General features: G+C 74.1%; 52 protein-coding genes and 1 pseudogene (2 of these 53 running past the window's edge). 19 read left to right on the top strand and 34 right to left on the bottom strand.

Translation table 11 applies throughout. From position 1 onward, the window contains the following. A protein-coding gene (locus tag AC5L34_RS11515) for an SAM-dependent methyltransferase (protein ID WP_441175327.1) crosses the window boundary here: on the bottom strand, positions 1 to 16 show its 5' portion. 803 nt of this gene lie to the left of the window's left edge; 16 of the gene's 819 nt are visible here — the first part of the coding sequence; the start codon lies at positions 14 to 16; the stop codon falls past the left edge of the window. Positions 17 to 292: 276 nt separating this feature from the next. After that, entirely contained in the window at positions 293 to 1,495 is a 1,203-nt protein-coding gene (gene pcaF, locus AC5L34_RS11510; protein WP_441175328.1) for a 3-oxoadipyl-CoA thiolase, read from the bottom strand. 108 nt (positions 1,496 to 1,603) lie between these two features. Between pcaF and AC5L34_RS11505 the strand changes: the two genes are divergently transcribed. The 4 genes from AC5L34_RS11505 (at position 1,604) to AC5L34_RS11490 (ending at position 5,916) form a co-directional block, all read left to right on the top strand. Next, on the top strand, positions 1,604 to 2,569 hold the full coding sequence (locus AC5L34_RS11505; RefSeq protein WP_441175329.1) for a glutathione S-transferase family protein: 966 nt from the start codon (positions 1,604 to 1,606) through the stop codon (positions 2,567 to 2,569). Further along, positions 2,562 to 3,197, top strand: coding sequence for a DUF998 domain-containing protein (locus AC5L34_RS11500; RefSeq protein ID WP_441175330.1), 636 nt, complete (start codon positions 2,562 to 2,564; stop codon positions 3,195 to 3,197). Before AC5L34_RS11505 ends, AC5L34_RS11500 begins: the two co-directional genes overlap by 8 nt. Positions 3,198 to 3,462: 265 nt before the next feature. Next, on the top strand, positions 3,463 to 4,770 hold the full coding sequence (locus AC5L34_RS11495; protein ID WP_441175490.1) for a dicarboxylate/amino acid:cation symporter: 1,308 nt from the start codon (positions 3,463 to 3,465) through the stop codon (positions 4,768 to 4,770). Positions 4,771 to 4,851: 81 nt separating this feature from the next. Beyond that, positions 4,852 to 5,916, top strand: a complete 1,065-nt coding sequence (locus tag AC5L34_RS11490) for an NADH:flavin oxidoreductase/NADH oxidase (RefSeq protein ID WP_441175331.1) — start codon at positions 4,852 to 4,854, stop codon at positions 5,914 to 5,916. A gap of 98 nt (positions 5,917 to 6,014) precedes the next feature. On the opposite strand, the gene AC5L34_RS11485 is transcribed toward AC5L34_RS11490, so the two are convergent. The 6 genes from AC5L34_RS11485 to AC5L34_RS11460 form a co-directional block, all read right to left on the bottom strand. After that, positions 6,015 to 9,653, bottom strand: coding sequence for an ATP-binding cassette domain-containing protein (locus AC5L34_RS11485; RefSeq protein WP_494824804.1), 3,639 nt, complete (start codon positions 9,651 to 9,653; stop codon positions 6,015 to 6,017). Positions 9,654 to 9,879: 226 nt separating this feature from the next. Beyond that, the gene (locus AC5L34_RS11480; protein WP_363905557.1) at positions 9,880 to 10,719 is read right to left on the bottom strand and encodes a GNAT family N-acetyltransferase; all 840 of its coding nucleotides are present in this window, start codon (positions 10,717 to 10,719) and stop codon (positions 9,880 to 9,882) included. Positions 10,720 to 10,813: 94 nt separating this feature from the next. Then, positions 10,814 to 11,986, bottom strand: a complete 1,173-nt coding sequence (gene ispG, locus AC5L34_RS11475) for a flavodoxin-dependent (E)-4-hydroxy-3-methylbut-2-enyl-diphosphate synthase (RefSeq protein WP_441175334.1) — start codon at positions 11,984 to 11,986, stop codon at positions 10,814 to 10,816. Between the two features lie 9 nt (positions 11,987 to 11,995). Beyond that, entirely contained in the window at positions 11,996 to 13,246 is a 1,251-nt protein-coding gene (locus tag AC5L34_RS11470) for a M50 family metallopeptidase (protein WP_441175335.1), read from the bottom strand. Then, positions 13,246 to 14,460, bottom strand: coding sequence for a 1-deoxy-D-xylulose-5-phosphate reductoisomerase (dxr, locus tag AC5L34_RS11465; RefSeq protein ID WP_441175336.1), 1,215 nt, complete (start codon positions 14,458 to 14,460; stop codon positions 13,246 to 13,248). Before dxr ends, AC5L34_RS11470 begins: the two co-directional genes overlap by 1 nt. A gap of 43 nt (positions 14,461 to 14,503) precedes the next feature. Then, positions 14,504 to 15,211: a Uma2 family endonuclease gene (locus tag AC5L34_RS11460; protein ID WP_494824803.1), complete on the bottom strand. Its 708-nt coding sequence runs from the start codon at positions 15,209 to 15,211 to the stop codon at positions 14,504 to 14,506. A gap of 245 nt (positions 15,212 to 15,456) precedes the next feature. On the opposite strand from AC5L34_RS11460, the gene AC5L34_RS11455 reads away from it, so the two are divergent. Further along, a complete protein-coding gene (locus tag AC5L34_RS11455; protein ID WP_494824802.1) occupies positions 15,457 to 16,773 on the top strand; it encodes a family 43 glycosylhydrolase in 1,317 nt (438 codons plus the stop codon). 150 nt (positions 16,774 to 16,923) lie between these two features. Here AC5L34_RS11455 and AC5L34_RS11450 read toward each other — a convergent pair whose 3' ends face one another. Further along, entirely contained in the window at positions 16,924 to 17,472 is a 549-nt protein-coding gene (locus AC5L34_RS11450) for a GNAT family N-acetyltransferase (protein ID WP_494824800.1), read from the bottom strand. Between the two features lie 170 nt (positions 17,473 to 17,642). On the opposite strand from AC5L34_RS11450, the gene AC5L34_RS11445 reads away from it, so the two are divergent. Continuing rightward, positions 17,643 to 18,524, top strand: coding sequence for a YhjD/YihY/BrkB family envelope integrity protein (locus tag AC5L34_RS11445; protein WP_441175340.1), 882 nt, complete (start codon positions 17,643 to 17,645; stop codon positions 18,522 to 18,524). On the opposite strand, the gene AC5L34_RS11440 is transcribed toward AC5L34_RS11445, so the two are convergent. Together AC5L34_RS11440 and AC5L34_RS11435 are read right to left on the bottom strand one after the other, a co-directional pair. Beyond that, positions 18,494 to 19,657, bottom strand: coding sequence for an alkaline phosphatase PhoX (locus AC5L34_RS11440; RefSeq protein ID WP_441175341.1), 1,164 nt, complete (start codon positions 19,655 to 19,657; stop codon positions 18,494 to 18,496). The two genes, AC5L34_RS11445 and AC5L34_RS11440, sit on opposite strands and share 31 nt — an antisense overlap. Before the next feature lie 71 nt (positions 19,658 to 19,728). After that, on the bottom strand, positions 19,729 to 21,915 hold the full coding sequence (locus AC5L34_RS11435; RefSeq protein ID WP_441175342.1) for an MMPL family transporter: 2,187 nt from the start codon (positions 21,913 to 21,915) through the stop codon (positions 19,729 to 19,731). Positions 21,916 to 22,018: 103 nt separating this feature from the next. Between AC5L34_RS11435 and AC5L34_RS11430 the strand changes: the two genes are divergently transcribed. Both AC5L34_RS11430 and AC5L34_RS11425 read left to right on the top strand, forming a co-directional pair. Beyond that, positions 22,019 to 22,765, top strand: coding sequence for a TetR/AcrR family transcriptional regulator (locus AC5L34_RS11430; protein ID WP_441175343.1), 747 nt, complete (start codon positions 22,019 to 22,021; stop codon positions 22,763 to 22,765). 88 nt (positions 22,766 to 22,853) lie between these two features. Beyond that, complete coding sequence (locus AC5L34_RS11425) at positions 22,854 to 24,449, top strand: phytoene desaturase family protein (RefSeq protein WP_494824797.1); 1,596 nt, start codon at positions 22,854 to 22,856, stop codon at positions 24,447 to 24,449. Positions 24,450 to 24,464: 15 nt separating this feature from the next. Here AC5L34_RS11425 and AC5L34_RS11420 read toward each other — a convergent pair whose 3' ends face one another. Next, entirely contained in the window at positions 24,465 to 26,054 is a 1,590-nt protein-coding gene (locus AC5L34_RS11420; protein WP_494824795.1) for a Rieske 2Fe-2S domain-containing protein, read from the bottom strand. Between the two features lie 271 nt (positions 26,055 to 26,325). On the opposite strand from AC5L34_RS11420, the gene AC5L34_RS11415 reads away from it, so the two are divergent. Continuing rightward, positions 26,326 to 26,547 (top strand): DUF2631 domain-containing protein, encoded by a 222-nt coding sequence (locus tag AC5L34_RS11415; protein ID WP_101414599.1) that lies wholly within the window; start codon positions 26,326 to 26,328, stop codon positions 26,545 to 26,547. Positions 26,548 to 26,646: 99 nt separating this feature from the next. Here AC5L34_RS11415 and AC5L34_RS11410 read toward each other — a convergent pair whose 3' ends face one another. From AC5L34_RS11410 to AC5L34_RS11375, 8 genes are all read right to left on the bottom strand, one after another. Continuing rightward, positions 26,647 to 28,020, bottom strand: coding sequence for a DivIVA domain-containing protein (locus tag AC5L34_RS11410; RefSeq protein WP_494824793.1), 1,374 nt, complete (start codon positions 28,018 to 28,020; stop codon positions 26,647 to 26,649). A gap of 31 nt (positions 28,021 to 28,051) precedes the next feature. Then, positions 28,052 to 29,197 (bottom strand): dual-specificity RNA methyltransferase RlmN, encoded by a 1,146-nt coding sequence (rlmN, locus tag AC5L34_RS11405; protein WP_441175347.1) that lies wholly within the window; start codon positions 29,195 to 29,197, stop codon positions 28,052 to 28,054. 104 nt (positions 29,198 to 29,301) lie between these two features. Then, positions 29,302 to 30,501 carry a phosphatidate cytidylyltransferase gene (locus AC5L34_RS11400; RefSeq protein ID WP_441175348.1) on the bottom strand — a complete coding sequence of 400 codons (1,200 nt, stop codon included), beginning with the start codon at positions 30,499 to 30,501 and terminating at the stop codon, positions 29,302 to 29,304. Positions 30,502 to 30,794: 293 nt separating this feature from the next. Further along, the gene (gene frr / locus AC5L34_RS11395) at positions 30,795 to 31,352 is read right to left on the bottom strand and encodes a ribosome recycling factor (protein WP_101414596.1); all 558 of its coding nucleotides are present in this window, start codon (positions 31,350 to 31,352) and stop codon (positions 30,795 to 30,797) included. Between the two features lie 79 nt (positions 31,353 to 31,431). Continuing rightward, the gene (pyrH, locus tag AC5L34_RS11390) at positions 31,432 to 32,199 is read right to left on the bottom strand and encodes a UMP kinase (protein WP_089001535.1); all 768 of its coding nucleotides are present in this window, start codon (positions 32,197 to 32,199) and stop codon (positions 31,432 to 31,434) included. A 160-nt stretch (positions 32,200 to 32,359) separates the two neighbouring features. Beyond that, positions 32,360 to 33,190, bottom strand: a complete 831-nt coding sequence (tsf, locus tag AC5L34_RS11385; protein ID WP_089001536.1) for a translation elongation factor Ts — start codon at positions 33,188 to 33,190, stop codon at positions 32,360 to 32,362. A 135-nt stretch (positions 33,191 to 33,325) separates the two neighbouring features. Beyond that, the gene (gene rpsB / locus AC5L34_RS11380; RefSeq protein WP_441175350.1) at positions 33,326 to 34,207 is read right to left on the bottom strand and encodes a 30S ribosomal protein S2; all 882 of its coding nucleotides are present in this window, start codon (positions 34,205 to 34,207) and stop codon (positions 33,326 to 33,328) included. 444 nt (positions 34,208 to 34,651) lie between these two features. Further along, a complete protein-coding gene (locus AC5L34_RS11375; RefSeq protein ID WP_441175351.1) occupies positions 34,652 to 35,923 on the bottom strand; it encodes a hypothetical protein in 1,272 nt (423 codons plus the stop codon). A 211-nt stretch (positions 35,924 to 36,134) separates the two neighbouring features. Here AC5L34_RS11375 and AC5L34_RS11370 point away from each other — a divergent pair, with 211 nt between their 5' ends. The 3 genes from AC5L34_RS11370 to AC5L34_RS11360 are packed head-to-tail and all read left to right on the top strand — an operon-like array spanning position 36,135 to position 39,269. After that, positions 36,135 to 36,494 (top strand): YraN family protein, encoded by a 360-nt coding sequence (locus tag AC5L34_RS11370; protein WP_441175352.1) that lies wholly within the window; start codon positions 36,135 to 36,137, stop codon positions 36,492 to 36,494. A 52-nt stretch (positions 36,495 to 36,546) separates the two neighbouring features. Beyond that, positions 36,547 to 38,067 carry a YifB family Mg chelatase-like AAA ATPase gene (locus AC5L34_RS11365; protein ID WP_441175353.1) on the top strand — a complete coding sequence of 507 codons (1,521 nt, stop codon included), beginning with the start codon at positions 36,547 to 36,549 and terminating at the stop codon, positions 38,065 to 38,067. After that, entirely contained in the window at positions 38,064 to 39,269 is a 1,206-nt protein-coding gene (locus AC5L34_RS11360; protein WP_494824789.1) for a DNA-processing protein DprA, read from the top strand. Before AC5L34_RS11365 ends, AC5L34_RS11360 begins: the two co-directional genes overlap by 4 nt. 26 nt (positions 39,270 to 39,295) lie before the next feature. Here the strand turns inward: AC5L34_RS11360 and AC5L34_RS11355 are convergent, their stop codons facing one another. Then, complete coding sequence (locus AC5L34_RS11355; RefSeq protein ID WP_363621283.1) at positions 39,296 to 39,631, bottom strand: hypothetical protein; 336 nt, start codon at positions 39,629 to 39,631, stop codon at positions 39,296 to 39,298. A gap of 422 nt (positions 39,632 to 40,053) precedes the next feature. On the opposite strand from AC5L34_RS11355, the gene AC5L34_RS11350 reads away from it, so the two are divergent. Both AC5L34_RS11350 and AC5L34_RS11345 read left to right on the top strand, forming a co-directional pair. After that, positions 40,054 to 41,052, top strand: coding sequence for a tyrosine recombinase XerC (locus AC5L34_RS11350; protein WP_494825002.1), 999 nt, complete (start codon positions 40,054 to 40,056; stop codon positions 41,050 to 41,052). A 156-nt stretch (positions 41,053 to 41,208) separates the two neighbouring features. Further along, positions 41,209 to 42,390: an aminotransferase class V-fold PLP-dependent enzyme gene (locus AC5L34_RS11345; RefSeq protein ID WP_441175356.1), complete on the top strand. Its 1,182-nt coding sequence runs from the start codon at positions 41,209 to 41,211 to the stop codon at positions 42,388 to 42,390. On the opposite strand, the gene AC5L34_RS11340 is transcribed toward AC5L34_RS11345, so the two are convergent. Continuing rightward, on the bottom strand, positions 42,278 to 43,060 hold the full coding sequence (locus AC5L34_RS11340; RefSeq protein ID WP_494824787.1) for a murein hydrolase activator EnvC family protein: 783 nt from the start codon (positions 43,058 to 43,060) through the stop codon (positions 42,278 to 42,280). The two genes, AC5L34_RS11345 and AC5L34_RS11340, sit on opposite strands and share 113 nt — an antisense overlap. Before the next feature lie 160 nt (positions 43,061 to 43,220). Between AC5L34_RS11340 and AC5L34_RS11335 the strand changes: the two genes are divergently transcribed. From AC5L34_RS11335 to AC5L34_RS11320, 4 genes are all read left to right on the top strand, one after another. Next, positions 43,221 to 43,850: a class I SAM-dependent methyltransferase gene (locus AC5L34_RS11335; protein WP_494824785.1), complete on the top strand. Its 630-nt coding sequence runs from the start codon at positions 43,221 to 43,223 to the stop codon at positions 43,848 to 43,850. 137 nt (positions 43,851 to 43,987) lie between these two features. Continuing rightward, complete coding sequence (locus tag AC5L34_RS11330; protein WP_441175359.1) at positions 43,988 to 44,353, top strand: SCP2 sterol-binding domain-containing protein; 366 nt, start codon at positions 43,988 to 43,990, stop codon at positions 44,351 to 44,353. After that, positions 44,350 to 46,440, top strand: a complete 2,091-nt coding sequence (locus tag AC5L34_RS11325) for an amylo-alpha-1,6-glucosidase (protein WP_441175360.1) — start codon at positions 44,350 to 44,352, stop codon at positions 46,438 to 46,440. Before AC5L34_RS11330 ends, AC5L34_RS11325 begins: the two co-directional genes overlap by 4 nt. Before the next feature lie 290 nt (positions 46,441 to 46,730). After that, positions 46,731 to 47,837, top strand: a complete 1,107-nt coding sequence (locus AC5L34_RS11320) for a sulfite oxidase (RefSeq protein ID WP_494824783.1) — start codon at positions 46,731 to 46,733, stop codon at positions 47,835 to 47,837. Between the two features lie 103 nt (positions 47,838 to 47,940). Here AC5L34_RS11320 and AC5L34_RS11315 read toward each other — a convergent pair whose 3' ends face one another. The 12 genes and pseudogenes from AC5L34_RS11315 to proS all read right to left on the bottom strand — a co-directional run bounded on the left by AC5L34_RS11315 (position 47,941) and on the right by proS (position 56,313). Beyond that, positions 47,941 to 48,264 (bottom strand): DUF2469 domain-containing protein, encoded by a 324-nt coding sequence (locus tag AC5L34_RS11315; RefSeq protein ID WP_007075222.1) that lies wholly within the window; start codon positions 48,262 to 48,264, stop codon positions 47,941 to 47,943. Beyond that, the gene (locus tag AC5L34_RS11310) at positions 48,261 to 49,073 is read right to left on the bottom strand and encodes a ribonuclease HII (protein WP_441175362.1); all 813 of its coding nucleotides are present in this window, start codon (positions 49,071 to 49,073) and stop codon (positions 48,261 to 48,263) included. Before AC5L34_RS11310 ends, AC5L34_RS11315 begins: the two co-directional genes overlap by 4 nt. Further along, entirely contained in the window at positions 49,067 to 49,594 is a 528-nt protein-coding gene (locus AC5L34_RS11305; protein WP_494824779.1) for an NUDIX hydrolase, read from the bottom strand. Before AC5L34_RS11305 ends, AC5L34_RS11310 begins: the two co-directional genes overlap by 7 nt. A 48-nt stretch (positions 49,595 to 49,642) precedes the next feature. Then, positions 49,643 to 50,263, bottom strand: a complete 621-nt coding sequence (gene lepB, locus AC5L34_RS11300) for a signal peptidase I (RefSeq protein WP_363903405.1) — start codon at positions 50,261 to 50,263, stop codon at positions 49,643 to 49,645. Between the two features lie 9 nt (positions 50,264 to 50,272). Then, positions 50,273 to 51,147: pseudogene (gene lepB / locus AC5L34_RS11295) on the bottom strand (signal peptidase I). A gap of 185 nt (positions 51,148 to 51,332) precedes the next feature. Further along, positions 51,333 to 51,689, bottom strand: a complete 357-nt coding sequence (gene rplS, locus AC5L34_RS11290; protein WP_089001547.1) for a 50S ribosomal protein L19 — start codon at positions 51,687 to 51,689, stop codon at positions 51,333 to 51,335. A gap of 142 nt (positions 51,690 to 51,831) precedes the next feature. Then, on the bottom strand, positions 51,832 to 52,605 hold the full coding sequence (gene trmD, locus AC5L34_RS11285; RefSeq protein WP_441175364.1) for a tRNA (guanosine(37)-N1)-methyltransferase TrmD: 774 nt from the start codon (positions 52,603 to 52,605) through the stop codon (positions 51,832 to 51,834). A gap of 20 nt (positions 52,606 to 52,625) precedes the next feature. Continuing rightward, the gene (gene rimM, locus AC5L34_RS11280; protein ID WP_441175492.1) at positions 52,626 to 53,177 is read right to left on the bottom strand and encodes a ribosome maturation factor RimM; all 552 of its coding nucleotides are present in this window, start codon (positions 53,175 to 53,177) and stop codon (positions 52,626 to 52,628) included. 2 nt (positions 53,178 to 53,179) lie between these two features. Next, positions 53,180 to 53,440, bottom strand: coding sequence for an RNA-binding protein (locus tag AC5L34_RS11275; RefSeq protein WP_172862164.1), 261 nt, complete (start codon positions 53,438 to 53,440; stop codon positions 53,180 to 53,182). After that, on the bottom strand, positions 53,415 to 53,882 hold the full coding sequence (rpsP, locus tag AC5L34_RS11270) for a 30S ribosomal protein S16 (protein ID WP_357719697.1): 468 nt from the start codon (positions 53,880 to 53,882) through the stop codon (positions 53,415 to 53,417). The genes AC5L34_RS11275 and rpsP overlap by 26 nt, the downstream gene beginning before the upstream one ends. Positions 53,883 to 54,148: 266 nt before the next feature. Continuing rightward, entirely contained in the window at positions 54,149 to 54,796 is a 648-nt protein-coding gene (locus tag AC5L34_RS11265) for a ribonuclease FAU-1 family protein (protein WP_494824776.1), read from the bottom strand. A gap of 110 nt (positions 54,797 to 54,906) precedes the next feature. Further along, a complete protein-coding gene (gene proS / locus AC5L34_RS11260) occupies positions 54,907 to 56,313 on the bottom strand; it encodes a proline--tRNA ligase (RefSeq protein WP_494824774.1) in 1,407 nt (468 codons plus the stop codon). A gap of 104 nt (positions 56,314 to 56,417) precedes the next feature. On the opposite strand from proS, the gene AC5L34_RS11255 reads away from it, so the two are divergent. After that, positions 56,418 to 56,805 carry the 5' portion of a TetR/AcrR family transcriptional regulator gene (locus AC5L34_RS11255; protein WP_363903394.1) on the top strand. The gene runs 218 nt beyond the window's last position, so only the first 388 of its 606 coding nucleotides appear in the window; it begins with the start codon at positions 56,418 to 56,420; its stop codon lies beyond the right edge, outside the window.

Here is a 56,805-nt window from a genome sequence, read left to right as displayed (position 1 = left end):
CGTCCGGCTTCTGCACTGCTGCACCTCATGGTCGTCGCCGCGGTGCGGGAGGGGACCGGTGCCGGGGTGCCTGGGGCACGCGGGGCACCGGCCGACCCGCGGGTCGTGTGGTGCTCACCACTCTAGGCCGCGAACTCCCGGCTCCGGGAGGTCCCATGACCCACTTCGTCGGCCCTTCCGGCCCTCGTCACGGTCCGTACGACGGACGGAACCGACCCGTTACGGTCGGGGCACCCGACGCGCACGCGCGGGCCGGAACCCCGCAGGTGCCCGGGAGCCCGGCCCACGTGGGTCAGGCGGCCTCGAGCAGCAGCGAGATGCCCTGGCCGACGCCGACGCACATGGTGGCCAGCGCCCGCCGGCCGCCCCGGCGGCGCAGCTCCAGTGCGGCCGTCAGCGCCAGCCGGGCTCCGCTCGCGCCGAGCGGGTGCCCGAGCGCGATCGCCCCGCCGTTCGGGTTGACGTGCTCGGCGTCGGTCGGCAGGCCCAGCTCGCGCAGCACCGCGACGGACTGCGCGGCGAACGCCTCGTTCAGCTCGATCACGTCGACCGCGTCGAGGCCGAGGCCGTGGCGGTCGAGCAGCTTCCGGGTGGCCGGCACCGGCCCGACGCCCATCACGCGCGGCGGTACGCCGGCCGCGGCGGCCCCGGCGACCCGGGCCAGCGGGGTCAGGTGGTAGCGGGCCACGGCCGCCTCCGAGGCGACCAACAGCGCCACCGCGCCGTCGTTGACGCCCGAGGAGTTGCCGGCGGTCACCGTGCCGCCCTCGCGGAACGGGGTGGGCAGCGCGGCGAGCTTCTCCAGCGAGGTCTCCCGGGGGTGCTCGTCGACCTCGACGAGCTTCGTCTCGCGCCGGCCCGCCGGCACGGTCACGCCGACGATCTCCTCGGCGAACCGACCGTCGGCCTGTGCCTTCGCGGCCCGCTGCTGCGAGCGGTACGCGAACTCGTCCTGCTCGGCGCGGCTGACGCCGTATTCGGCGGCGACGTTCTCCGCCGTCTCCGGCATGGAGTCGATGCCCCATTGCTTCTTCATCAGCGGGTTGACCAGCCGCCAGCCGATGGTGGTGTCGTAGACCTCGGCGGTGCGGGAGAACGGGGTGGTTGCCTTCGGCATCACGAACGGGGCGCGGCTCATGCTCTCCACCCCGCCGGCCACCACGAGGTCGGCCTCGCCGGCGACGACGGAGCGGGCCGCCGTGGCGAGGGCGTCCAGGCCGGAGCCGCAGAGCCGGTTGACGGTGCTGCCGGGCACCTCCTCGGGCAGCCCGCCGAGCAGCGCCGCCATCCGGGCCACGTTGCGGTTGTCCTCGCCGGCCTGGTTGGCGCAGCCCAGGACCACGTCGTCCACCCGCGCCCAGTCCACCGACGGGTGCCGGCCGACCAGCTCGCGGATCACGTGCGCGGCCAGGTCGTCGGGGCGGACGCCGGCGAGGGCGCCGGCGTACCGGCCGATCGGGGTGCGGACACCGGCCACCAGGTATGCCACGGTCATCAGCGCGATCCTTCGGGGGGGGTGGGAAGGGCGGGGGCGGGGCGGTTCCGGGTCGCGGGGACGCCCGGCAGCCAGGATATCCGCGCGGGCAGCGGATAGGTTGGCGGCATGGCCCGGGCCCAGTTCAGCGCAGAGACCAGTGTCGGCGGCGAGTTCGTCCGCCAGCCCAACCGGTTCACCGGTCGGGTCACCCCGGACTCCGACTCCCCGCCCGGAGGCGGGCCCGACGCGCAGGGCCGCTGGCCGCTGGAGCCGGGACGCTACCGGCTGATCTGGTGCCGGGCCTGCCCGTGGGCGCACCGGGCCCGGATCGTACGCGACCTGCTCGGCCTTCAGGACGCGATCTCCCTCGGCACCGTGGACCCGATCCGCGACGAGCGGGGCTGGCGGTTCGCCCTCGACCCGGACGGGTTCGACCCGGTGCTCGGCGTCGGCTTCCTCTCCGAGGCCTACCTCGCCACCGACCCCGACTACACCGGGCGGGTCACCGTACCGGCGCTGGTCGACACGCGCACCGGCCGGGTGGTCACCAACGACTATCCGCAGCTCACCCTGGACCTGTCCACGCAGTGGCGCGGCCTGCACGGGCCGGGGGCGCCGGACCTCTACCCGCAGGCGCTGCGCCCGGAGCTGGACGCCCTGATGGCGGAGATCCACCGCGACGTCAACAACGGCGTCTACCGGTGCGGCTTCGCCACCTCCCAGGCGGCGTACGAGGAGGCGTTCACGGCCCTCTTCGCGCGGCTCGACGCGCTGTCGCAGCGGCTCGCGGGCCGGCGCTACCTGATGGGCGACGCCATCACCGAGGCCGACGTGCGGCTCTTCACCACCCTGGTCCGCTTCGACGTGGCGTACCACGGTCACTTCAAGTGCAACCGGCACAAGCTGACCGAGATGCCGGTGCTCTGGGCGTACGCGCGGGACCTGTTCCAGACGCCGGGCTTCGGCGAGACGGTCGACTTCGACCACATCAAGCGGCACTACTACGGCACCCACGCGGCGATCAACCCGACGGGGATCGTCCCGCTCGGCCCCGACACCTCCGGCTGGACCACGCCGCACGGGCGTGGCTGAGCCGCGCCGGGCCGGTCCGCGCGCCACACCGCCCCGGGCCGCCGCCGCGTCGGCCTCCGCCGCCTGCGTGGTCGGGGGCGCGGTCGCGGTGACCGTCGCCGTGGTCGCCGGTCCGGGGCCGGGCCTGACCGGGTACGTCAGCGAGGCGGGCGTCACCGACAGCGCGTACGCCCCGGCGTACCGGATCGGGGTCTTCGCCCTGGCGGCCGGGTTGTTGCTGCTCGCGACGGCGCTGCCCCCGGTGCTGCGGGCGGCGGCCGGGCTGCTCGCGGCCGGGAGCGTCTTCGCGCTGGTCTCCGGGGCGGTGACGTGCAGCGCCGGCTGCCCGCTGCCGCCGTTCGAACGGGCGACCACGGCGGACCTGGTGCACGGCGCGGCGAGCATCCTCGCGGTGGCCGCGGTGGTCCTCGCGATGCTGGCGGTCACGCTCACCCGGGCCGCGCCGTCGGCGCTGCGCCGGCTGGGCGCGGTGGCCCTGGCGGCGGCCCTGCCGCTGGCGGGCGCGACCGCCGTGGCCCTGGTCTTCGTGGGGCGCGGCGGCCTGATCGCCGTCCTGGAGCGGCTGCTGCTGCTGGTGGCCGTCCTGTGGGGCGCGGCCACCGCGACCGCCGTCGCGCTCCGCCGGTAGGCGGGGGCCACCCCGGTCGACGCCCCGCGCCGGGGAGGAGATCCGTCCCGGGCCACGCTGTAAGGAGCGTCACCGCACGGGCTCCTTCCGCTGCATCGACGGCCGGCGTTAGCCTCGGCGACGATGACCAACGTCTGGCACCTGACCGTGCGCCTGTATGTCGACCTCCGGCTGCAGGCCAGCGGCGTCTGTCCGGCGCAGCCGCTCTCCTGACGCTGCCCGTACCGACCCTCCAGACCTGGGACACACCCTCATGGCTTCCGCCCTGCGCAAGATCCCCTTCTCCGTGCAGATCCTGCTCGGTCTCGTCCTCGGCGTGGCGCTCGGCTTCCTCGCCCGCGCCAACGACCTGAGCTGGCTCACCAGCACCCTCGACACCGTCGGCGGCCTCTTCGTCCAACTGCTCAAGCTGGCCGTGCCGCCGCTGGTCTTCACCGCCATCGTGGTCAGCGTGGTCAGCCTGCGCGGCGTGACCAACGCCGCCCGGCTGGCGCTCAAGACCCTGCTCTGGTTCGGCGTCACCGCGCTGATCGCGGTGGGCGTCGGCATCGGGCTCGGCGTGCTCACCGACCCGGGCCGGGGCGTCACCCTCGACACCGCCGGCGCCACCGCGCCGGCGAAGACCGGCTCGTGGACCGACTTCCTCACCGGCATCGTGCCGACCAACCCGGTCGGCGCGTTCGTGGACGGCAACGTGCTCCAGATCGTCTTCCTGGCCCTCGTCGTCGGCGCGGCGGCGCTGCTGGTGGGCGAGCCCGCGGAGCCGTTCGTGGCGATCAACCGCGCGCTGCTGGAGATCGTCCAGAAGGCGCTGTGGTGGGTCATCCGGCTCGCCCCGATCGGCACGCTCGGCCTCATCGGCAACGCCGTCGCCTCGTACGGCTGGGACCTGGTGGCCCCGCTCGCCAGGTTCACCACCGCCGTCTACGTCGGCTGCGCGATCGTGCTCTTCGTGGTCTACCCGCTGCTGCTGGTGGGCGCCGGCCGGCTCAACCCGCTGCGCTTCTTCGCGGGCGCCTGGCCCGCGATCGAGCTGGCCTTCGTCTCCCGCTCCTCGGTGGGCACGATGCCGGTGACCCAGCGCTCGGTCGAGCGCCTCGGCGTCCCCCGCGAGTACGCCTCGTTCGCGGTGCCGTTCGGCGCCACCACGAAGATGGACGGCTGCGCGGCGGTCTACCCGGCGCTGGCGGCGATCTTCGTCGCCCAGGTCTTCGGGGTGCAGCTCGGGATCACCGACTACCTGCTGATCGCCTTCGTGTCGGTGGTCGGCTCGGCCGCCACCGCCGGCCTGACCGGCGCGATCGTGATGCTGACCCTGACCCTGAGCACGCTGGGCCTGCCGCTGGCCGGCGCCGGCCTGCTGCTGGCGATCGACCCGATCCTGGACATGATCCGCACCGCCACCAACGTCGCCGGTCAGGCGCTGGTGCCGACGATCGTCGCCGCCCGCGAGGGCACCCTGGACCGGGCCGCGTACGACTCGGCCGGCCGGCGCCCGCTGCTCGCCCCGACCGACGCCGACACCGACACCGGTCCGCGCCGGGCCGAGCAACCGGCCCCCGTACCGGCCTGAGCCACCCGCCGCACCGAGCGACCCGACGACCCGGGGAGGGCCCCACCGCGGGCCCTCCCCGCCTCCGGAGAGGATGACCACATGAGTGTCCTGTTCACCCCGTTGACCCTGCGCACGGTGACCCTGCCCAACCGGATCGCCCTGGCGCCGATGTGCCAGTACACGGCCGGCCCGGACGGCCTGCCCACCGACTGGCACCTGGTGCACCTGGGCGCCCGCGCGGTCGGCGGCGCCGGCCTGGTGATGACCGAGGCCACCGCCGTGCTGCCCGAGGGGCGGATCAGCCCGCAGGACACCGGGCTCTGGTCCGGGGTGCACGTCGACGCCTGGCGGCCGGTGACCGCGTTCGTCGCCGCGCACGGCGCGGTGCCGGTCGTGCAGCTCGCGCACGCCGGGTTCAAGGCGTCGACGTACCGGCCGTGGGCGCCCCGGCGGGGCGGGGTGCCCGACGCCGAGGGCGGCTGGACGCCGGTCGGCCCGGGGGCCGCGCCCTTCGTCCCGGACTACCGGGTGCCGACGGCGCTGGACGAGGCGGGGATCGCCGGCGTGGTCGAGGCGTTCGCGGCGGCGGCCGGTCGGGCGGTCGACGCGGGGTTCGCGGCCGTGGAGATCCACGCCGCGCACGGCTACCTGCTGCACGAGTTCCTCTCCCCGCTGACGAACCACCGCGACGACGGCTGGGGCGGGGACCGGGCCGGCCGGATGCGGCTCACCCTGGACGTGGCGCGGGCGGTCCGCGCGGCCGTCGGCGAGGACGTGCCCGTGCTGACCCGCATCTCGGCCACCGACTGGGAGCCGGCGGGCTGGACGCCCGAGGACAGCGTGGTGCTCGCCGGCGAGCTGGCCGCCGCCGGGGTGGACCTGGTCGACTGCTCCTCGGGCGGCGCCTCGGCCACCGCGAGGATCCCGGTCGGCCCGGGCTACCAGGTGCCGCTGGCCGCCCGGGTACGCCGGGAGGCGGGGATCGCCACCGGCGCGGTCGGCCTCATCGTCGAGCCGGAGCAGGCCGAGGAGATCGTCGCGTCCGGCGACGCCGACCTGGTCCTGCTCGGGCGGGAGCTGCTGCGCGACCCGTACTGGCCGCACCGGGCGGCCGCCAAGCTCGGCGCCACCCCCGCCTGGCCCGCCCAGTACGCCCGCGCCTGACCCCCCGCTGGTCCTCCCCGGTCACGGGGTTGGCGGCGCTGTCGATCTCCGCATCGGTGCCGGCAGCCCCGTGACCGGGGCCGCGAGGGTGGGTGGGGTCAGCCGGCCAGGTGGGACCACTGGGGTTCCAGGTCGTGCCACGGCCCCTGGGCGGCGACCGTGCCGGAGCGCAGGACCACGACGTGGTCGGCCCGCACCAGGGCGGCCCGCTTCGACGTCGAACCCACCACGGTCACCCCGTGCTCGCGCAGCGCCTGCCACAGCGCCAGCTCCGTGGTGACGTCCAGCGCCGAGGAGACGTCGTCGGCCACCAGCAGCTCCGTACGCGGGGCGAGCGCCCGGGCCAGCGCGAGGCGCTGCAACTGACCGCCCGAGAGCCGGGTGCCCTTGTGCCCGATCAGCAGCCCGAGCCCGCCGCCGGCCGCCGCCAGGTCGTGGTCGAGCTGGGCGGTCGACACCGCCGCCGCGGCGTCCACCTGATGGCCGAGGGTGATGTTGTCGGCCACCGTGCCGGAGAGCACCCGGGGCAGCTGGCCGACGTAGCCCACCTGCTGGGGGCGCAGGAACAGCTCCGGCTCGGTGACGGGGTCGCCGTTCCAGGTCAGCCGCCCGGTGTGCGGGGCGATGCCGGCCAGCGCCCGCAGCAGCGACGACTTGCCCGAGCCGACCGGGCCCACGACCAGCACCAGCTGCCCGCGTTCCACCGTCAGGTCGACGTCGCGTACGGCCACCGTCCCGTCGGTGTGCCGGACGCCGAAGCCGGTCAGCTCCAGCCGGCGCAGCGGGTGCCGGGGCGGCACGACGGGCGCCGGGGCCGTCCCCGTGCCGAGGTCCACCCCCGGCACCGACGCCGAGTACGCCTCCACCCCGGCCATCGCCACCGTCCGCCGGGTCCACACCCGCGCCGACGGGATCTGCGAGATCAGCGAGGCCGTCGTCCAGGCGAACCAGCGGGCGGCGGCCAGGGTGGCGACCGCGACCAGGGTGGCGCCGGCCGAGAGGTGCCCGGCCAGGAAGAGCGCCCACGCGCCGATCGGCAGCAGGCCGCTGACCAGCGACGGGGTCGACCGGGACCAGACCTGCACGGAGATCTCCCGGCGTTGCCGGTCGCTGCGCACCACGTCGAGGTCGGCCAGGTGGGTCAGCACCGGGCGGGTGGCGCCGGCGAGCTTGACCGTACGGGCGGCCGACAACGAGGAGACCAGCGCGGTGGCGAACGCGGCCCGCGCCGCGACGGTGGCCCGCGCGGAACGTTCCAGGTGGGGGCCGAACAGCGTCGCGGCCAGCCCGGAGACCAGCATCGTGCCCGCGAAGAAGAGCCCCGGCACCACGCTGCCGGTGACGGCGGTCATCGTGACCAGGAGCAGCAGCGAGAGCCCTTGGTCCATCAGGTTGTCGGCGAGCTGCACCACCCGTTCGGTGTCGCCGCCCTGGGCCACCACCTCCGCCGGCGTGTGCCGGCTGACCCGGCGGGGTCCGGTCTGGCCGTGCACCAGGCGCAGGCTGATCCGCAGCATCTGCCGGACCCACCACTGCGGGAAGCGCAGGCCGTTGAAGTACGGCACCGGCAGGGTCACCAGCAGGCCGACGACGATCCCTAGCGCGGGCTTCCACGGGTCACCGGTGCCGTCGACGACGTCCGCCCAGAGCCACGGCAGCACCGGCCCCTCCAGCCCGAGGAGCACGAGCAGCAGGAACAACGCCAGCGAGGCCAGCCCGTACCGCGCGTCGTTGAGGCACAGCCGCAGGATCTCCCGCAGCTCGCGCAGCCCGCGCGGGGACGTCGGCGCCGGGTCCCCGGAGGCTGCGGACCCGCCCCCACCCGTCCGGCCGTCGACCGACCCGACCGACTCCGTCGGGGTCGCGGGGACCGACCCGACCGGCGGGACGGCCGACGCCTCGATCGGCGGCACGGCCGAGGACGTGGCCGACGAGACGGCCGGCGGGCCGGGAAGGGGGGCCTCCGGTGGGAGGGACTCGTCCCGGCCGGTGGTCGGCCACGGGTCCGACGGGCCGGTCAGCAGGTCGACCCCGCCGGAGCGGCCGCCCGGCGCCGCGTGGGCGTACGCGGTGGCGTGGCTGGTGGCGAGCAGCTCGGCGAAGCGTTCCGAGGAGTCCAGCGGCCCGGCCTCGACGACCGCTCCGTCGGCCATCACCACCACCTCGTCGCAGCGGCGTACGGAGGAGAGGCGGTGGGCGATGACGATGCCGATCCGGTCACGCAGCAACCGCTCGGTGGCCTGCTGCACCCGCGCCTCGGTGACCGGGTCGAGGCGGGCGGTGGCCTCGTCGAGGATCACCACGTGCGGGTCGCGCACCAGGATCCGGGCGAAGGCGACCAGCTGCTCCTGCCCGGCCGAGAGCACGTGCCCGCCGTCGCCCAGCCGGGTCTGCAACCCGGCGGGCAGCTCGGCGATCCAGCCGTCGAGCCCCAGCTCGCGCAGCGCCCGGGCGGCGGCGTCGAGCAGCTCCGGATCGAACAGCGCGACGTTCTCGGCGAGGGTCCCGGCGAGGATCTCGGTGCGCTGGGGCACCACGGCGATCCACCGGCGCAGCGCCTCGACGTCGAGGCCGCACACGTCGTCGCCGGCCAGGAAGACCGTGCCCGGCGGCACGTCGACGGCCCGGGTGAGCACCTTCGCCAGGGTGGACTTGCCGGAGCCGGTCCGGCCGACCAGCGCGTACGAGCGGCCCCGGGTGAAGGTCAGGTCGACGTCGCGCAGCGCGGGGCCACGCCCGTCGTCGGCGCCCCCGTAGTGGAAGGTGAGGCCCCGCACCACCAGGTCGCCCTCGGCCGGGACGCCCCCGCCCACGGGCTCCTGCCGGGAGCCCGCCAGCAGCTGCACCCGCCCCCAGGCACCGAGGGCGTACTGGAGTTCGGGGACCATCCGGCTGACGTGCTCGACGGTCATGCCGAAGCCGATGGCCAGCAGCCAGATCGCGGTGAGCCGGGCGCCGTCGACCCGGCCGGTGACCAGCGCCCACGCGCCGCCGAGCACCACGGCCGCGATCCCGGCCCGGATCACGCCGGCGGCCACGGTGGTGACCTGGGCGGACATCCGCCACACGCGCACCCCGCGACTGAGCACCTCGGCGGCCCGCCGGGCGTAGAGGCGCAGCACGTACGGCCGGGCCAGGCTGGTGCGTACGTCGTCCTGGCCGTGGATGGCCTCCTCCATCACCGCGGCGAGGTCGGACCAGGCCTCCTCCTCGGCCATCCGGGCCGGACCGATCCGTGCCGTGGGCTTGCGCAGGCCGAGGGCCAGCAGCACGGTCAGCACCAGCATCCCGACGCCGGCCGGCCACCACACCGCGAGGGCGACGACGGTCGACAGCACGCCCGCGCCGAGGCCCTGCGCGATCCGTACGCCCTGGTTGCGCACCGCGGCGGCGACCTGGTAGACGTCGCCGTCGATGCGGTCGAGCAGCTCGCCGACCGGGGTGGTCTCCAGGGTCGGCAGGTCCTGCCCGAGCGCGACCCGGCACAGCCGGCGGCGCACGTCGGCGGACCAGTCGGCGGTCAGCCCGGCCATCAGCAGGCTCACCGCGAGGTCGGTGAGGACGGCGGCGACCAGCGCGACGGCGAGCAGCGCGAAGAACCCGGCGGCGCGGTGCACCAGGACGGGGCCCGCCAGCGCGGCGGCGGCGGCCTGACCGCCGGCGCCGAGCACGATCAGGCAGGTCACGATCGCCATTCGGCGGGGCGAGGTGGCCCACATGTCCCGGAGCAGACGCATGACGGAGTCCCTTCGGGCAAAGCGGGGCGGAGCATCCAGCCTGGTCGGTGGAGCCGGCCGGCTCAACGCATTTACCGGCCGTTCACCTGCCCGGACGCCGGTGCCGAGGGCGTGCGCCGGCCGGGCTCGGGGCTGCGCCGGCCGCGACATCGGGGCCCGACCTGCGGGCGGACGCCGTGCGCGCCCGCGTCCGCAGCGCGTCCAGGTCGCCGCCGTGGCCCGTGGCTCAGAAGAGCACGGTGGCGAGCGTGCCGACCGGGCGGAACCCGCAGCGCTCGTAGACCCGGCGCGCAGGGAGGTTGAAGTCGTTGACGTAGAGGCTGACGGTCGGGGCGACCCGCAGCAGCGCGTCGCGCACCACCGCCGCCATGGCCGCCGACGCGATGCCCCGGCCCCGCCACTCGGGGGCCACCCAGACGCCCTGCACCTGGGCGGTCCGGCGGGTCACCACCGCCAGCTCGGCCTTGAACACCACCTGACCGTCGACGAACCGGGCGTACGCCCGGCCCGTCCGGACCAGGTCGGTGACCCGCCGCCGGTAGCCGCGCCCGCCGTCGTCGGCGAGCGGCGACACGCCGACCTCCTCGGTGTACATCGCCACCGCCGCCGGGAAGAGCCGGTCGATCTCGCCGGCGCGCACCAGCCGCACCTGCGGGTCCGCCCGCAGCGCGGGCAGCGCCTCGGTCGCCAGCAACGGCTGGTTGGGGCGTACGTCCCGGGCCGGCCCCCAGACGGCGGAGAGCCGGTCCCAGAGGCCGAGCACCGCGTCGGCCCGGCCCACGATCGACGAGCAGAGCCGCTCCTCGCCGGCCAGCAGGTCGGCGTAGGCGGCGACGGCCGGCTCGGTGGCGAGCACGGGGGTGAGGTTGCCGCCCAGCCAGCAGATCGACTCCAGGTTGCGGCGGCTGCCGTAGCCCAGCACCCGTCCCTCGGCGCGCCACCAGGCCAGGCCACGCGCGGTGATCCGCTCGGCGACCTGCGCGCCCGCGAACGGGTCGAGGTCGAGCAGCCGCTCGACCGCGCGGCGCTCCGACTCCCCCAGTTGACGAACCGGCACCGTCAGCACGGATACCAGCCTGCCAGATCCGCACGGTGCCGCGCGGGCCGAGTGACGAGTGGGACCACGGCACCGGCACCGGACGGGCCGACTGCGGGACGGGTCAGTGCACGCTGACGGTGGCGCCGGGGAGCAGGCCGCGCAGCTCCTCGGGCAGTTCGGCGCCCATCTCGTCGGCGATGCGCAGCGCCTCCTCGATCAGGGTCTCCACGATCTGCGCCTCGGGCACGGTCTTGACCACCTTGCCCTTGACGAAGATCTGGCCCTTGCCGTTGCCGGAGGCCACCCCGAGGTCGGCCTCGCGGGCCTCGCCCGGGCCGTTCACCACGCAGCCCATCACGGCGACCCGCAGCGGCACCGGCAGCCCCTCCAGGCCGGCGGTGACCTCCTCGGCGAGCTTGTAGACGTCGACCTGGGCGCGGCCGCAGGACGGGCACGAGACGATCTCCAGGCCCCGCTCACGCAGGCCGAGCGACTCAAGGATCTGGTTGCCGACCTTGATCTCCTCCACCGGCGGCGCCGACAGCGAGACCCGGATCGTGTCGCCGATCCCCTCGGCCAGCAGCGCGCCGAAGGCGACCGCCGACTTGATGGTGCCCTGGAAGGCCGGGCCGGCCTCGGTGACGCCCAGGTGCAGCGGGTAGTCGCACTTCTCGGCCAGCAGGCGGTACGCCCGGATCATGACCACCGGGTCGTTGTGCTTGACCGAGATCTTGATGTCGCGGAAGCCGTGCTCCTCGAACAGCGAGCACTCCCACAGCGCCGACTCGACCAGCGCCTCGGCGGTGGCCTTGCCGTACTTGGCGAGCAGCCGCTTGTCCAGCGAGCCGGCGTTGACGCCGATCCGGATCGGTACGCCCGCGTCGCCGGCCGCCTTGGCGATCTCCTTGACCTTGTCGTCGAACTGGCGGATGTTGCCCGGGTTGACCCGGACCGCCGCGCAGCCGGCGTCGATCGCGGCGAAGACGTACTTCGGCTGGAAGTGGATGTCGGCGATCACCGGGATCTGCGACTTCTTCGCGATCGCGGGCAGCGCCTCCACGTCGTCCTGGCTGGGCACGGCGACCCGGACGATCTGGCAGCCGGACGCGGTCAGCTCGGCGATCTGCTGGAGCGTGGCGTTGACGTCGGAGGTGAGGGTGGTGGTCATCGACTGCACCGACACCGGCGCGCCCCCACCCACCGGGACCGAGCCGACCATGATCTGGCGGCTGAGCCGACGCGGGGCGAGCGGCGGGGGCGGTACGGCGGGGATACCGAGACTGACAGCGGTCACTTCAGGCACTCACCTTGAGAAGAGCGTGATCGGGTTGACGACGTCCGCGGTGATGGTCAGCAGCGTGAACACGCCACCGATCAGGATCACCGCGTACGTGAGGGGCATGAGCTTGAGGTAGTCGACGCGTCCGGGGTCGGCGCGGCCGATGCGGGCGTAGAGCCAGGAGCGGGCCCGCTCGAACCAGGCGATGGCGATGTGCCCGCCGTCGAGCGGCAGCAGCGGCAGCAGGTTGAACACGCCGATGAAGAAGTTCAGCGAGACGAAGAGCATGAAGAACAGCAGCCAGGCGTCGTTCTCGACGGCCTCGCCGCCGAGCCGGCTGGCGCCGACCACGCTGATCGGGGTGTCGATGTCCCGTTCCTCGCCGGTGATCGCCGCCCACAGCGCGGGGACCTTCTGCGGGATGCGCTTCATCGCCTCGTACGTGTTGACCGCCATGTCGCCGGTGAAGTCGGCGGTCGCGCCGACCGCGCCGACCGGCCCGTACGTCACCCGGGTCGGGGTGCTGGGCACGAGGCCGACGCCGAGCGCGGCGACGGGGGCGACCTGGCCCTTGGGGTCATCGAGCGGGGGCCGCTGGGTCTGCGCGAGCACCGTGCTGGCCGTGGCCGGCTGCCCGTCGCGCACGTACGCGATCTGCGCCGTGTCGCCCGGCTTGAGGCTGCGCAGCGTGGTGAGCAGCTGCCCGTAGTCGTTGATCGGCGTGCCGTTGATGGCGGTGATCCGGTCGCCGTCGCGCAGTTGCGCCTGGGCGGCGGGGCTGGCCGGGTCGGCGGTGGTGCACTCGCGCAGGGTGTTCTCCGGGACCACGCACTTCGACAGCGCGATGACGGCCGGCTCCTTGCGGATCTCCGCCTCGGTGCTCGGGAACTCCGGGTTGGGCAGGCCGGCGCTGATCGCGATGATCCAGAGGGCGATCACGGCGAGGGCGAAGTGGGTGATCGAGCCCGCGGACATCACGATCGTCCGCTTCCAGACCGGGTAGCGCCACATGGCGCGCGGCTCGTCGGCCGGGTCGACGTCGTCGTCCTGGGGGGTCATCCCGACGATCTTGCAGAAGCCGCCGAGCGGGATGCCCTTGACGCCGTACTCGGTCTCGCCCCGCTTGAACGACCAGAGCGTGGGGCCGAAGCCGACGAAGTAGCGGGTGACCTTCATGCCGAAGGCCTTGGCGGTGAGCATGTGCCCCGCCTCGTGCAGGCTCACCGAGACGAGGATCGCGAGGGCGAAGAGCACCACCCCGAGCAGGTACGCCATCAAGCTCCTTCCACCGAACCCGCGATGATGATCTCCTGCGCGTGCGCGCGCGCCCACGACTCCGCCGCGAGCACGTCCTCGACGGTACCTGGTTCGTCGAAGTCGGGAGCGTCCTCCAGCACCCGCCGGAGGGTGTCGACGATGCCGAGGAAGGGCAGCCGGCCGGCCACGAACGCCGCCACGCACTCCTCGTTCGCCGCGTTGTAGATGGCCGGCCGGCAGCGCCCGGCCTCGCCGGCGGCCTTGGCCAGCGCCACCGCCGGGAACGCCTCGTCGTCCAGCGGCGCGAACTCCCAGGTGTGGGCCTTCGTCCAGTCGACGGCGGCGGCGGCGTCGGGCACCCGGTCGGGCCAGCCGAGGCCCAGCGCGATCGGCAGCCGCATGTCGGGCGGGCTGGCCTGGGCGAGGGTGGATCCGTCGGTGAACTCGACCATCGAGTGGATCACCGACTGCGGGTGCACCATCACGGCGATGTCGGCGTACGGCACGTCGAACAGCTCGTGCGCCTCGATCACCTCCAGCGCCTTGTTGACCATCGTGGCGGAGTTGATCGTGACGACCGGCCCCATGTTCCAGGTCGGGTGGGCCAGCGCCTGCTCGGGCGTGACCCGCGTCAACTCGTCGCGCCGCCTGCCCCGGAACGGGCCGCCGCTGGCGGTGACGACGAGCCGCCGCACCTCGCCCCGGGCGCCGCCGCGCAGGCACTGGGCCAGCGCCGAGTGCTCCGAGTCGACGGGGACGATCTGCTCCGGCCGCGTCACGGCGGCCTTCACCAGCGAGCCGCCGGCGACGAGGGACTCCTTGTTGGCGAGCGCGAGCGTACGCCCGGCGCGCAGCGCGGCCAGGGTCGGCGCGAGCCCGAGTGAGCCGACCACGCCGTTGAGCACCACGTCGCAGGGCCACTGCGCCAGCTCGGCCATCGCATCCGGGCCGGCCACGATCTTGGGCAGCTTGAAGTCGCCGGTGGCCCAGCCGCGCCGGCTCGCCTCGGCGTAGAAGGCGAGCTGCAGGTCCTGCGCGGCGGACGCCTTGGCCACGCCGACCGCGTCGACGCGCAGTTCGAGGGCCTGGGCGGCGAGCAGCTCGACGTTGCCGCCACCGGCGCCGAGCGCCACCACCCGGAACCGGTCCGGATTGCGCCGGACGATGTCGACGGCCTGTGTGCCGACCGAGCCGGTGGAGCCGAGGAGAACAAGATCACGTGGGGACGTCACCGGGCCATTCTTCCCCAGCGCCGCCGGCCGCCCGCCGGGAGCCTCAGCCCTCCGCGTCGACCTGCCCCTCCGGGCTTTCCCCGCCTTCCTCCGGCGCTTCCTTGCCTTCGTCCGGTGCCGCCTCCCCGAGCAGGTCGGCCGGGTCGATGGAGAACTCGAACGGCTCCCGCATGACGAACCGGGTACCGGCGGCAGCGGCTGCCACCGGCCGGTACTCCCCCTCGGCAAGCTCGAACAACGCGATGGTGGGCACCCGGTTGCGCAGGTCGACGCGGAGGAAGAACGGCACGCCGACGGCCGCGTACTCCCGGGGCCGGTCAATGATGTCCTTGCGCCGATTGCCGGGCGGAACGATCTCACCGAGCAGCACGGCGTGCCTGATGTCCATCGTCGTACGCCCGCCACCCGGAACGTCGCGAATGACGATGTCCGGAATGAAGAGATCGTCGCCCGAGACGACGTTCGCCTCGAGGTAGAGCCACAGCTTCGCGCGGCGGGCCGCCTGCTTGAGCAGGTACGCGAGATCCAACTCCGCGTCCTGGTGGTCGTAACCGGCGTGTGGGGTCACGATCACGCTTCCGCTCAGGACCTCAACCTTGGGGCCGTTGGTTTCCGGCAACAGGTCGAGGGCGAGCTGGGCGGTCCACGGCTCGTCGCGCCACCGCAGCACGTCGAACGACGGCTCGGTGGACTGCGACGCGGGTTCGGCCTGCTGCGGCGCCAGCTCCGGCGCGAAAGCTGCCTGGGCCATCCGGGCTCACCCCCTCAGCGGACATTCTGCTCAGGTCAGCCTAGCCGCCGCAGTCCCCGCCGCAGGGGATCGCACACCGGGTCCGACGCCGGCTGCCCCCGGCCCGGCGCGGGGCGCGCCGGAGCGGAAGCGGATCTCTCACGCCGGCCGGCCGCTCCCGGACCAGTGCCCCCGCACCCCCGGAAGACGGGCCGCGCGCACGCAGCTTTCTTTCATTGCATCGATCGCCATGGTTGAATTCCGGCATGCGAAGAGGTCTCGTCTGGCTGGCGGCCCTGCTGGTCGCCGCTCCCCTGCTCGTCAGCCCGGGCGTGGCCCAGGCCGCGACCACCACACCCTCGCTGGTCATCGCCAGCGACTTCCCCGATCCCGACGTCGTCAAGTTCGGCGGCACCTACTACGCGTACTCGACGAACAACGGGCACGGCAACGTCCCCGTCGCCACGGCCAGCTCACTGACCGGGGCGTGGACCAGGCGACCAGACGCGATGCCGACCCTCGGCGCCTGGGCCAACGGGGGCCTCACCTGGGCACCCGACGTGTCGCAGCGGGCCGACGGGCGCTACCTGCTCTACTACACCGCCCGCAGCCGGGCCACCGGCCGGCAGTGCATCGGCGCCGCGCTGGCCACGTCACCGCTCGGGCCGTTCGCCTCCGTCGGCACCCAGCCGCTGGTCTGCAACGCCGGCGAGGGCGGCGACATCGACGCGGCGAGCTTCACCGACAGCACCGGGCTGCGTTACCTGCTCTACAAGGACGACGGCAACGCCATCGGCCAGCCGACGAGCCTCTGGCTGCAACGGGTCGCCGCCGACGGCGTGACCCTCCAGGGCGCCCGCGTCGAGCTGCTGCGCAGCGGTCGCGCCGAGGAGGGCGGCATCATCGAGGCGCCGGTGCTGACCAAGGTCGGCGCGCAGTACGTGCTCTTCTACTCGCTCGGCGGCTACGGCGGCGACGGCTACCAGACCAGCTACGCCACGTCGACCTCGCTGACCGGCCCGTACACCAAGGCGTACCGCTCGCTGATGACCACGGCGTCGCTGGACTCGGCCGTGCGGGGGCCGGGCGGCGCGGACGTGGTCCGCGAGGCCGGCGGCGACCACATCGTGTTCCACGGCTGGATCAACAACTACTCCGCGCGCGGCATGTACGTGGCGGTGCTGGGCTGGGCCGGCGGCAACCCCGTGGTGCGGGGCAGCCGGGTGCGGTACGAGGCCGAACGCGGCTCGCTCAGCAACTGCGCGGTACGCGCCGCGCCCAACACCTCCCAGGGGCAGGTGGTGGCCTACATCGACCACGCGGACAGCTGGGTCGACGTCACCGTCTTCGCGCCCAGGGCCGGCGGGTACCGCGTCCACGTCGCCTACGCCGCCGGCTACGGCGACGCCCAGCACACGCTGACGGTCAACGGCGCGAACCCGAAGGTCGTCACCTATCCCGCCACGGGCTGGGACGTCTGGCGGCAGGTGGGGGTGGACGTCACGCTCAACGCGGGCTTCAACACGCTCCGGTTCACCCACCTGAGCCGCTGGGCCGAACTCGACTTCGTCGAGGTGGCCTAGCGCGCCCCGCCCGGCTCCGCCGGAGGCGCGTGGAGATCTTGGTGGGAAAGTGCCCCTCCGGGGGCCGATTCCTGCCAAGATCTCGACGCGGACCGGGGCCGGAGCGTCCCGTCGTACGGACAGCCGCGGCGGGCGGGGTCGTTGAACGGCTCAGTCCCCGGCAGCGGTCAGCACGAAGGTCTCCAGGGACTCGCCGCCGTACCAGTCCGAGCGGCGGCCCACGTGGGTCATGCCGAGCCGGCGGGCCACCGCCATGGACGCGGTGTTGCCCGGCGCCACCACCGCGTGGACCTCGCGGGTGCCGGCGGCCAGTTCCCGCGCCACCGCCGCCCGGGCGGCCTCGGTGGCGTACCCGTGACCCCACGAGTCGGGGTGCAGGTGCCAGCCCACCTCGATGTCCTCGGTCGGCACGCCCTCGTCCCGCCCGGGCAGCGGCTTGAGCAGCAGCGTGCCGACCACCACGACGGTGTCGCGCACCTCGATCGCCCACGTGCCGTACCGGTCGCCGTGGTCGGCGTGCCGCTCGCGCCACGTCGCCAGCCGGTCGGCGGCCTGCGCCGGCGCGGTCAGCGGCAGGCCGGGCGCGCCCAGCCAGCGGGTTACCTCGGGACGGGAGTAGATGTCGAAGATCCGGGTCAGGTCGGCCGGGTCGGCGGTCCAGTTCCGCACGACCAGGCGTTGCGTGGCGAAGATCCCCATTCCGGCGATCCTAGTGAGCGCTGCCGCCCGGGGACGACGAGCGCTCCCCACTCAGACGCGACGGGGGGCCGGGTCCACGGCCCCGGCTGCCGGGGGCGACGTGCCGCACGGCACCCACGCGGGCGGCGATCTCGTGCGTGACGCGGGGCGGTACGGGGAAAGAACCCGCGATGGGCGACGGATGGCGACGGGCGAAGCGGATCACCAGTGCGGCGTTCCGCCCGCTGCGGGGGCGGGACCTGTCCCTGCACGCCGCCGCCATCACCTTCTACGGGGCGATCGCCGTGGTGCCGGTGGCCCTGCTGGCGATCTGGCTGACGTCGCTGCTGGCGGGAGGCGAGCGGGTGCGCCGGCTCACCTCGTACGCCGTGGACACGCTGCCGGACGCGATCGGCGCGCCCCACGCGGTGCAGGCGCTGGTCGGGGCCGGGGTGGGGTTGACCCCGTTGCTGGCCCTGGCGTCGCTGCTGCCGGCGTCGCTCTACGGCGAGGGGCTGCGCCGCGCCTTCGTCTCGGTCGCCGTGCCGCGCAGCGAGGAGTCGTTGGTCGGCTGGCGGGGCCGGCTGCTGCTGCTGCCTCTGCTGGCGCCGGCCCCGGCCCTGCTGCTGTCGATCCTGCTCGCGCTGCCCACCACCACCGGGCTGGTGCGGCAGGGCGGCTGGACCGGCGCGCTGGGGGTGGTGCTGTCCTTCCTGGCGGTCTGGCTGGTACTCACCCCGGTGCTGCTCTGGGTGTTCCGGGTGGTCGGCCCCGCGTCGCCGGACTGGCTCTCCGCGCTGGTCGTCGGGTCGTTCACCGCGGCCAACCTGTCGGGCTTCCTGCACGGCTTCGTGCTCTTCGCCTCGCTCCCGATCGACCTGGGGGTGCCGTTCGGGGGCTTCGACGAGATCGGCGCGGGGGTGGCGGTCCTGCTCTGGCTCTACCTCTTCCACGTGATCGTGCTGGCGGGCTACTCCGCCACCCTCGCCCTCTCCCGCTGGCGCGACCGCCGCGCCGCCGCACCGGTTGAGCGGGCCGACGGTCAGGGCCGGAAGGGGCCGGTGACCTCGTAGGTGATCCCGTCGCTGCCGATGGAACTGCCGGAGGCGCCGCGCTGGGACGAGAAGTAGAGGCGTGACCCGTCCGGGGAGAACGCCGGGCCGGTGATCTCCGAGCCGGACTGGCCGAGAACGCGCAGGAACGGGGCGACCACGCCGGCCCGGGTGATGACGTTGATCTCCATGTCGCCGCCGTCCTCGGCGACGTAGAGGTCCCCGCCGGCGGTGCCGGTGATGTTGTCGACGCCGGTCAGCGGCGCCGCCCCGGCCGGCACCAGCGAGTCGTCGTACGCCAGGTCGAGACGCTGGTTGACCGCGTCGTACGCCCACACCCGGTTGTCGCCCTTGGTGGTGAACCAGCAGGTGCCCCGGTCGTACCAGCACCCCTCGCCGCCGTCGAAGTGGCGGGCCGCGCCGACCTGCCGGCGGGTCGGCACCGGGAAGCCGTCCCGGTCCGGCAGGTCGCGCCAGGTCACCGGCCCGGTCACCTGGTCGGCCGGGGCGCAGAGCACCTGCACCTTCCCCGTGCGCAGGTCGCCCCAGGTGTCGGGGACGAAACGGTAGAAGCAGCCGTCGTCCTCGTCCTCGGTCAGGTAGACCACCCGCCGGTCCGGGTCGCAGGCGGCCGCCTCGTGGGTGAACCGGCCCATCCGGGTCCGCTCCTCGGCCGCCCGGCTGCCGTCCGGCCAGGTCTCGAACACCCGGCCCAGCGGCACCTCCTCGCAGGACAGCCAGGTGCCCCAGGGGGTTGCCCCGCCGGCGCAGTTGACGTTGGTCCCGCCGAGGATCCGGTACGCCGCCGCGATCGAGCCGTCGGCCCGGAAGCGCACCGCGGAGGCGCCACCGACCAGCGGCACCTCGGAGTTGGAGACGTAGATCCAGCCGTCTCCGGCCGGGAAGCAGGCGCCGCCGTCCGGGGCCAGGTGCCACAGGTACGAGGTGCCGGGCACCCGCTGCCCGGATCGGGCGACGACCCGGCTGGTGAAGCCGGCCGGCAACTGGAGGCCGTTGCCGTCGGCGCCGAGCAGGTCGCCGTACGGGCCGGGTCCGGGTTGGGCGGGGGCGGCGAGCGCGGCGCCGGCCCAGAGGCTGCCGGCGAAGGCGGCGCCGCCGGCGACGGTGGCGCGCAGCAGGGTACGACGGTCCATCGGAGACTCCCGGAGGGTGCGGGGACGATGCCCCGTCGACGCTAGGGCCGACGGGGCATCGATGGAAGCCTCTATTTGGTGAACGCGGGGTGACGGGCCTCCGGAGCCGCCGGCCCGGGCTCGTCGTCGGACTCCTTGATGCCGAAGCGGCGGTAGACGCGGGCCAGCGGGCCGGGGGCCCACCAGTTCCAGCGGCCCAGCAGCCGCATCGTGGCCGGGACCAGCAGCGCCCGGACCAGCGTCGCGTCCACCACGATCGCCACGATCATGCCGATCCCGATGAGCTTGATGTACGCCATCTCGCCCGTGGCGAAGCCGGCCACCACGATGATCAGCAGCAGCGCCGCCGCCGTGATGATCCGCCCGGTGCGCTGGAGCGCGGTGGCCACCGACGCGGTGTTGTCGCCGGTGCGGTCCCACTCCTCGCGTACCCGGGAGAGCAGGAACACCTCGTAGTCGGTCGCCAGCCCGAAGAGCACGGCGAGCATGAGGATCGGGTTGCTCGGTTCGATGAACCCGGTCGGGGTGAAGCCGAGCAGGTCGGCGAAGTGCCCGTCCTGGAAGATCCAGACCACCACGCCGAACGACGCGCCGATCGACACCAGGTTCATCAGCACCGCCTTGACCGGCAGCACCACCGAGCCGAAGGCGAGGAAGAGCAGGACCAGGATCGCGGCGGCCATCAGCAGGGCCATCCAGGGCAGCCGGTCGGCGAGGCCGTCGATCAGGTCGAGGTCGACGCCGGGCCGGCCGCCGACCAGCACCTCGGCACCGCCCGGCGCGGGCAGGGCGCGCAGCGCCCGGACCACGTCGTGCGCGGCGTCACCGGTCGGCTCGCCCGGGTAGGTCACCGTCAGCAGCGTCGACGTGCCCCGGTTGGCCGCCACCTGCACCCCGGTCACGCCCGGCACCGCGGCCACCCGGTCGGCGAAGGGCTGCACCTGCTCCGGGGACACCCCGGAGACCAGCACGTCGATCGGCGCGATCGTGCCGCCGGGGAACTCCGCGGCGATCCGCTCGGAGACCACCCGCGGCTCGGCGCTCGCGGGCAGCACCCGGTCGTCGAACCCGCCGAACTCCATCCGCAGGATCGGCGTGGCCAGCAGCAGGAGCAGCACGGACACCCCGACCAGGTAGCGCACCGGGCGGCGCATCACGCTGTGCGCGATCCGGGCCCAGGCGCCGCCCGTCCCCCCCGCCGCCGGCCGCCCACCGCGCGCCCCACGCCGCCACGGCAGCGGTACGCGCAGCGCGTCGATCCGGTGGCCGAGCACCGCGAGCAGGGCCGGCAGCACGGTCAGCGCGGCCAGCATGGCGACCAGCACGGCGGCCATCCCGCCGAGCGCCATCGAGCGCAGGAACGCCTGCGGGAAGATCAACAGGCTGGCCATGGCGGTCGCGATGGTGAGCCCGGAGACCAGCACCGTCCGCCCGGCCGTGGCCATCGTCCGCCGGATCGCGGCCGGGGTGTCCCGGCCGGCGGCCAGCTCCTCGCGGAACCGGCTCACCACGAACAGGGCGTAGTCGACCGCCATGCCCAGGCCGATCAGGGTGATGACGTTGATCGCGAACACCGACACGTCGGTGACCATGTTGACCAGCCGGACGGCGACGAACGCGCCGAGGATGGCGAGCCCGCCGATCAGCAGGGGCGTGGAGGCCGCCACCAGCCCGCCGAAGATCAGCACGAGCAGCACCAGCAGCACCGGCATGGAGAGCAGTTCCGCGCGGGTGATGTCCTCGGTGGTCTGCGCGTTCGACTCCTGAAGGGCCGCCGTGGCGCCGCCGACCTCGGTCCGTACGCCGGGCGCCGCCAGGGCGGGCCGCAGTTCCTCGTACGCGGCGGCCTTGTCGTCCTTGTCGGCGGCCCGGAGCTGGATCAGCGCGTAGGTGGCCCGGCGGTCGGTGGAGAGCAGCGCGGGGGCCTGGGTGTCGTACCAGGTGGTGACGCTGGTGATCTCCGATCGCTGGCGCAGCCCGGCGACGGTGGCCGCGACCGGGTCACGGAAGGCGGGCTCATCGACGGTCGGCCCGTCGCTGGACCAGAGCACGACGAGGTCGGCGCCCTGCGGCCCGAGCTCGCGGGTGATCCGCTCGGCGGCCCGGCTGGACTCGCTCGCCGGGTCGTCGAAGCCGCCACCGGTGAGCTGCCCGAAGACCCCGACCCCCCAGGTGGAGCCGACCGCGACGAGCACCAGGGCGGCGGCCAGCACCGACCAGCGCAGCCGTACGACCATCTGTCCCCACCAGGCGAACATTCGCCTCCCCCTCCGACGACGGCTAGGCTGTGACCATCGCTCATTTGAGTGAACGCCGTTAACTATGGCAACGGCGGTCGATTCGGTCAAGGGAGTCAGCCGGATGGACGCACCGAGCCGACGGGAACGCCTACGCTCGGCGACGGTCGCCGAGATCAAGGACGGGGCTCGGCGGCTGTTGGTGACGGGCGGGGTCGACGCCGTCTCGCTGCGGGCCATCGCCCGCGACATGGGCATGACCGCGCCGGCCATCTACCGCTACTTCCCCAGCCTGGAGGCCCTCGTCGCGGCGCTGGCCGGCGACCTCTACGACGAGCTGCGGCTGCTGCTGGAGGCGACCCGGGACGACGCCGGCCCCGACCCGGTCGACCAGCTGCTCACCATGTCCCGGACGTTCCGCGCCTGGTCGGTGGCGCACCCGGCCGAGTTCGGGCTGATCTTCGGTGCCCCCACCCCCGGCCGCAACGCGCTGGTCGGCGGCGGCGACCAGGGTCACCCCGGTTCGCGCTTCGGCGCGGTCTTCATCCAGCCGATCCTCGATCTGTGGCACCGCTCCCCGTTCCGCACCCCGCCGCCCGAACTGCTCCGGCAGCGCCTGGGCGGGCGGCGGCTGGAGCCGCTGCGGATCAGCCACGGCGAGGTGCCGGTCGAGGTCGCGTACGCCTTCCTCGCCGGCTGGACCCGGCTCTACGGCCTGGTCGCCATGGAGGTCTTCCACCAGTTCGACTGGGCGGTCACCGACGCCGAGGCGCTCTTCGAGCTGGAGCTGGAGACGTTCACCGCCCAGCTGCTGGCCGCCCCACCGACGGACGACGACCCGTCGACGGCCGCCCCGGCGGTGAAGGGCTGACCGCTGGTGAGCGCTGACCGGCGGCCGAGGGCTGACCGGGTGGTGAAGGGCTGACCGGTGGGGCCTGCGGGCAGTAGGCTCCCCCGGCATGGGTGACGAGCTGCCGACCCGGGCCGACGTGGTGATCGTCGGCGCCGGGCACAACGGTCTGGTGTCCGCGATCCTGCTCGCCCGCGCCGGGCTCGACGTGCTGGTGCTGGAGGCGGCCGACGTCATCGGCGGGGCCACCCGGACGGAGGCCCCGTTCCCCCGGGTGCCGGGGCTGCGCCACTCCACCGGGTCGTACCTGCTCGGGCTGATGCCGCCGGAGCTGCTCGCCGCGCTCGACGTGCGCATCCCCGTGCTGCGCCGCGACCCGCACTACTTCCTGCCCACCCCCGGCGGCCCCGGCTCGCCCTACCTGCTCTTCGGCAGCGACACGGCGGCCACCCGGGCGCAGCTCGCGGAGTTCTTCTCCCCCGCCGACGCGGCCGCCGACGACGCCCTCCAGGCCGAGCTGGCCGCGCTGCGCGACGACCTCGCCCCCGCCTGGCTGGCCGAGCCGCTGCCCGTCGAGGAGACCGCCGAGCGGTACGTCCGGCCGGCGCTGCGGCAGGTCTTCGTCGACCTCGTCCGGGGCTCGGTCGCCGCGCACCTGGCCCGCTTCGACTTCCGCTCCGAGCTGCTCGTCAGCATGTACGCGGTCACCGACGGCCTCTCCGGGCTCAACGCCGGCCCCGACGACCCGGGCACGGGGCACAACTTCCTCGTGCACAACATGTGCCGGCTGCCCGGCTCCGACGGCACGTGGATGATCGCCGAGGGCGGGATGGGCACCGTGTCGCGTACCTTCGCCGACGCCGCCCGCGCCGCCGGCGCGACGATCCGCACCGGCACGCCGGTCAGCGCGATCGCCCTGGACGGCGGCGCGGCCGGTGGGATCGTGCTCGCCGACGGGCGGGAGGTCGCCGCGCGGGTGGTGCTCGGCGCCTGCGACCCGTACCGGTTGATGGACCTGCTGCCCGACGGCGCGCTCCCGGCGCCGCTGGCCGAGCGGATGACGGCGGTCCGCCGCCCCGGCACCACGCTCAAGCTCAACCTGGCGCTGACCGGTCTGCCCCGGTTCTCCTGCCTGCCCGAGGGCGCGCCCAGCCCGTTCGGCTCGACGATCCACCTGCTGCCCGGCTCGGACTCGCTGACCGGCGGGGGCGGGGAGTCGCCGATGGCGGCGCTGCGCGCCATGTGGGCGGACGTGCAGGCGGGGCGGCTGCCCGACGAGCCGACCATCGAGTGGTACCTGCACACCACCGTGGACCCGTCGCTGTCCGACGGCCACGGGCACCACTCGTCGGCGCTCTTCGTGCAGTCGGTGCCGTACGCGCTGGCCGACACCACCTGGGACGAGGCGCTGCCCGGCTACGTCGACCGGCTGGTCGGCATCTGCGAGCGGTACGCCCCCGGCACGGGTGACCTGATCGCCGACGCGGTGCCGCTGCCGCCGCCCGGCATCGAGGCGCACTTCGGCATCACCGGCGGGCACATCCACCACGTGGACAACACCGTCTCGTTCACCGACCGGATGCCATACGCCACCGGCGTCGACGGCGTCTACGCGGGCAGCGCCGGCTGCCACCCGGCCGGCAGCGTCATCGGCGCCGCCGGCCACAACGCCGCCCGCCGCATCCTCACCGACCTGGCCCGCTGACCCCCGCTTCGGGAGCTAGCTGAGGGCCTCGCCTGCGGGGGCGGGGGTTTCGGCGTCGACGCGGTGGGCGCGGACCTTGTGCCCGACGCTGGTCAGGCAGCGGCCGCTGGGCAGGTCGAACCGCCAGCCGTGCAGCTGGCAGGTGAGCTGGTCGCCGTCGACGATGCCGAACCGGGTCAGGTCGGCCTTCAGGTGCGGGCAGCGCCGCTGCACCACCCAGTCGCCGAGGGTGATGTCCTCGGCGTCGCTGGAGCGCTCGTGCTCGTCGTACCAGCCTTCGGCGTACTGGAGGCGCTCGGTGGAGAGGCACTTGAAGAACGCGTAGACGAACTCGTTGTACTGGCCGATCCGGGCCGCCGAGAAGCGGCAGGAGAGGAAGAGGGAGTTGACCCAGTCCACCTCGCCGATGTGCAGCAGGTGCTCGATCAGCGCCCGCTCCGTACGGAACCGGTAGCGGACCTTCTCGTCGGCGTACGGGCGGACCTGCTTGCCGGGGAAGTCCACCACGATCGACTCAATCGTCTCGCCGCCCGAGTCGTCGGTGCCCACCAGGTCGAAGCGGACCGGGCCGCCGACCCCCTTGGCCAGGTAGATCGACTCGTCCAGCAGCGGCTCGATCCGGCGCTGCATCTCCTTGAGCACGTCCACCTCGGGGTGACGCCAGGACGCCTTCTCCGCCTCGATGACCGGCCGCTTGCGCTCGCGCATCTCCTCCAGGTGGGCCACCTTGTTGGCGAAGAACTCCTCCACCGGCACCGGGTGGCTGGTCTCGCAGCTCTCGGTGGTGATCTCCGCGACGCTGCCCGGGAGCAGCACGACGCCGTTGGTGCCGCCGACCTTGGCGTACTCGCTCAGGAAGACCGACTGGTCGGGGAAGATGTTGCCCTCGTCGCCGTGGATGTCGTTGAACTGCCACAGCTCGTCGTCGAGGAAGCACGGCGGGCCGGCGATCGGGAAGACGTGGTCGGCCTTCAGGTCGTCGATGTAGCGCCAGGTGCGGTCGAACTGCCGGTCCCGCTTCTGCTTGCCGAACGCCGTCTTCGCCGCCTGCGGCAGCTCGTAGACCATCGGGTACCAGATCGCGCCGGAGAACTGGAGCATGTGCGCGTGCACGTGGCCCAGCTCGGCGAAGACACCCAGGTCGGTGGGGCGGGCGTCGTTCTGGTTGAGCAGCCGGACGCCGTCGTACTCCACCCAGAGTGAGGAGTCGCCGATCGGGCCGTCGGTCGGGCTGGTCAGCGCCTGAATCATGATCTTCAGGCCGCCGTCCAGCTCCACGACCTGCTCGTTCGGCGCCTTGAGGAACCTGGTGAAGCCCAGTTCCCGCAGCTCGTCCTCCATCTCGGAGGTGGGGAACGCGGGCAGCAGCACGGTGGCGTCCTTCGACACGAAGCGCTTCAGGTGGGCCGCGTCGAAGTGGTCCCGGTGCAGGTGGGAGACGTAGAGGTAGTCGACGTCGCCGAGGGCCTCCCAGTCGAGCAGCGAGTTGTCCGGAAACGGAAACCACGAGGCGAAGTAGGCCGGATTGACCCACGGGTCGCACAGGATGCTGCCCGCGGCCGTGTCGATCCGCATGCTGGCGTGTCCCGTACCGGTCACTCGCACCGCAGTTCCCCCTCAAAACGACAAACAAGGTGTACGCCAGAAACGCTACCGGAGGGAGTCTGGCAACCCACCCGCGACGCCGGTAGTGCCGATGCGCCCGGATGACGTCGGGACCTTGGTCCCCCGGCTGCCACCCTCGTACGCCCTCCGGCCGACGCCCGTCCCGACCGGGCGGATCGTGCGGTCCGCCCCATCGGTCGGACCCAGCGCCGGGCCCGGCACGGGGCGTGCCAGACTAACCGGAGATCCGATCGCGAGGGAAGGACCGACAGTGGCAGGAAGCGAGCCGGTAACGTCGCCAGACCAGCACAAGCCCGGGCACCGCAAGTCCGGGCGGATCGGTGCGGTGGTCTCCGCGCTGGCCCTGTTGGCGATGCTCTGCGGCAACCACGAGGGCAGGGTCGAGAACATCTGGCTGATCGGCCTGGCCGTGCTGCTGCTGGTCATCGTCATCGGCGACGCCGTGCTGCGGCGCAACGGCCTGCGGTCCTGACGCACCCGCGCCAGCCGGCGTCGCACCGGTCCGCGCGCCGGAGACCACACGCACGAGGGCCCGCCCCCGACAGGGGAGCGGGCCCTCGCCGTACGCGGATCAGCGCCCGAACAGGATGTCCTGCACGTCCTTGAGCGCGGCGTCGACCTCGGCCTCGAAGTAGCCGCCCGGCACCAGCGGGAAGCGCAGCGTGTCCAGCTCCTTCGGGTTCACGGGCATCGCGTTGCGGCCCTGCATGCCCCCCAGCAACGTGTCGAAGAACCGGTCGACCTGGTCCGGGTCGTAGCCGCTGCCGAACCGGCGCACCTGGAAGCTGCGACGGATCTGGTCGACGCGGTAGAGGTCGCTGCCGGGCGGGCCGGCCATCGGCGGACCGACCATCGGCGGCGGGCCACCGACCGGGGGGCCGCCCACCGGAGGGCCACCGACCGGAGGGCCACCGACCGGAGGGCCACCCACGGGCGGGCCGGCGTTCGGCGGGCCACCGAAGCCCGGCTGCGGGGGCGGGCCGGCCGGGCCGCGGTCCCGCAGGTCGCGCAGGTCGCGCAGGTCGCGTTCCGGCATACGGATCTCGGCGGTCATGTCGGCGCGGGCGCGCCGGCCGGCCTCGAACCCGTCGAAACGCGGCTCGTCGCCGTAGCCACCGGGACCGTCGCCGTAGTTGCCGGGACGGTCGCCGTAGCCGCCGCCCGGACCGTCGCCGTAACCACCACCCGGACGGTCGCCGTAGCCGCCGCCGGGGCCGTCACCGTACTTGCCGGGGCCGTCGCCGTAGCCGCCACCCGGACGGTCGCCGTAGCCACCACCCGGGCCGTCGCCGTAACCACCACCCGGGCCGTCGCCGTAGCCGGTGGGGCCGGCGGGGAGGCCGCGCGGCGGCGGGCCGCCGTGGCCCATCGGGCCACCCGGTCCCATCGGGCCGGGGCCGCCCGGGCCGCGCGGCGGCTCGTAGCCGCCCCGGGGCCCGTCGTATCCGCCGGCGAAGGCGCCGGTGGGCTCGTCGTAGCGGCCGTAGCGGTCGGCGGGCGGCCCGGCCTGCGCCGGCATCGCCCGGGGCGGCATCGGCTGCGGGACCGGCGACATGCCGCGATCGTCACGCCCCGGCGGCCCCATGCGGTCGGGCGGGCCCATCCGGTCGGGCGGCCCCATCCGGTCGGGCGGGCCGAGGCGGTCGGGGGGGCCGAGGCGGTCGGCGTCCCGGGGGTCGCCGCCGCGTCCGCCGACGCCGCCGCGCTCCTCCAGCTCGGCCAGCTGCCGCTCGACCCGGTCGAGGTGCAGGTCGACCTGCCACTCGTCGTAGCCGTTGAAGCGGACCCGGAAGACGACGTCGTGGACCTCCTGGGAGGCGACGGGCGCACCCACGGGCCGGCCGTCGAGCGTCGCCTCGACCCGGTCCAGGAAGGCATCGACCTCGTCGACCTTGTATCCCCGGCGGAGCGCCTTACGCCGGAAACGCTGACCCTGACTCGCCACTATGTCTCCTGGTCTCGTTCGCTACGCCCGGTCACGCCTTCTCCCCGGCCCGGTCGGTGTCCATGTCCTCGGCGGCGGCGAGCTGCCCACACGCTCCGTCGATCTCGCGACCCCGGGTGTCCCGTACCGTCGTCGACACCCCGGCCTCCCGCAACCGCCGGACGAACTCGCGCTCGACGGGCTTCGGGCTGGCGTCCCAACGGCTGCCCGGAGTCGGGTTGAGGGGGATGAGGTTCACGTGGGTCAGCTTCCCGGCCAGCAGCCGCCCGAGCAGATCGGCTCTCCACGGCTGGTCGTTCACGTCTCTGATCATCGCGTACTCGATCGACACGCGGCGCCCCGTGCGGTCCGCGTAGTCCCAGGCCGCATCCAGCACCTCGGACACCTTCCAGCGCTGGTTGACCGGCACGAGTTCGTCGCGCAGCTCATCATCGGGGGCGTGCAGCGACAGCGCAAGGGTCACCGAGAGGTCTTCGCTGGCCAGTCGGCGGATGGCCGGGACCAGCCCGACCGTGGAGACCGTGATGTGGCGCTGCGACAGCCCGAGCCCCTCGGGTGCCGGGGCGACCAGCCGCCGGATCGCCGCGACCACCCGGGAGTAGTTGGCCAGCGGCTCGCCCATGCCCATGAAGACCACGTGCGACAGGCGCGGCGGCGAACCCGCCACCGCTCCGGAGGCGGCCACCCCGGCCAGGTAGACCGCCTGGTCGACGATCTCGGCGGTGGAGAGGTTGCGGGTCAGCCCCGCCTGGCCCGTCGCGCAGAACGGGCAGGCCATGCCGCAGCCGGCCTGGCTGGAGATGCAGACGGTGACGCGGTCCGGGTAGCCCATCAGCACGCTCTCCACCAGCGAGCCGTCGTGCAGCCGCCAGAGCGCCTTGCGGGTCGCGCCGTCGTCGCACGCCAACTCCCGGACGGGGGTGAGCAGCCGGGGCAGCAGCTGGTCGGCGAGCTTCTCGCGGGTGGCGGCCGGCAGGTCGGTCATCTGCCCCGGATCGCGCACCAGGCGACCGAAGTAGTGGGTGGAGATCTGCTTGGCGCGGAACGCCGGCTCCCCCAGCTCGGCGACCAGGGCCCGGCGGCCGGCGAGGTCGAGATCGGCGAGGTGACGGGGAGGCATCGCGGGCCGCCGCCCGGGGGCGTCGGGGTCTGCGGGGATCAGGGGCAGGCTCGTCATGGCCCGTCCAGTCTGTCACGCCGGACTGTCGACACACCTGTCCGGAGGTGGCGAATCGCCCTCCGCCGCCCGGGCGGGACCGCTGACGACGGGTGATTCACGCCTCACTCCAGCACCGGGACGAAGACCGCCAGGAGCAGGTAGGCGGTCGGCAACGCGAAGAGGATCGAGTCCAACCGGTCCATCAGGCCGCCGTGGCCCGGGAGCAGGTTGCTCATGTCCTTGACCCCGAGATCCCGCTTGATCATGGATTCGGCGAGGTCGCCGAGGACGGCGGCGCCGGAGACCGCCAGCCCGAAGAGCGCGCCCCACCACGGGGCCACGTCGAGCAGCAGCCAGAGCAGCAGGGCGCTGCCCAGCGCCGCGGCGGTGACCGAGCCGGCGAAACCCTCCCAGGACTTCTTCGGGCTCACCGAGGGGGCCATCGGATGCTTGCCGAAGTTGACGCCCGCCGCGTACCCGCCGGTGTCGGAGAGGACCACCGCGGCCAGGGTCACCAGCACCCGCAGATGCCCGTCCTCGGGCGCCGCCGCCAGCAGCGCGGCGAACCCGCCGAGGAACGGCACGTACACGGCGATGAGGGTGGCGGCGGTCAGGTCCCGCTGGAAGCCGCCCGGTCCGTCGCCGAGTCGCCAGACCATGGTGCCCAGCACAGTCACCAGCAGGCCGAGGCTCAGCGCGTCGGGACCGGAGAACCAGGCCAGCCCGACGGTGAGCACCCCGCCGGCGATCAGCGGCACCAGCGGCGGGTGCGCGCCGCTGCGGCGTACCGCCCGGGCCATCTCCCAGATGCCGACGCCGACCGCCGCGGCCACCACCACCAGGAAGACGGGCGGATAGAAGAAGAGCGGCACCACGACCAGGGCTGCGAGGGCCACGCCGACGGCGATGGCCGCCGGCAGGTTGCGTCCGGCCCGGCTCGGGGCGGGCTGCTGGGTGGGTGGCCGATCGAGACCGGCCCGGCGCCGGCCGCGCTGCCGGCGGCCCGGGGGCGGCGCGGGGATCGGCTCCGGCTCGACGTCGCGGATCGGCTCTAGCCGGGTGGTCGGGTAGTCGGAGTCGTCGGGGTCGCGGTGGCCGTTCGACGCGGCCGCGCCACCGCCCGCCGGCATCCCGGCCTGCGGGCGGGGGCGGGCCGGCGCCTCGGCGTACGCGTCGGGGAGGACGGCGGGACCGCGGTGCCACTGGCCCGGCTCGATCTCGGGCTCCGGCCAGGGAAGGGCGGGCGCCGGTGCGGGGGCGGGGGTGTCGGGACGGTCCCAGCCGCGGGGCTCGGCGCTACCGTGGGGCTCGAGGTGGGACATCACGCACCGAGCGGGACCGGTACGAGATCCACCGACTGACGCACAACCACAACCATTCCCCTACCCGCGCGACTGTTCCGTCCGGTTGACCCGCCCGACGGCCGGCCGATCCCCACCGTTCACCGCAGGGTGGCCGGGAATCCTGCCGAGCCTACTGCACCCACCGGTTCCTCACGTCGGACCGGGCCCGTGACGGCCCTCGGACGACGGTGGCACCGGGCCCCGCCGCCCGAGCGGACGGCGGAGCGCCGGTGCCACGATGCCGTCGTCGGCGGCGGAGGCCGGCGTACGACTCACACCTCGAGGAGTTCGTTCTCCTTGTGCTTGACCAGGTCGTCGACGGCGGCGACGAAGCGCTGGGTCAGGTCGTCGAGTTCCTTCTCGGCGCGGCGGCCGTCGTCCTCGCCGACCTCGCCGTCCTTGACGAGCCGGTCCAGCTCCTCCTTGCCCTTGCGGCGGATGTTGCGGATGGCCACCTTGGCCTCCTCACCCTTGTGCCGGGCGACCTTGATCATGTCTCGGCGGCGCTCCTCGGTCATCTGCGGGAGCAGGATGCGGAGCTGGTTGCCCTCGTTGTTCGGATTGGCGCCGAGGTCGGAGTCGCGGATCGCCTTCTCCATGGCGTTGATCTGCGAGTTGTCGTACGGCTTGATGATCACCATGCGCGGCTCGGGAACCCCGATGGACGCCATCTGGGGCAGCGGCGTCGGGCTGCCGTAGTAGTCGATGATGATCTTGGAGAACATGGCGGCGTTGGCGCGACCGGTACGGATCGCGCCGAACTCCTCCTTGGCGTGCTCGATGGCACGCTCCATCTTCTCCTCGGCCTCGAGGAGGGTGTCGTCGATCACCGGTCTCCTCGCCTCCTTCTGTGCTCGTCGTGGGCTTGTCGTGTCGGAGGGACCGCTGAGGTCGGGGTCACGCGACCGCTCAGGCGGTGATCAGGGTGCCGATCTTGTCGCCACCCACGGCCCGGATGATGGTGTCGTCGCCCTGCGCGCCGAAGACCAGCATCGGCAGGCCGTTCTCCATGCACAGGCTGAACGCGGCGGCGTCGGCCACCCGCAGGTTACGCCGCAGCACCTCGGAGAAGGTGATCGAGTCGAACTTGCTGGCGGTCGGGTCGATCCGCGGGTCGGCGGTGTAGACGCCGTCCACGCCGTTCTTGCTCATCAGCACCACGTCGGCGCGGATCTCCAGCGCCCGCTGGGCGGCCACCGTGTCGGTGGAGAAGTACGGCATGCCGGCGCCCGCGCCGAAGATCACCACGCGGCCCTTCTCCAGGTGCCGGATGGCGCGCAGCGGGATGTACGGCTCGGCGACCTGGGCCATCGTGATCGCGCTCTGCACGCGCGTCTCGATGCCCTCCTTCTCGAGGAAGTCCTGTAGGGCGAGGCAGTTCATCACGGTGCCGAGCATGCCCATGTAGTCGGCCCGGGCCCGGTCCATGCCGCGCTTCTGCAGCTCGGCACCCCGGAAGAAGTTGCCGCCGCCGACCACCACCGACACCTGCACGCCGCGGCGGACCACGGTGGCGATCTGCCGGGCGATGGCCTGTACGACGTCCGGGTCCACCCCGATCGCACCCCCGCCGAACACCTCACCGGAGAGCTTCAGCACCACCCGGCGGGCCCGGCCGGGAGGTGGCGCCGTCGGATCGTCCGCCGCCAGACTCCGGTCACTCACAACCTGCGTCATCCGCCCGCCCTTCCCCATGCGCACGTCCCGTACGCCCCGTAACCGCGAAACTGCCGTAGCCGACCCTATGTGACGAGGAGGCCGCGGTGCCTGTCACGTACACCGGCGGCCTCCTCGTCGACGTTCCCCTGCCCGTGGCGCGCGAAGCGCCCGGGGCGGCTCAGGCCTGGCCGACCTCGAACCGCACGAAGCGGGTGACGTCGATGCCGGCCTCGGCCAGCAGCTGCTTCACCGTCTTCTTGTTGTCGGCGACGGACGCCTGCTCGAGCAGGACGTAGTCCTTGAAGAACGCGTTCACCCGGCCCTCGACGATCTTCGGCAGGGCCGCCTCGGGCTTGTTCTCCTCGCGGGCGGTCTGCTCGGCGATGCGCCGCTCGGACTCGACGACGTCGGCCGGCACCTCGTCGCGGGTGAGGTACTTCGGCCGCATGGCCGCGATCTGCATCGCGACGCCCCGGGCGTCCGAGTCGGACGCCTCGTCGCCGGCGGTGCTGGTGTACTGCACCAGCACGCCGACCGCCGGGGGCAGGTCCTGGCTCTTGCGGTGCAGGTAGACGGCGGTGGTGCCGTCGAGCTTGGCGAACCGGTTGAGGACGAGCTTCTCGCCGATCTTGGCGGACTGCTCCTGCACCAGGTCGGCGACGGTCTTGCCGTCCAGCTCGGTCGCGAGCAGCTCCTCGGCGGTGCCGACGCCGCTGCGCTCGCCGTGCTCCACCAGCTGCTGGGCCAGCTCGATGAAGGCGTCGGTCTTGGCGACGAAGTCGGTCTCGCAGTTGAGCTCGAGCAGCGCCTTGCCGGAGTGGGCGATCAGACCGTTGGCGGCCGTACGGCCGGCCCGCTTGCCGACGTCCTTGGCGCCCTTGACGCGCAGGATCTCGACGGCCTTGTCGAAGTCGCCCTCGGCCTCGGTCAGCGCCTTCTTGCAGTCCATCATGCCGGCGCCGGTGAGGTCGCGGAGCTTCTTGACGTCCGCGGCGGTGAAGTTGGACATGGCTCTCTCTTCGGTGTTGAGACTGCGGGTGGGTTGGTCCTGGTGCCGGTTACCCGGATCCGGGCGCGACGTGCCCGGCGTACCTGCCGCTCCCCGCCGCCCGGGAGAACGGGCGGCGGGGAAGCGGCGGTGCGGTCACTCCGCGGCGGCGGTCGCCGGCTGCTCGACCTGCGCCTGCGGGGCCTGCTCGGCCTGCGCCTGCGGGGCCTGCTCGGCCTGCTCGTCGGCCTTCTTCGGCTCCTCGAGCAGCTCGCGCTCCCACTCGGCCAGCGGCTCGTCGGTGGCGACGCCCGGCTCCGGCTTCTCGTCGCTGCCGCGACGACGGCCGGAACGGGCGATCAGGCCGTCGGCGACGGCGGCGGCCACGACCTTGGTCAGCAGCTCGGCCGAGCGGATCGCGTCGTCGTTGCCCGGGATCGGGAAGTCGACCTCGTCCGGGTCGCAGTTGGTGTCGAGGACCGCGATCACCGGGATGCCCAGCTTGCGGGCCTCGTCGACGGCGATGTGCTCCTTCTTGGTGTCGACCACCCAGATCGCGGCCGGAAGCTTCTGCATGTCCCGCAGACCGCCGAGGGTGCGGGTCAGCTTGATCTTCTCGCGGGAGAGCTGCAGGGTCTCCTTCTTGGTGTACCCGGCGGCGGTGCCGCTCAGGTCACCCAGGGCCTCCAGCTCCTTCATCCGCTGGAGCCGCTTGTAGACCGTCTGGAAGTTGGTCAGCATGCCGCCGAGCCAGCGGTGGTTGACGTAGGGCTGGCCGACCCGGGTCGCCTGCTCGGCGATGGCCTCCTGGGCCTGCTTCTTGGTGCCGACGAACAGGATGCTGCCACCCTCGGCGACGGTCCCGCGCACGAACTCGTAGGCCTTCTCGATGTAGTCGAGGGTCTGGCGCAGGTCGATGATGTAGATACCGTTGCGCTCGGTGAAGATGAAGCGCTTCATCTTCGGGTTCCAGCGCCGGGTCTGGTGCCCGAAGTGGACACCGCTCTCCAGCAGCTGACGCATGGTCACGACGGCCATGGTGGGGTACTCCTCGTGGTCCCTGGTTGTTCCGCCCGGCCAGGCGGCCGGGCGTCCTGGCGCCCGGCCGGCGGCCATGGCGGGCCCGACCAAGATCGGGACCAGGGAGGCCGTCGCCCCACGACGGCTCGTGGAGAGGGCGCGCGAGGTCGACCGCGCGAGGCGGTCGCCAGTCGACCAGTGTACGCCCCTTCCCCGCCCCCGATGCCTCGGGTGCGGGGAAGGGGTCGGATCGCCCATTTCCGGCACTCGGCGCGCCCGCCCGGACCGGTGCTCGCCGTCGGCGGAGCGGTCCCGCGGGCGCCGCACCAGCCGCGTTGCCGGCGGCCGGTCCGCTGCCCGGCGGCCTGCTGATCGCCGTTGACGGCGAGGCGGATGCAGCGCTCCGTGGGCACCGCGCGGAGCCGCCCCCCGGTCCCGGATGGCCGGCCCGGCGGTCGGGGGTCAGCCGACCGCGAGGGCGGCGGCGACGAAGAGCACCAGGCCGACGGTCAGGTACGCCGTCGGCGGGCGCAGCCAGCCCCGGCTCCCCTCCGCCAGCGACAGCCCGCCGGTGCGCAGCCCGTACAGGCCGATCGCGAAGATCGGCAGGCCGCAGACCAGGAAGATCCCCACCACGACGTCGGCGGCCGAGACCGGGTCGCCGGTCACGCCGCTGAGCAGCACCCGCAGCGCGGGCACCTCGAACACCAGGACCAACAGCGTGAAGAGCGCGGCCAGCGCCGGCCGCCGGGTCCGGTAGACGCCGTCGCCCGCCGGGGCTCCCGGGTGCGGGGCGACCACCGGGGGGTACGCCGCCAACTCTCCCGGCGCGAGGTCTGTGCGGGGCGCGATCGGCGTCATCGGCCCGGTCGGCATCTCCAGCGGGTTCGGGGGCTCGACCGGCCGGGCGGGCTCGTCGACCGGCGTCTCCGCCGCGCTCGCGGCATCGGCCGCCCGGGCGGGCGCGACGATCGGATAGCCGCCCAGCGGCGCCGGGCGGGTCGGGTCCACGGCCCGTTCGACGGGCCCCGCCCCGGCCAGTGCGTCGACGCCGGAGGTCGACAGCGCGTCGCGGGCCTCCCTCGACTCCCGGGCGGCGCGTCGCCCCGGGCGGTCGGCGGGCAGTTCCCCGGAGACGTCCGGGTCGGTCCCGGCCCGACGCGAGCGGCCCGCCCGGTATCCCTCGGTCTCCGACCGGGCGTCCCCGAGCGGCGGCACCGCCGCGAAGCGTCCCGAATCGCCGTCGCCGAACCGCCCGGACTCCGCCCCCGTGACGGCGAACCGACCGGAATCCTCGGGGCCGGTCACCGCGAACCGGCCGGACTCCTCCGCTCCGCCGACGGCGAACCGACCCGAGTCCTCCGGCCCCGTGACCGCGAACCGACCCGAGTCCTCCGGCCCGCCGAAGCGGCCCCGGTCGGCGTCGACGGCGCCGAAGCGGCCGGAGTCGGGCTCGACGGCGCCGAAGCGGCCGGAGTCAGGCTCCGCCGACGCGCCGAAACGTCCTGTCTCGCCACGCCGGGTCCCCCCGGCGTCGCCGTAGCGGGCGTCCTCGGCGGCCCGACGCGGCTCGGGGGCACTCAGGTCGTCGTCCCGGTAGCGGGACTCCGCCGCGCCGCGCCAGTCCGCCTCCCCGAAGCCGCTCTCGCGGTCACGGTCACGGTCGCGATCGGCCGGATACCAGCGCGACTCCTGATCTTCGACAAAGTTCCGTCGTCCGTCCACGTCCGGCACCGTATGCGACCGGCTCCACGGGCGCCATTCGCCCCCTGGGCACCCGCGTCCCCCGCGCACCGGGTCACCGCACGGCCACGCCCAGGGACGGCGCCCGGCCGCATAGCACGGCGAGGGCATGATCGTGCGTTCGTCCACAGCTCGTCCGCCGTCCACAGATCACGGGACGCGGGGCGGCGCCGCCGCGCCCGCCGGGGGCACCGTGCCGCACATGACGAAGCGGAACCAGGCGGTCGGCGCGTACGGGGAGCGGTGTGCCGTCCGGCACCTGATCGGGGCGGGACTGCGCCCGGTGGCCCGTAACTGGCGATGCGCCGCCGGGGAGATCGACATCATCGCCTGGGACGGGCCGGTGCTCGCCTTCTGCGAGGTCAAGACCCGCCGGTCCGACCAGTTCGGTCCGCCGGCCGAGGCGGTCGTACCGGCCAAGGCGCGGCGGCTGCGCGGGCTCGCCGCCCGGTGGCTCGCCGACACCGGCACCACCGCCGACGAGGTGCGCTTCGACGTCGTCTCGGTACGCCTCACCGGCGCCGGCGCGGCCCGGGTCGAGCACCTCAAGGGGGCGTTCTGATGGGCGGGCGTGACCGGACGGGATCGTGCGGCGGGCGCCTGCGGGCGGCGTCGTGAGCTACGCGAAGGTGCTCTGCGTGGGCCTGGTCGGCGTCACCGGGCATCTGGTGGAGGTCGAGGCCGACCTGGCGGCCGGGCTGCCGGCCGTGGTGATCTCGGGGCTGCCGGACACCGCCCTGCACGAGGCCCGGGACCGGGTCCGCGCTGCCGTGGTCAACTCGGGTCAGCGGTGGCCCAACCGGCGGATCACGCTCAACCTGCTCCCCGCCGACCTGCCGAAGTTCGGTTCCGCGTTCGATCTGGCGATCGCGGCGGCCCTGCTCGGCGGCTCCGGTGAGCTGCCGCTGCTGCCGCTGGAACACGTGGTGGTCCTCGGCGAACTGGGGCTCGACGGCACGGTCCGCCCGGTGCGCGGCGTGCTGCCGATGGTCGCCGCCGCCGCCCGGGCCGGCGTCGGGAAGGTGATCGTCCCGGCCGGCAACGCCGCAGAGGCGGCGGTCGTCCCCGGGGTCCGGGTCCGGGCGGTCGACACGCTGCACCGGCTGGTCAGCTTCATCCGCGACGGCTCGCCCCTGATCGAACCGGGGTCGGACGGCCCGACACCGACTGACGGTGGGCCCGACCTGGCCGAGGTCGCGGGGCAGGGGCTGGGCCGCAGGGCCCTGGAGGTCGCCGCGGCGGGCGGGCACCACCTGGCACTGGTCGGGCCGCCGGGAGCCGGCAAGACCATGCTCGCCGAGCGCCTCCCGTCGATCCTGCCGGAACTGGACGACGAGGCCGCGCTGGAGGTCACCGCGCTGCACTCGATCGCCGGGCTGCTGCCGCCGGGCGGCCGGTTGTTGCGCCGCCCGCCGTTCCAGGCGCCACACCACACGGCGACGGTGCCGTCGCTGGTCGGCGGCGGGTCCGGGCTGGCGCGCCCCGGCGCGATCTCACTCGCCCACCGGGGCGTGCTCTTCCTCGACGAGGCACCCGAGTTCAGCAGGGGCGCGCTGGAGGCGCTGCGCCAGCCGCTGGAGCACGGCCGGGTCCGGCTGGCCCGCAGCCGGGGCGGCGCCGAGTACCCGGCCCGTACCCAGCTGGTGCTGGCGGCCAACCCGTGCCCGTGCGCCAGGCCGGCCGGCGACGCGTACTGCGAGTGCCCGCCGCAGGCCCGGCGGCGCTACCTCAGCCGGCTCTCCGGGCCCCTGCTGGACCGGATCGACGTGCAGGTGCGGCTGCCGCCCGTCCGGGCGGCCGAGCTGATGGAGGCCACCGTCGACAGCGAGGCCTCCGCCACCGTCGCCGAACGGGTGGCGGTGGCCCGGCAGGCGGCGGCCGCGCGCTGGGCGGTGCTCGGCCACCGCGTCAACGCCGAGATACCCGGCCCGTACCTGCGCCGCCCGCCCTGGCGGTTGCCCGCGCCGGACACCGCCGAGCTGCGGGCCCGGCTCGACTCCGGGTCGCTGTCGGCCCGGGGCTTCGACCGGATCATCCGCCTGGCCTGGACCATCGCGGACCTGGACGGTCGGGACCGTCCCGACCGGGAGGACGTGCGGGAGGCCATTCAACTGAGGACGGGGGACGCTACGTGAGCATCGACGAGGAGACGCTGGCCCGGGTGGCGCTCACCTGGCTCGCCGAGCCGGGCACCCGGTCGGTGCACCGGCTGGTCGACCGGCTGGGCCCGGTGGCGGCGCTCGACCTGCTGCTCGACGGGGGCGCGCCGGACGAGACGCTGCGCAACAGCGTGGCGGCCCGTTGCGCGGCCGGCGACGCCAGGGCCGTCGCGGCCGAGGCACTGGCCCGTACGGACCGGCTCGGCGCCCGGCTCGTCGTCCCCGGCGACGAGGAGTGGCCCGTCCGGGTCGACGAGCTGCGCCGGCTCCGGCTGCCCGAGGCCTACCGGCGGGTGGACGTCGAGACCGCTCCCCCGCTCTGCTTCTGGGTACGCGGCTCGTGGCCGCTCGGGGAGGCCTTCGACCGCTCCGTGGCGGTGGTCGGTGCCCGCGCCGCCACCGGCTACGGCACGCACGTCGCCACGGAACTCGGCTACGGGCTGGCCGAGCGGGACTGGACCGTGGTCTCGGGTGGCGCCTTCGGCATCGACGCCGCAGCCCACCGGGGCGCCCTCAACGCTGGTGGGCGCACCGTGGCGGTGCTCGCCTGCGGCGTGGACCGCCCGTACCCGATGGGCAACGCGGCGCTGTTCGACCGGATCGCCGACACCGGGCTGCTGGTCAGCGAGTGGATGCCGGGAGCCGACCCACTCCGGCCCCGGTTCCTCATCCGCAACCGGGTCATCGCGGCGGGCACGCTCGGCACGGTGCTGGTGGAGGCGGCCGCCCGCAGCGGCGCCACGCAGACCACGCACCGGGCGCTCGCCCTGGGCAAGCCCAGCATGGTGGTGCCCGGCCCGGTCACGTCGGCGATGTCCGTCGGCGCCCACGAGACGCTGCGGGAGCATCCGAAGGCCCGGCTGGTGACCGGCGTCGCGCAGGTGCTGGAGGAGGTCGGGCGGATCGGTGACCTGGCACCCGTACCGCGTGGCCCCCAGCGGCCGGCCGACCTGCTCGACGACGACGCGCGGGCCGTCGTGGAGGCGTTGCCCCGCCGGGGCGCGGTGGGCGTGGACGTCCTCGCCGCGCGGGCGGGAGTGCCTGTCCGTACCGCGCTGCGGAAGCTGTCGATGCTCGAGGAGCTGACGTTGGTGCTCCGCCGCGACGACGGGTACGCCCTCGCGCCACCGCCCGGGGAGCAGACCGCGAGGCGAGCGGCGACGCCGGACGGAGCGTGAGGTGCCGGGCGGAGCACGAACCGTCGTCAGTCGCCCTCGAAGCGGATCTCCATCGCGCGCTCCTGCCGGCAGCGCCGCACCAGTCGGTCGAGTAGGCGCACGTGCGTCATCTCCGGCGTCGACCGGGCCACCTCGGCGAGGCAGCGCACCTCGGCGAGGAGCTGCGGCACCTGTGCGGCGGGGACCACCAGCTCACCGACCGGGTCCATCCGGTCGAGCAGAGGGGTGCGCCCGGCGCCACGGACCCGCCGGACGAGATCCAGCAGCACGTCGTCGGGATCGGGCAGCACCTCGGCCGGCACGACGCGGTGCCGGCCGGAGCCCGCCCCGACCGCCCGGTAGAGGACGACGTCCACCCCCATGTCCGGTCCCCCTTCGACGCGCCTGATCCCGTCGCGCGGCGACCACGACCACGGCCCACGCCCGCCGGTACGACCAGTCTGCGCGCACCGACCGGCGCAATCCATCACCCCGGCCGCGCGACCCGGCCGAGATCGTCAACGACGGCGCGACCCGGGGCGAGGTCGGCACCGACCCGGTCGTCCCCCGGTACGCCGGCCCGGTGTCCTGCCGGTTCCGCCGGCCGTCCGTAGGCTGGGCCCGTGCCGCCCGAGGATCCGCCGTCCACCGCCGTCACGGCCTCGACCCGCACCGCCGCGTCCGCTCGACCGGGCGGGACGCCGCCGCGAGGTGCGCCGGCCGGCCGGTGGGTGCCCGGCAGGGAGTCGCGGTGAGCCGGGAGGCGAAGGGCACCCGGGCGGCCCACGAGGCTCTCCCGCCGGGCATGCGGGATGCGGTGGACGACTTCGCCGCGCACCTGGCCGGGGTGCGCAACCGTTCCGCCCACACCGTGCGGGCGTACGTCGGTGACGTGGTGTCGCTGCTGGACCACGCCCACCGGATGGGGTGCGCCGAGTTGCCGGATCTGGACCTCTCCGTGCTGCGCAGTTGGCTGGCGAAGCAGCGGACGACGGGGGCGGCCCGGACGACGCTCGCCCGCCGGGCGGCCTCGGCGCGGACGTTCAGCGCGTGGGCGCACCGCTGCGGGCTGCTCCCCGCCGACGTGGCCGGTGCCCTGGCCAGCCCACGGGCCCACCGGGACCTGCCGACCGTGCTGCGCGCCGACCAGGCTGCCACCCTGGTCGAGGCACCGGGCCGGCTCGCCGCTCCCGGGCCGACGCCGCCCACCCGGGACGAACCCCGGCCGACGTCACCCGGGGAGGACGGCTCCGGGTCCGCGTCGCCGGATCCGTCCCGTACGCCGGACGGGGCGGCCGAGGCGGTGCTGCTGCGCGATCGGGCGCTGCTGGAGCTGCTCTACGGCACGGGGGTGCGGATCAGCGAGGCGTGCGGCCTCGACGTCGCCGACGTCGACCACGCGCGCCGGGTCGTGCGGGTGTTCGGCAAGGGCGGCCGGGAGCGCGCCGTCCCGTACGGGGTGCCGGCGCAGCGGGCGCTCGACGAGTGGCTGCGCCACGGCCGGCCGGCACTGGCCGCACCGCGCTCCCGCGACGCGCTGCTGCTCGGCGCCCGCGGCGGACGGCTCAACCCGACGACGGCACGGCGGATCGTCGGCGGGTACGCGCAGGCCGCAGGCCTGCCTCCGGTCAGCCCGCACGGGCTGCGGCACTCGGCGGCCACCCACCTGCTCGAGGGCGGCGCCGACCTGCGGGCGGTGCAGGAGCTGCTGGGGCACTCCTCCCTGGCGAGCACCCAGATCTACACGCACGTGTCGGTGGAGCGGCTCCGCGCCTCCTACCGCCAGGCCCATCCCCGCGCGTAGGTGTCTGAGAAGCGGTGGGTCTGATCGCAGTCCTGGCAGCGCTCTGGCAGGCGGAAGAACTGGAAGGCGCGCAAGGCTGCCCGTGTTCGGAGAGGCCGGGCCCCGGATCAGCCGCGGAACGGCGGCGGGACATCGACGGGTCGCTACGATCGTCGGGTGAGCCTGCCGCAGCCGCCCGAGCCGATCGTGGCAGCCCGTTTGCTCTTCTCGCTCGACCCGGCGGTCAGCCACCTGAACCACGGCTCCTTCGGCGCGGTGCCGCTCGTCGTGCAGCGGGCCCAGCAGCGGCTGCGCGACGAGATGGAGGCCAACCCGCTGCGCTTCTTCACCCAGGGCCTGGTCGACCGGATCGCCCACGCCCGCCGGCACCTGGCCGGTTTCCTGGGTGCCGACCCCGACGGCACCGCCCTGGTTTCGAACGCGACCACCGGCGTGGCGGTGGTGCTCCAGTCGCTCGGCCTGCGCCCCGGCGACGAGGTGCTCGCCACGGACCACGGCTACGGCGCGGTCGGCCTCTCCATCGCGCGGGAGTGCCGGCGTACGGGGGCCGTCGCCCGGGTGCTGCCCGTGCCGTTGACCGCCCCGGACGAGGAGATCGTCCAGCTCGTCCGCGCCGGGCTGCGCCCCGGCCGGACCCGACTGCTCGTCGTGGACCAGCTCGCCTCGGCGACCGCCCGGTTCTTCCCCGTCGCCGCGCTCGTCGGCGTGGCCCGGGAGCACGGGATTCCGGTCCTCGTCGACGCCGCGCACGCCCCGGGCATGCTGCCGACGCCGGTCAGCGACGTCGGCGCCGACTTCTGGGTGGGCAACCTGCACAAGTGGGCGTACGCGCCGCGCGGCACCGCCGTGCTGGTGGTCGCCCCGTCGTGGCGGGACCGGATCGAGCCGCTGGCCGTCTCGTGGGAGCAGGAGTCGGGATTTCCCCGCCGGGTCGAGTGGGCGGCGACGCAGGACTACACGGGCTGGCTGGCCGCGCCGGTGGGCCTGTTCACGCTGCGCAGCCTCGGCCTGGACCGGGTACGCGGGCACAACGCCGCGCTGGCGGCGTACGGCCAGCGGGTGCTGGGGGACGCGCTCGGGGTGGCCCCCGCCGATCTGCCGGACCCCGGCGGGCCGGGGGTCGCCATGCGCATCGTGCCGCTGCCGGCGGGCCTCGGCACCACGTTCGAGGCGGCGCGGGCGCTGCGGGAACGGATCGCCGACCGGCTCGCCACCGAGGTCGCCGTCATGGCCTGGAACGGACGGGGCTGGCTGCGGCTCTGCGCGCAGGTCTACAACACCCCGGACGAGTACGAACGGCTCTCGGTGCGGCTACCCCCGCTGCTCGCCCAGCGCTGAGGGCCGGGTCGGCGCCGTCGAGCGGCAGCAGCCGCACGGGTCCCAGGCCGAGCAGGGCCAGCGGATCGAGGTAGTCGGCGCCGCGCCGCAGCCCCCAGTGCAGGCAGGCGGGGGCGGGGCAGCCCGGGTGGCCGGCGAGGAGGGCGCCCAGCGGTGCCCCGGCCGCCAGTGTCTCGCCGGGGCGGACCGCCGGCGACACCGGCTCGTGGGTGGTCCGCAGACCGTCGGCGTGCCCGACGGTGACGACGGGACGGCCGGCGACCAGGCCGGCGAAGAGCACCGTGCCGGCGCCGGCGGCCCGCACGGTCGCGCCGGGCGCGGCGGCCAGGTCGACGCCCCGGTGCCCGGGCAGCCACGGTCGCGGCGGCGGGTCGAACCGACGCACCGGGCGCGGAACGCCGTCGAGCGGCCACCGGAACCGCGCCACCCCGGACCACACCGCACGGGCCGGCACGACCGCACCGAACGGCCGTGCCGCCGGGACCGGCCGGACCACCGGCGTGGACAGCCAGGAACCGGGCGCGGGCGGCCGGGCGACGAGCACGGGCGGCGGAGCGACGGGCGCGGGCGGCGGAGCGACGGGCGCGGGCGGCCGAGGGACAGGCGCGGCGGGCCCGAGGGAGAGCAGGGCGGCGCAGAGCGCGACGGCGGTACGGGCGGCAGGTCGCATGGGCGCACCCTGCCCGGCGCCCGCCCGCCCCCGCCACCGGCGGCACCGTCGCCTGTGGACGACGGTCGTCCTGTGGACGGCCCCCCACAGGGCCGGGCGGTCTGCTAGGCAGGCTCACGACGGATCGCCGGCACGGCCGGTGGCGGCTACGCTGCGGCGGGTGACGCGCGACTGGTACGCCTGGCACGGTGACTACGACGAGGCGGGTTCGGCGCTGTCCCGCCGGCTCGTGGAGGTGCGGCTGCGGGTGCGGGAGGCGCTCGACGCGGCCCCGCCCGGTCCGCTGCGGGCGATCAGCCTCTGCGCCGGCCAGGGCCGTGACCTGATTCCCGAGCTGGCGGCCCACCCCCGCCGCGACGACGTGGTGGCCCGACTGGTGGAGTGGGACCCGCGCAACGCCGAGGTGGCCCGGTCCGCCGTCCGCGCGGCCGGCCTGACCGCCGTGGAGGTGGTGACCGGCGACGCGGCGCGCACCGACGCGTACGCCGGTCTGGTCCCGGCCGACCTGGTGCTGGTCTGCGGGGTGTTCGGCAACATCAGCGACGCGGACGTACGCGCCACGGTGCGGCACTGCGCGGCGCTCTGCGCGACCGGCGGCACGACGGTCTGGACCCGGCACCGGCAGGAGCCCGACCTGGTCCCGACCATCCGGGGCTGGTTCGAGCGGGAGGGCTTCACGGCGGGGACGGTCAGCACTCCGGCGCGCGGCGTGGGCGTGGGGGCACAGCGCTTCCTCGGCGTACCCCGGGCCCTGCCGCCCGACGCGACGATGTTCATGTTCGTCGACTGACGGCCCGCACGCGTGCCGGCGATCTCGACGCGCTTGGCCGCCCCGCGGCGACCCGTCGGGGCGGTGCGGGTTAGCCCCTCGTCCGGCGGGTATGCCGCCGCCTGCACCTGGCCAGAGGGGCTGGAGGTCGAATTCCGGTGACCGAAGCGTTCTTCGAGCAGTTGGCGAGCACGGGGTTTGAGCCGCGGCTCTGCCGGATGTCCGGCACCGTCCGGTTCGACATCCGCGACGGTGACCGGGTGCGGAAGTGGCTGCTGACCGTCGACCAGGGCAGGCTGCGGCTCTCCCAGGACGATGGTCCCGCCGATGCCGTGTTCACCATGTCCTCCGAGGTCGCGGACGCCATGGCGCGGGGTGAGCTGAACGGGCTGGCCGCGATCCTGCGCGGCGAGATCATGGTCGACGGCGACTTCGGCCTGGCGCTGCGGATGGGCCTGCTGTTCCCCGCACCGGCCGTGCCGCGCGAGGCCGGTGCGCCCCGGACGCGGGGGGCGGCCAGGTGAGGGACATCGCGGGCACCGTGTCGTGCATCGACGGCAACTCGTTCATCGTGTCGGACTCCAGCGGTGACGTGGACGCGGCGCCCGCCACGCCGGCCGGGCTGTTCGCCGCCGACACGCGCTTCCTGTCCCGCTGGATCCTCACGATCGGCGGCGAGCGGCTGACCGCGCTGTCGGTGGACGACAGCCAGTACTTCGAGGCGGCGTTCTTCCTGGTTCCGGGCGGACAGGTCGACTACGTGCAGGCCGACGTGTCGGCGATCCGGCGGCGGCGGATCGGGCCGGACCTGACCGAGTCGGTGACGGTGTTCAACTACGGCGAGCACGACGTCGACCTCGACGTGCGGCTGGAGGTGGCCGCCGACTTCGCCGACATCTTCGACATCAAGTTCGACGTTCGCGAGAAGGCCGGCACCTACTACTCCGAGGTCCGTGACGGCGAACTGGTGCTGGGCTACCAGCGCGGCACGTTCCGGCGGGAGGTGTGCGTCTCGGCGAGTGAGCCGGCCAGCGTCGACGCGCGCGGCGTCCGGTTCCGGCCCCGGCTGCGGCCCGGGCAGCAGTGGTCGACGCAGCTGCGGGTGACGATGCGGGTGCTGCGTCCCGACGGCCACGACTGGCGCGCGGCGGTGCGCGCGATGCGCCCCGACGAGTCGACCCTGCCGGACGCCCTACGCGCGTGGGTCACGCAGGCCCCCCGGCTGGACACCGACAACAGCGCGCTGCGGCAGGTGTACCACCGCAGCCTCGAGGACCTGGCGGCGTTGCGCTTCGCACCGCTGTCCCTCGGCGGCGCCACCGTGCCCGCGGCGGGCCTGCCCTGGTTCATGACCCTCTTCGGCCGGGACAGCCTGCTGACCTGTCTGCAGACCCTGCACGTCACACCGTCGCTGGCCCCGCCGACGCTGCGCATCCTCGCGTTCCTCCAGGGCGGTCGCCGGGACGACATCCTCGACGAGGACCCCGGGCGGATCCTGCACGAGCTGCGCTACGGCGAATCGGCCGCCTTCGAGGAGCAGCCCCACTCGCCGTACTACGGCACCGTGGACGCCTCGCCGCTGTTCGTGGTGCTGCTCGACGAGTACGAGCGGTGGACCGGTGACGGGGCGCTGGTCAAGGAGTTGGAGAAGGAGGCCCGGGCGGCCCTGGAGTGGATCGACCGGTACGCGGACCTCACCTCCACCGGCTACGTCTGGTACGAACGACGCAACCGCGCCACGGGCCTGGAGAACCAGTGCTGGAAGGACTCCTGGGACGGCGTCTCCTACGCCGACGGCAGGCTGCCGGGCTTTCCCCGGGCCACCTGCGAGGTGCAGGGCTACGCGTACGACGCCAAGGTCCGCGCGGCCCGCCTCGCGCGCGCGTTCTGGGACGACCCCGCGTACGCCGACCGGCTGGAGCAGGAGGCGGCGGCGTTGAAGGACCGGTTCAACCGGGACTTCTGGATCGACGAGCGTGGCTACTATGCGCTCGCCCTCGACCACGACGGCACCCCCGTGGACGCCCTGTCCTCCAACATCGGGCACCTGCTGTGGAGCGGCATCGTGCCCCCGGACAGGGCCCCGCGCATCGTCGAGCACCTGATGGGCCCCGCGCTCTTCTCCGGCTGGGGGGTACGCACCCTCGCCGAGGGTCAGGGCCGTTACAACCCGCTCGGCTACCACAACGGGACTGTCTGGCCCTTCGACAACTCGTTCATCGCCTGGGGCCTGCGCCGCTACGGGTTCGCCGCCGAGGCCGGTCGCATCGCCGAGGGCATCATCGCCGCCGCGACCTACTTCCACGGCCGCCTGCCGGAGGCCTTCGGCGGCTTCGACCGCCAGACGACCCGGTACCCCGTCCGCTACCCCACCGCCGGCAGCCCCCAGGCGTGGTCCAGCGGCGCGTCCCTGCTCCTCATCCGGGCCATGCTCGGCATCGACCCGCACGAGGGGCACCTCGCCGTCGACGCGGCGCTCCCACCGAGCTTCCAGCGGATCGCGCTGCTGGACGTTCCCGGCCGCTGGGGCAGGGTCGACGCCTTCGCCCGTCACCGCCCCGACCAGCCGCCGACCGACGACACCGGCGGCTACCCCTCCCTGCTCGGCTAGCGACCGGCGGAGCCCATCGAGCACGACCGGCGGAGCCCATCGAGCACGACCGGCGGAGCCCATCGAGCACGACCGGCGGAGCCCATCGAGCACGACGGGCGGAGCCGCAGAGCACGACGGTCGGAGCCGGAGGGCCGCCGGTCGGAGCCCGTGGAGCGAGGCGGTCGGAGCCGGAGGGCGCGGCGGGTGACGGCGTGGGGAATCACCCGGCGTTCCCGGAGCGGCGGCGTCGGCCCTAGGCTGGGACGGGCGCACGGCGGAGCCGCCGCCGTCGGCCCCGGGAGGCCTCGATGACCACTGTGGACGACGCCAGCGGGCCTTCGCGGGTGGCGGAGCCCGGCGAGGGGGTCACCGCCGAGGAGTTGCAGCTCGCCGCCCGCAACCACGGCATCCCGCTGGAGGCGCTGCGCTACGACGTGACCCCGGCCGGCCTGCACTACCTGCTCATCCACTACGACATCCCGGACCTCGACCCGGACACGCACGCGCTGACCGTGACCGGCGCGGTGGACCGGCCGCTGACGCTCGACCTGGCCGCGCTGCGCGAGCGACCCCGGGTCACCCGACGGGTGACGCTGGAGTGCGCGGGCAACGGGCGGGCCCTGCTGCACCCGCGCCCGGTCAGTCAGCCGTGGCTGGTCGAGGCCGTCGGCAACGCCGAGTGGACGGGCACCCCGCTGGCGCCGCTGCTGCGCGAGGCGGGCATCGCCGCCGACGCCGTGGACGTGGTCTTCACGGGCGCCGACCACGGGGTGGAGCGCGGCGTCGAGCAGGACTACCAGCGGGCGCTGCCGGCGGCCGACGCGCTGCGCGAGGAGGTGCTGCTGGCGTACGAGATGAACGGGACTCCGCTGCTGCCGCAGCACGGCGCCCCGCTGCGGCTGATCGTGCCCGGCTGGTACGGCATGGCGCACGTCAAGTGGCTGCGCGCGATCGACGTACGCACCGAGGCGTTCGACGGTTACCAGAACGCGGTGGCCTACCGGCTGCGTGAGGACGCCGACGACCCCGGGGTGCCGGTGACCCGGATCGAGCCGCGGGCGCTGGTCCGGCCGCCCGGCTTCCCCGACTTCATGTCCCGCACCCGCGTGCTTCGCGCCGGTCCGTGCACGCTGGACGGTCGCGCCTGGTCGGGCCACGCCCCCGTCGCCTCGGTTGAGGTGACCACCGACGGCGGGGTCAGCTGGCGGCCGGCCACTCTGGACGGGCAGGTCGGCGGGGAGTTCGCCTGGTGCCGGTGGCGGTACGAGTGGACGGCGACGCCGGGCAGGCACGTCCTCGGGGCCCGTGCCACCGACGCCTCCGGCCGCAGTCAGCCGGTCGAGCAGCGGTGGAACCGGGGCGGTTTCGCCAACAACCTCGTCCAGCGCGTCGAGGTCGTGGTGCCGTCGGACTGAGGCCGGCCGCCGGGGCGGAGGGCAACGACGGCCGCGCGGCGGTGGGGGCGCCGACGGGGCCGTACGCCCGGCGGTGGGACCGTCGGGCGGGACCGGCGGTGGGTCAGCCGCCGAAGCCGGAGTCGGCGGGCAGCGAGATGTCGGGCTTCTCCAGCTCCTCGACGTTGACGTCCTTGAAGGTCATCACCCGGACGTTCTTCACGAACCGGGCGGGGCGGTACATGTCCCACACCCAGGCGTCGTGCATCTCGACCTCGAAGTAGACCTCACCGTCGGAGTTGCGCACGTGCAGGTCGACCTGGTTGGCCAGGTAGAACCGGCGCTCCGTCTCCACCACGTAGGAGAACTGGCGGACAATGTCGCGGTACTCCCGGTAGAGCTGGAGCTCCATCTCGGTCTCGTACTTCTCGAGGTCTTCCGCGCTCATCGCACTCCGCCTTCCATGACCACATCTTCCCCCACCGACGCCGGAGGCCGAGGCTGCTCGCCCAACGCCACGCCGACGGTACCCCCTGGCGGGCAGGAGCGCTCCATCGGCTCGTCCCGCCTCGCATCCGCCGGCCGGCGCGCGCGGGGCGGGGCGCCGTCGCGACCGGACACCGCCGCCACGTTGACGTACGAGAACCGGTGCTCCCGGCACGGCCCCCGCTCCCGCAGCGCCGCGGTGTGCTCCGCGGTGATGTAACCCTTGTGTTCGGCGAACCCGTAGCCCGGGAACGCCCCGTCCAACTCGACCATCATCCGGTCCCGGGTGACCTTGGCCAGCACGCTCGCCGCCGCCACGCAGGCCGCCACCCGGTCGCCCTTCCACACGGCCAGCCCCGGCACGTCGAGGCCGTCCACCCCGAAGCCGTCGGTCAGCACGTAGTCGGGCCGGGTCGTCAGCGACGCCAGCGCGCGGCGCATCGCGGCCAGGTTGCACACGTGCAGGCCCCGCTCGTCGACCTCCTCGGCGGGAACGACCACCACGGCGTACGCGAGCGCGCGGGTCACGACCTCGTCGTGGATGCGCTCCCGGCTCGCGGGGGTGAGCAGCTTGGAGTCGGCCAGCCCGTCGATCTCGCCGCGCCGCCCCTCGGGCAGGATCGCGGCGGCGGCGACCAGCGGCCCGGCGCAGGCGCCGCGACCCGCCTCGTCCGCCCCGGCGACGTGCCGAAAGCCGCGCCGCTGCAACGCGCGCTCCAGCGCGTAGAGCCCGCCCTCGCGGCGCACCACGGTGCGCGGGGGCGTCAGCACGGCGCGTCCTCGTGGCCGTCGAAGCCCTCCTGGCGCCCGCCCACCCCGACCGTCGGCGACGCCGGGGCGGCCAGCGACCGGGCCAGCACCGCCGACAGGTCCGGCGGGTAGTACCGCTCCCCGCTGGCGACCAGCTCGTCCGGGGGCCACCACCGGTGCGCGGCGACGCTGGCCCGCTCGACGTCGTTGAAGCCGGCGGTGTCGACCTCGTGGCCCGTCACCCGCACCAGGAAGAACTCCTGTTCCTGCCGGTACCACACGCCGCCGAAGGGGAACTCCGCCACGTCGCGGTGCACGGGCGCCCCGAACGCCGTCGCCGGCAGCCGCAGCCCGGTCTCCTCGGCCAGCTCCCGCGCCGCGCACTCGGGGTAGGTCTCCCCCTCGTCCAGGCCGCCGCCGGGGGTGAACCACCAGCGCCCGTGCTCGGGGCGGGCCGGGTCGGAGCCACAGAAGAGCAGCACCCGACCCGCCGCGTCGACGAGCAGGACGCGCGCCGCGCGCCGAGGGGTGTAGACGGTCACCGCACCAGCCTGCCAGACGCCGCCGACAACGCCCACGCCCGGCGGCCCCTATGGTTCGGGGATGGCCTCGTACGACTCGGGCACGCTCAGCCAGGTGGCCCGGCCGACGGGCCAGAAGACGGTGAAGGCCCGCCCCACGACCTCGCCCTCGGGGATCGTGGCGACGGTGATGTCCTGACCGGACTGCTGCCAGTGCTCCAGCGAGTCGCCCGAGGCCTCGCGGTGGTCGCCCATCACCCAGAGCCGGCCCTTCGGGACGGTGATGTCGAACTCCTCGGCGGTCTTGTCGCCGGGATAGATGTAGGGCTCGTCCAGCGACTTGCCGTTGATCACCAGCCGGTCCTGCGCGTCGCAGCAGACCACGTGGTCGCCGCCGACGCCGATGACGCGCTTGATGAAGTCCTCGCCGTCGGGGTTGGCGCTCCACTCCAGGGGGGCCTTGAAGACGATCACCTCGCCCCGGTGCGGGGACCGGAAGTCGTAGACCAGCTTGTTGACCAGCACCCGATCGTCGATCTGGAGGGTGTTCTCCATCGACGGGGAGGGGATGAAGAAGGTCTGCAGCACGAAGGCACGCACCAGCACCGCGACCAGGATCGCCACACCCAGGAGGATGGGCAGCTCCTTCCAGAAGGAACTGCGCGGCTTGTCGGTCTGCTCGTCAATCACGGCACGAGCCTACGTTGCCCGGCCGGACGCCACCGTCCGGAACGCGCGAGAACGGCGAGCGCGGCAGCGGTCGGGGCCAACAGCACCAGATCGCCGTCCGGCGTGGGGCGGACCGGGGGCGGGGCGCCGGTGGAGGCGGCCGGCGGGTCGGCGACGTCGTCGAAGGTCGCGGGCACTGACAGGCCGCTCCACCGCGACGACGGCCAGACCACCGTGAACGCCCGGCCCACCACGTTCTCGATCGGCACCGGCCCCTGGCAGCGGGCGTCCTGGGAGACCATCCGGTGGTCGCCCATCACGAAGATCTGCCCGGGCGGGACCACGACCTCCTCGAAGCGCCGGGAGCGGCACTCGCGGGGGTTGGGCGGGATGTCGAGCGGCGAGTCCCGCAGGACGTACGACGACTCGTCGAGCGGGGTGCCGTTGACCAGCACCCGCCCCTCGGCGTCGCAGCACTTCACCCGGTCGCCGGGCAGGCCGATGACCCGCTTGATGAAGTCCTTCTCGCCGGGGCGGCTGACGCCGACCAGGTCGCCGACGGTCCGGCTGAGCTTGCTCGCGAACCCGGGCTCGGGCTCCTCGTCGACCTGCGGGGCCCAGCGCTCGGTGCCCCGGAAGACGACGACCTCGCCCCGCACCGGGTCACGTACGTCGTAGACGACCTTGTTGACCAGGACCCGGTCGCCGACGAGGAGGGTGTCCTCCATCGAGCCGGAGGGGATGAAGAACGCCTGGAGCAGGAAGGTGCGGATCAGCACCGCAAGGCAGAACGCGACGACGAGCAGCAGCGGCAGCTCCTGCCAGAGGGGCATCTGTCGACGGGGCCGGCGGGCCCGACGTCGCCACGGGTCGACGGCGCCGTCCTCGTCACGTGTCTGCACCACGCCACTCTCCGGTCAGCAGAAATGACACTACCGCCCGGGAACCCCGTCGGGGCTCCCCGGGCGGTAGTGGCCGTCGCTCCGCCGTGGTGGCGGGACGTCGCCCGGCTGCGCCCGTAGCGACCAGGGTAGTGCGGTCCGGTCGGTACGACATACGCGCAGCTCGGGCGGCGTGGCGAGCGCGAGGGTCAGCTGGGCTGCTTCTCGCGCTTCTCCTTGATCTTGGCCTTCTTGCCGCGCAGCTCGCGCAGGTAGTAGAGCTTGGCCCGGCGCACGTCACCGCGGGTCACGACCTCGATCCGGTCGATCGCCGGGCTGTTGATCGGGTAGGTGCGCTCGACACCGACACCGAAGCTGATCTTGCGGACCGAGAAGGTCTCGCGCAGACCGTCACCCTGGCGGCGGATGACGACGCCCTGGAAGATCTGGACACGGGACCGGTTGCCCTCGACGACCCGGGCGTGCACCTTGACGGTGTCACCGGCACGGAAGTCGGGGAGGTCGGTGCGCTTCGACTGGGCGTCAAGGGCGTCCAGGATGTTCATCGCTGCGTCCTCGTGAGGCTCACGGCGCACCGTCAATCGGTGCGCGGGTGGGTGATTCTGATCCCCGGGTGGTGGTCGGTGACCCGACCCCGGTCGAGGATCCTCGCAGCCGGCCGCGGCGCGGCCGGTTGCGGCAACCCCCCTACTTTGCCACATCCCCCGGCGGCACCTGAAATCCGGCCCGGTCCAGCGCGGCGACGTCCCGCTTGTCGAGCCGGTCCGGGTCCAGCGCCGCGAGCATGTCGGGCCGGCGGTCCGCGGTGCGGGTCAGCGCCTCGTCGCGCCGCCAGCGGGCGATCCTGCCGTGGTCACCGGAGCGGAGCACCTCCGGCACCTCCAGCCCGCGCCAGGTCGCCGGCTTCGTGTACATGGGGGCCTCCAGCAGCCCGTGGGCGTGCGACTCCTCGGCCAGCGAGCCCGCGTTGCCGAGCACGCCGGGCAGCAGCCGGGTGACCGCCTCCAGGATCACCAGCACGGCCACCTCCCCGCCGAAGAGGACGTAGTCGCCGAGGGAGACCTCGGTCACCGGCATCCGGGTGGCGGCGTGGTCGAGCACCCGCTGGTCGATGCCCTCGTACCGGCCGCAGGCGAAGAGCAGGTGCGGCTCGGCGGCCAGCTCGTGCGCCATCGCCTGGGTGAAGGGGGCGCCGGTCGGCGCCGGCACCACCAGCCTGGGCGCGGTCACCTCCGCCGGGGCGAGGGCGTCGAGCGCCTCGCCCCACGGCTCCGGCCGCATCACCATGCCGGGCCCGCCGCCGTAGGGCGTGTCGTCGACCGTGCGGTGCACGTCGTGGGTCCAGATCCGCAGATCGTGTACGGCCAGCCGCAGCGTGCCGTTCGCCCGCGCCCTGCCGATCAGCGACAGGTCGAGCGGGGCGAAGTACTCCGGAAAGATCGACACGATGTCGACGCGCATGCGGGGGTGCTCCAGCGGTTCTACAGATCGAGCAGACCGGCCGGCGGGTCGACGACGACGCGACCGCCGGCGAGGTCAACCTCGGGGACGATCGCCTTGACGAACGGGATGAGCGCCGTGCCGCCCTCGGGGCGGCGCAGCACCAGCAGGTCGGAGGAGGGGGCGTGCTCGATCCGGGCCACCTCGCCCAGCCGGTCGCCGCCGGGGTTGACCACGGCCAGCCCGACGAGCTGGTGGTCGTGGAACTCCTCCGGGTCCTCCGGCGCGTCGACCTCGCCGCTGTCGACCCCGATCAGCGTGCCGCGCAGCGCCTCGGCGACGTCCCGGTCGAGAATGCCCTCGAACGCGACCAGCATCCGCCCCTGGTGCCAGCGGGCGGACTCCACGACCAGTTCGGCGGGCACCCGGAAGGCCTCCCCGCGCTCGGACGCGGCCGGCGGCGGGACCGCCCCGGGCTCGGTGCGCAGCACCTTCCCCGGGGCGAACCGCGCTTCGGGCTCGTCGGTCCGCACCTCCACGGTGACCTCACCGCGGATGCCGTGCGGCTTACCGATCCTGCCGACGATGAGCAGCATCAGTACGAGTCGACGATGTCGACGCGCACACCGCGCCCGCCGATGGAGCCGATCACCTGGCGCAGCGCCTTGGCGGTCCGCCCGGACCGCCCGATCACCGTGCCGAGGTCCTCCGGGTGCACGCGGACTTCCAGCCGCTTGCCCCGACGGGAGTCGACCATCCGGACGCGTACGTCATCGGGGTGGTCGACGATGCCCTTGACCAGGTGCTCCAAGGCCGGACGCAGAGGCATGTCAGGCCTGCTCACCGGCGTCGGCAGCGGCAGCCGGGGCCTCGGCCGGAGCCTCGGTCTTCGGCGCCTCGGCCGGAGCCTCCGCCTTGGCGGCCTTCTTGGCCGGCTTGGCCGGGGTCTCGGCCAGCCCGGCGGCGGCCTTCGCCTCGGCCTCGTACGCCGCGGTGCGGTCGACCCGCTCCGGGGCGACCTTCAGCGGCGGCGGGGCCGGCAGGCCCTTGAACTTCTGCCAGTCACCGGTCAGCTCCAGCAGCCGCTGCACCGCCTCGCTCGGCTGGGCGCCGACGGACAGCCAGTACTGGACCCGCTCCGACTTGACCTCGATCACCGAAGGGTCTTCCTTCGGCTGGTAGACCCCGACGAACTCGATCGCCCGGCCGTCGCGCTTGGTGCGCGAGTCGGCGATGACGATGCGGTACTGCGGGTTGCGGATCTTGCCCATCCGCAGGAGCCGGATCTTTACGGCCACAGTTGTTTCGCTCCTGTTGCGATCTCACCTGCCCGAACGGGCGGTGCACGGGTGAGTGTCGACCGGCACAGTGGGGTTGGGCCGGAGACTGCTCGGTGGACTGGCGACGTGCCCGGGTTAGAGGGCGCCGGACGCGCGCCGGATACCAGCCAGCCATTCTGCCAGATCCGGCCCGGATCTCTCACACCGGACCGCCCCCGGTCACCCGCGCGGCGGCGGAAGTGACCGAAAGCACAGTCGCCCGCCGGCTGCGGGCGGGCGCGGGATCAGCGCACCGGGGGGCGGTCCCAGCCCGGCGGCAACTCGTCGGGGACCAGCCAGTCGGGCGGCGGGGTGAAGTCGCACCAGGTGCCGTCGAACGGGAACTCCCCCGCCTCGGCCAGCGCGATCACCCGCTTGCCCTCGGCCCGCACCGCGTCCGGGTCGGGCACCCAGTAGTGGTCGGGGAAGGCCAGCCGCTCGGCGAACTCCTCCTCGTCCTTCCACTCCCAGCTGCGGTCCGGGCGGACCAGCACGTCGAGGTCCTGGTCCACCATGTCGACGCCGGCGAGCGCGCCGTCGTCCCAGCGCACCCCGGGCTCCTCCAGGTTGACGTACCAGGTGGCGAAACGGTCGTGCGCGTCGCGGAACCACCACACCGAATGGGCGGCTTCGGCGGGCAGGAACTTCAGCACGGACGGGCCGTCCCACCGGCCGGTGGCCAGCCCGTACGACGAGGAGATCCACTCGGTGAACGGCACCGCCCGCATGCCCAGCCCGGCCTCGGTGACCTCGCTCGCGACCGGCGCGTCGCGGGGCACCCAGAGCAGCAGGCCCCGGTCGTCGTCGCTGACCACCCGCGCGGTGCGGGCCCAGCCGATCCGGCCCCGCCGCACGTTGCGGTGCACGATCAGCCGCCCAGGTTCGAATCTCACGCCCCGACCCTACCGGCGCCCGGCGGGCTCCCGCCCCGTCGACCCGCGGGCGCCGAAACGCGCACGGCCGGCCCCGCGAGGCGGGACCGGCCGTGCGGCGTACGGGTCGGTCAGTAGGCGCGGGCCAGGATGGCGACCAGGTCGGGCTCGTCCTCGGAGTCGGGCACCGAGCCGTCGGCGCGCAGCAGGCAGCGCACGGTGACGCCCTGGCCGTTCGCCTCCGCCTCGCCCTGCACGCCGACCGCCGACCACGGCACCATGGCCCAGCCGGTGGCCGCCGCCTCGATCGCCTCGGCGAGGGTCGACACCTCGACGGTGCGGGACTTCCGGTGGGCCAGCGCCTGGTCGTGCAGGGCCCGCTGGTCGGCGTCGAGGGCGGCCAGCACGGCGGTCACCACGTCGGCCACCGGCGTCGGGGACTTCGAGCCGTCGGTGCGCCGGACCACGACCGCGTTGCCGGCGGCCAGGTCGCGGGGGCCGACCTCGACGCGTACGGGATAGCCGCGCAGCTCGGCGTCGACGGCCCGGCGGCCGAACGGGGTGTCGGTGCGGTCGTCGAGCGCGACCCGGACCCCGGCGTCGCGCAGCGCGTCGGAGAGCTTTTTCGCGGCCTCACCGACGCCCTCGCCGTCCTTGACCACCATGACGTACGCCTGCACGGGCGCCAGCTTCGGCGGCACGCGCAGCCCGTTGTCGTCGCCGTGGCACATGATCAGGCCACCGAGCATGCGGGTGGAGGTGCCCCAGGAGGTCGTCCAGGCGTGTTCCCGGCCGCCCTCGGCGGAGGAGTAGCTGATGTCGAAGGCCTTGGCGAAGTTCTGCCCCAGCTCGTGGCTCGTGCCGAGCTGGAGGGCCTTGCCGTCACCCATCATGCCTTCGCAGGTGTAGGTGGCGGTGGCCCCGGCGAAGCGCTCCCGGGCCGTCTTCAGGCCGACGACCACCGGGATGCCGAGCACGTTGACCATCAGGTCCTCGTACGCCTCGTGCAGGATCCGGCGCGCGTAGGCGCGGGCGTCGGACCGGGTGGCGTGCGCGGTGTGCCCCTCCTGCCAGAGGAACTCGCTGGTGCGCAGGAAGATCCGGGGGCGCAGCTCCCAGCGGACCACGTTGGCCCACTGGTTGAGCAGCAGCGGCAGGTCCCGGTAGGAGTCGATCCACTTGGCCATGAACTCGCCGATGACGGTCTCGCTGGTGGGGCGCACCACCACCGGCTCGGCGAGCTGCTTGCCGCCGCCGTGGGTGACGACCGCGAGTTCCGGCGAGAAGCCCTCGACGTGCTCCGCCTCGCGCTTGAGGTAGCTCTCGGGGATGAAGAGCGGGAAGTACGCGTTCTCCGCGCCCGCCGCCTTGATCCGGGCGTCCATCTCGGCCTGCATCCGCTCCCAGATGGCGTAGCCGGCCGGTCGGATGACCATGGTCCCCCGGACCGGGCCGTTGTCGGCCAGCTTCGCCTTGGCGATCAGGTCCTGGTACCAGCGGGGAAAGTCCTCCGCACGGGGAGTGAGCACGCGTGCCATGACCGCACATCCTATGCGTCGGCCGAAGGGACGACGCCATCGGGCGCGACGTCGCCGGTGTCCGCCGTGCCGGCCGGTGTGGCGGGTCGTAGGATTCGACCACCATGGGTGAGGTGAGGGAGGGCACCCGTTCGCGGGAGGCGATCGTCGAGGCAGCCCGGGCGTTGACCATCGCGACTGGCTGGGACGGCGTCCGGATGGGTGCCGTCGCGCGCGCGGCGGGAGTGAGCCGGCAGACGGTCTACAACGAGTTCGGCACCAAGGCGGGGCTGGCCGAGGCGCTCGCCCGGTGGGAGGTCGACCGGTTCGTGGGCGCCGTACGCGCCCTGCTGAACGCGCACGGCGACGACGTACGGGCCGCCGCGCACGCCACCATCTCGCACACCCTCGCGGAGGCGGCCAACGACCCGCTGATCAAGGCCGTGCTGACCAGCACCCGGGGCGGCTCGGACGAGCTGCTGCCCTACCTCACCACCCGGTCGGAGCTGGTCC

It is taken from the genome of Micromonospora sp. ZG13, assembly GCF_059359355.1.
Note: the sequence above shows the minus strand (reverse complement) of the source record. Positions and strands in the feature narration are given on the sequence as shown.

What these genes read in the sequence shown, in the direction of transcription:
- AC5L34_RS11470 (WP_441175335.1), bottom strand. Translation starts at nt 13,246, where the DNA reads ATGGCGTACCTGCTCGGGGTGGTGCTCTTCGCCCTCGCGATCCTCGTC.
- proS (WP_494824774.1), bottom strand. Translation starts at nt 56,313, where the DNA reads ATGGCACGCGTGCTCACTCCCCGTGCGGAGGACTTTCCCCGCTGGTAC.
- rplS (WP_089001547.1), bottom strand. Translation starts at nt 51,689, where the DNA reads ATGAACATCCTGGACGCCCTTGACGCCCAGTCGAAGCGCACCGACCTC.
- AC5L34_RS11435 (WP_441175342.1), bottom strand. Translation starts at nt 21,915, where the DNA reads ATGTTCGCCTGGTGGGGACAGATGGTCGTACGGCTGCGCTGGTCGGTG.
- AC5L34_RS11355 (WP_363621283.1), bottom strand. Translation starts at nt 39,631, where the DNA reads ATGGGGGTGGACGTCGTCCTCTACCGGGCGGTCGGGGCGGGCTCCGGC.
- AC5L34_RS11315 (WP_007075222.1), bottom strand. Translation starts at nt 48,264, where the DNA reads ATGAGCGCGGAAGACCTCGAGAAGTACGAGACCGAGATGGAGCTCCAG.
- AC5L34_RS11450 (WP_494824800.1), bottom strand. Translation starts at nt 17,472, where the DNA reads ATGGGGATCTTCGCCACGCAACGCCTGGTCGTGCGGAACTGGACCGCC.
- AC5L34_RS11370 (WP_441175352.1), top strand. Translation starts at nt 36,135, where the DNA reads ATGACGAAGCGGAACCAGGCGGTCGGCGCGTACGGGGAGCGGTGTGCC.
- pcaF (WP_441175328.1), bottom strand. Translation starts at nt 1,495, where the DNA reads ATGACCGTGGCATACCTGGTGGCCGGTGTCCGCACCCCGATCGGCCGG.
- AC5L34_RS11505 (WP_441175329.1), top strand. Translation starts at nt 1,604, where the DNA reads ATGGCCCGGGCCCAGTTCAGCGCAGAGACCAGTGTCGGCGGCGAGTTC.
- trmD (WP_441175364.1), bottom strand. Translation starts at nt 52,605, where the DNA reads ATGCGCGTCGACATCGTGTCGATCTTTCCGGAGTACTTCGCCCCGCTC.
- AC5L34_RS11445 (WP_441175340.1), top strand. Translation starts at nt 17,643, where the DNA reads ATGGGCGACGGATGGCGACGGGCGAAGCGGATCACCAGTGCGGCGTTC.
- AC5L34_RS11430 (WP_441175343.1), top strand. Translation starts at nt 22,019, where the DNA reads ATGGACGCACCGAGCCGACGGGAACGCCTACGCTCGGCGACGGTCGCC.
- rpsB (WP_441175350.1), bottom strand. Translation starts at nt 34,207, where the DNA reads ATGGCCGTCGTGACCATGCGTCAGCTGCTGGAGAGCGGTGTCCACTTC.
- rlmN (WP_441175347.1), bottom strand. Translation starts at nt 29,197, where the DNA reads ATGACGAGCCTGCCCCTGATCCCCGCAGACCCCGACGCCCCCGGGCGG.
- pyrH (WP_089001535.1), bottom strand. Translation starts at nt 32,199, where the DNA reads ATGACGCAGGTTGTGAGTGACCGGAGTCTGGCGGCGGACGATCCGACG.
- AC5L34_RS11460 (WP_494824803.1), bottom strand. Translation starts at nt 15,211, where the DNA reads ATGGCCCAGGCAGCTTTCGCGCCGGAGCTGGCGCCGCAGCAGGCCGAA.
- tsf (WP_089001536.1), bottom strand. Translation starts at nt 33,190, where the DNA reads ATGTCCAACTTCACCGCCGCGGACGTCAAGAAGCTCCGCGACCTCACC.
- AC5L34_RS11455 (WP_494824802.1), top strand. Translation starts at nt 15,457, where the DNA reads ATGCGAAGAGGTCTCGTCTGGCTGGCGGCCCTGCTGGTCGCCGCTCCC.
- AC5L34_RS11490 (WP_441175331.1), top strand. Translation starts at nt 4,852, where the DNA reads ATGAGTGTCCTGTTCACCCCGTTGACCCTGCGCACGGTGACCCTGCCC.
- AC5L34_RS11425 (WP_494824797.1), top strand. Translation starts at nt 22,854, where the DNA reads ATGGGTGACGAGCTGCCGACCCGGGCCGACGTGGTGATCGTCGGCGCC.
- AC5L34_RS11400 (WP_441175348.1), bottom strand. Translation starts at nt 30,501, where the DNA reads ATGTCCCACCTCGAGCCCCACGGTAGCGCCGAGCCCCGCGGCTGGGAC.
- AC5L34_RS11350 (WP_494825002.1), top strand. Translation starts at nt 40,054, where the DNA reads ATGCGGGATGCGGTGGACGACTTCGCCGCGCACCTGGCCGGGGTGCGC.
- AC5L34_RS11320 (WP_494824783.1), top strand. Translation starts at nt 46,731, where the DNA reads ATGACCACTGTGGACGACGCCAGCGGGCCTTCGCGGGTGGCGGAGCCC.
- AC5L34_RS11485 (WP_494824804.1), bottom strand. Translation starts at nt 9,653, where the DNA reads ATGCGTCTGCTCCGGGACATGTGGGCCACCTCGCCCCGCCGAATGGCG.
- AC5L34_RS11440 (WP_441175341.1), bottom strand. Translation starts at nt 19,657, where the DNA reads ATGGACCGTCGTACCCTGCTGCGCGCCACCGTCGCCGGCGGCGCCGCC.
- AC5L34_RS11340 (WP_494824787.1), bottom strand. Translation starts at nt 43,060, where the DNA reads ATGCGACCTGCCGCCCGTACCGCCGTCGCGCTCTGCGCCGCCCTGCTC.